General features: G+C 63.6%; 53 protein-coding genes, 2 tRNA genes and 1 riboswitch (2 of these 56 running past the window's edge). Of the genes, 17 read left to right on the forward strand and 38 right to left on the reverse strand.

Going from position 1 to position 55812, the window contains the following annotated elements:
- The 3 genes from VWZ85_RS16540 to VWZ85_RS16550 all read right to left on the reverse strand — a co-directional run.
- A protein-coding gene (locus VWZ85_RS16540; RefSeq protein WP_416534734.1) for an O-acetylhomoserine aminocarboxypropyltransferase/cysteine synthase family protein crosses the window boundary here: on the reverse strand, positions 1–684 show its 5' portion. Its footprint begins 609 nt before the window's first position; the window shows 684 of its 1293 coding nt (coding positions 1–684); it begins with the start codon at positions 682–684; the stop codon falls past the left edge of the window.
- A 172-nt stretch (positions 685–856) separates the two neighbouring features.
- The gene (locus VWZ85_RS16545; RefSeq protein ID WP_416589178.1) at positions 857–1846 is read right to left on the reverse strand and encodes a hypothetical protein; all 990 of its coding nucleotides are present in this window, start codon (positions 1844–1846) and stop codon (positions 857–859) included.
- Positions 1843–2199, reverse strand: a complete 357-nt coding sequence (locus VWZ85_RS16550) for a hypothetical protein (RefSeq protein ID WP_416595507.1) — start codon at positions 2197–2199, stop codon at positions 1843–1845. The genes VWZ85_RS16545 and VWZ85_RS16550 overlap by 4 nt, the downstream gene beginning before the upstream one ends.
- A gap of 26 nt (positions 2200–2225) precedes the next feature.
- On the opposite strand from VWZ85_RS16550, the gene VWZ85_RS16555 reads away from it, so the two are divergent.
- The 3 genes from VWZ85_RS16555 to VWZ85_RS16565 all read left to right on the forward strand — a co-directional run bounded on the left by VWZ85_RS16555 (position 2226) and on the right by VWZ85_RS16565 (position 5147).
- Positions 2226–2301: transfer RNA gene (locus VWZ85_RS16555), tRNA-Thr, on the forward strand.
- A 384-nt stretch (positions 2302–2685) separates the two neighbouring features.
- Positions 2686–4389 carry an ATP-binding protein gene (locus tag VWZ85_RS16560; RefSeq protein WP_416589180.1) on the forward strand — a complete coding sequence of 568 codons (1704 nt, stop codon included), beginning with the start codon at positions 2686–2688 and terminating at the stop codon, positions 4387–4389.
- 155 nt (positions 4390–4544) lie between these two features.
- Complete coding sequence (locus VWZ85_RS16565; protein WP_340544829.1) at positions 4545–5147, forward strand: acyl-homoserine-lactone synthase; 603 nt, start codon at positions 4545–4547, stop codon at positions 5145–5147.
- A gap of 35 nt (positions 5148–5182) precedes the next feature.
- Here VWZ85_RS16565 and VWZ85_RS16570 read toward each other — a convergent pair whose 3' ends face one another.
- The 11 genes from VWZ85_RS16570 to VWZ85_RS16620 all read right to left on the reverse strand — a co-directional run bounded on the left by VWZ85_RS16570 (position 5183) and on the right by VWZ85_RS16620 (position 14201).
- A complete protein-coding gene (locus VWZ85_RS16570) occupies positions 5183–6292 on the reverse strand; it encodes an alpha-hydroxy acid oxidase (RefSeq protein ID WP_416589184.1) in 1110 nt (369 codons plus the stop codon).
- A complete protein-coding gene (comE, locus tag VWZ85_RS16575) occupies positions 6292–6846 on the reverse strand; it encodes a sulfopyruvate decarboxylase subunit beta (protein WP_058286650.1) in 555 nt (184 codons plus the stop codon). Before comE ends, VWZ85_RS16570 begins: the two co-directional genes overlap by 1 nt.
- Positions 6843–7349 carry a sulfopyruvate decarboxylase subunit alpha gene (gene comD / locus VWZ85_RS16580; protein WP_260099858.1) on the reverse strand — a complete coding sequence of 169 codons (507 nt, stop codon included), beginning with the start codon at positions 7347–7349 and terminating at the stop codon, positions 6843–6845. The genes comE and comD overlap by 4 nt, the downstream gene beginning before the upstream one ends.
- A 39-nt stretch (positions 7350–7388) precedes the next feature.
- Positions 7389–7799 carry a universal stress protein gene (locus VWZ85_RS16585; protein ID WP_340544836.1) on the reverse strand — a complete coding sequence of 137 codons (411 nt, stop codon included), beginning with the start codon at positions 7797–7799 and terminating at the stop codon, positions 7389–7391.
- A 30-nt stretch (positions 7800–7829) separates the two neighbouring features.
- A complete protein-coding gene (locus VWZ85_RS16590) occupies positions 7830–8810 on the reverse strand; it encodes an alcohol dehydrogenase catalytic domain-containing protein (protein ID WP_416589187.1) in 981 nt (326 codons plus the stop codon).
- Positions 8807–9568, reverse strand: coding sequence for an SDR family NAD(P)-dependent oxidoreductase (locus VWZ85_RS16595; protein ID WP_416589189.1), 762 nt, complete (start codon positions 9566–9568; stop codon positions 8807–8809). Before VWZ85_RS16595 ends, VWZ85_RS16590 begins: the two co-directional genes overlap by 4 nt.
- Positions 9561–10868 (reverse strand): histidinol dehydrogenase, encoded by a 1308-nt coding sequence (gene hisD / locus VWZ85_RS16600; protein ID WP_416589190.1) that lies wholly within the window; start codon positions 10866–10868, stop codon positions 9561–9563. The genes VWZ85_RS16595 and hisD overlap by 8 nt, the downstream gene beginning before the upstream one ends.
- A gap of 11 nt (positions 10869–10879) precedes the next feature.
- Positions 10880–12208 (reverse strand): TRAP transporter large permease, encoded by a 1329-nt coding sequence (locus VWZ85_RS16605; RefSeq protein WP_416589192.1) that lies wholly within the window; start codon positions 12206–12208, stop codon positions 10880–10882.
- Positions 12209–12221: 13 nt separating this feature from the next.
- A complete protein-coding gene (locus VWZ85_RS16610; RefSeq protein WP_340544843.1) occupies positions 12222–12734 on the reverse strand; it encodes a TRAP transporter small permease in 513 nt (170 codons plus the stop codon).
- Between the two features lie 112 nt (positions 12735–12846).
- Positions 12847–13992, reverse strand: a complete 1146-nt coding sequence (locus VWZ85_RS16615; RefSeq protein ID WP_416589193.1) for a TRAP transporter substrate-binding protein — start codon at positions 13990–13992, stop codon at positions 12847–12849.
- A 23-nt stretch (positions 13993–14015) separates the two neighbouring features.
- Positions 14016–14201: a hypothetical protein gene (locus VWZ85_RS16620; RefSeq protein ID WP_340544846.1), complete on the reverse strand. Its 186-nt coding sequence runs from the start codon at positions 14199–14201 to the stop codon at positions 14016–14018.
- 128 nt (positions 14202–14329) lie between these two features.
- Between VWZ85_RS16620 and VWZ85_RS16625 the strand changes: the two genes are divergently transcribed.
- The 4 genes from VWZ85_RS16625 (at position 14330) to argE (ending at position 19392) form a co-directional block, all read left to right on the forward strand.
- On the forward strand, positions 14330–15355 hold the full coding sequence (locus tag VWZ85_RS16625; RefSeq protein ID WP_416589194.1) for a LacI family DNA-binding transcriptional regulator: 1026 nt from the start codon (positions 14330–14332) through the stop codon (positions 15353–15355).
- A gap of 298 nt (positions 15356–15653) precedes the next feature.
- Positions 15654–17027, forward strand: a complete 1374-nt coding sequence (locus VWZ85_RS16630; protein WP_416589195.1) for an aspartate aminotransferase family protein — start codon at positions 15654–15656, stop codon at positions 17025–17027.
- Between the two features lie 21 nt (positions 17028–17048).
- Positions 17049–18233, forward strand: coding sequence for a M24 family metallopeptidase (locus VWZ85_RS16635; protein WP_416589196.1), 1185 nt, complete (start codon positions 17049–17051; stop codon positions 18231–18233).
- Positions 18234–18237: 4 nt separating this feature from the next.
- Positions 18238–19392 (forward strand): acetylornithine deacetylase, encoded by a 1155-nt coding sequence (argE, locus tag VWZ85_RS16640; protein ID WP_416589197.1) that lies wholly within the window; start codon positions 18238–18240, stop codon positions 19390–19392.
- Between the two features lie 27 nt (positions 19393–19419).
- Here argE and VWZ85_RS16645 read toward each other — a convergent pair whose 3' ends face one another.
- A complete protein-coding gene (locus VWZ85_RS16645; protein ID WP_416589198.1) occupies positions 19420–20751 on the reverse strand; it encodes a GH1 family beta-glucosidase in 1332 nt (443 codons plus the stop codon).
- A 39-nt stretch (positions 20752–20790) separates the two neighbouring features.
- The gene (locus VWZ85_RS16650) at positions 20791–21819 is read right to left on the reverse strand and encodes a substrate-binding domain-containing protein (RefSeq protein WP_340544854.1); all 1029 of its coding nucleotides are present in this window, start codon (positions 21817–21819) and stop codon (positions 20791–20793) included.
- A 247-nt stretch (positions 21820–22066) separates the two neighbouring features.
- Here VWZ85_RS16650 and VWZ85_RS16655 point away from each other — a divergent pair, with 247 nt between their 5' ends.
- The 5 genes from VWZ85_RS16655 (at position 22067) to VWZ85_RS16675 (ending at position 28575) form a co-directional block, all read left to right on the forward strand.
- Positions 22067–23419, forward strand: a complete 1353-nt coding sequence (locus tag VWZ85_RS16655; protein ID WP_416534752.1) for an ABC transporter substrate-binding protein — start codon at positions 22067–22069, stop codon at positions 23417–23419.
- Positions 23420–23559: 140 nt separating this feature from the next.
- Positions 23560–24567, forward strand: coding sequence for a carbohydrate ABC transporter permease (locus tag VWZ85_RS16660; RefSeq protein ID WP_260102984.1), 1008 nt, complete (start codon positions 23560–23562; stop codon positions 24565–24567).
- A 12-nt stretch (positions 24568–24579) separates the two neighbouring features.
- Positions 24580–25728, forward strand: coding sequence for a carbohydrate ABC transporter permease (locus VWZ85_RS16665; protein ID WP_416589199.1), 1149 nt, complete (start codon positions 24580–24582; stop codon positions 25726–25728).
- Positions 25729–25793: 65 nt separating this feature from the next.
- Positions 25794–27452 carry an alpha-amylase family glycosyl hydrolase gene (locus tag VWZ85_RS16670; RefSeq protein WP_416589201.1) on the forward strand — a complete coding sequence of 553 codons (1659 nt, stop codon included), beginning with the start codon at positions 25794–25796 and terminating at the stop codon, positions 27450–27452.
- 31 nt (positions 27453–27483) lie between these two features.
- A complete protein-coding gene (locus VWZ85_RS16675; protein ID WP_340544861.1) occupies positions 27484–28575 on the forward strand; it encodes an ABC transporter ATP-binding protein in 1092 nt (363 codons plus the stop codon).
- 22 nt (positions 28576–28597) lie between these two features.
- Here VWZ85_RS16675 and VWZ85_RS16680 read toward each other — a convergent pair whose 3' ends face one another.
- Genes VWZ85_RS16680 through VWZ85_RS16690 form a run of 3 tightly spaced genes read right to left on the reverse strand, consistent with a single transcriptional unit; the run spans position 28598 to position 31724 of the window.
- A complete protein-coding gene (locus VWZ85_RS16680) occupies positions 28598–29677 on the reverse strand; it encodes an ABC transporter substrate-binding protein (RefSeq protein WP_416589203.1) in 1080 nt (359 codons plus the stop codon).
- Positions 29647–31062, reverse strand: coding sequence for a sensor histidine kinase (locus VWZ85_RS16685; protein WP_340544864.1), 1416 nt, complete (start codon positions 31060–31062; stop codon positions 29647–29649). Before VWZ85_RS16685 ends, VWZ85_RS16680 begins: the two co-directional genes overlap by 31 nt.
- Positions 31059–31724, reverse strand: coding sequence for a response regulator transcription factor (locus tag VWZ85_RS16690; RefSeq protein ID WP_260090142.1), 666 nt, complete (start codon positions 31722–31724; stop codon positions 31059–31061). Before VWZ85_RS16690 ends, VWZ85_RS16685 begins: the two co-directional genes overlap by 4 nt.
- Positions 31725–31855: 131 nt before the next feature.
- Between VWZ85_RS16690 and VWZ85_RS16695 the strand changes: the two genes are divergently transcribed.
- The 3 genes from VWZ85_RS16695 to VWZ85_RS16705 all read left to right on the forward strand — a co-directional run bounded on the left by VWZ85_RS16695 (position 31856) and on the right by VWZ85_RS16705 (position 34995).
- Positions 31856–32833, forward strand: coding sequence for a Bug family tripartite tricarboxylate transporter substrate binding protein (locus VWZ85_RS16695; protein WP_260090143.1), 978 nt, complete (start codon positions 31856–31858; stop codon positions 32831–32833).
- Positions 32834–32981: 148 nt separating this feature from the next.
- Positions 32982–33476, forward strand: a complete 495-nt coding sequence (locus VWZ85_RS16700) for a tripartite tricarboxylate transporter TctB family protein (RefSeq protein ID WP_416534756.1) — start codon at positions 32982–32984, stop codon at positions 33474–33476.
- A 1-nt stretch (position 33477) separates the two neighbouring features.
- Positions 33478–34995: a tripartite tricarboxylate transporter permease gene (locus VWZ85_RS16705; protein ID WP_340544868.1), complete on the forward strand. Its 1518-nt coding sequence runs from the start codon at positions 33478–33480 to the stop codon at positions 34993–34995.
- A gap of 58 nt (positions 34996–35053) precedes the next feature.
- Here the strand turns inward: VWZ85_RS16705 and VWZ85_RS16710 are convergent, their stop codons facing one another.
- The 7 genes from VWZ85_RS16710 to VWZ85_RS16740 are packed head-to-tail and all read right to left on the reverse strand — an operon-like array spanning position 35054 to position 41692.
- Positions 35054–35986, reverse strand: a complete 933-nt coding sequence (locus tag VWZ85_RS16710) for an AEC family transporter (RefSeq protein WP_340544869.1) — start codon at positions 35984–35986, stop codon at positions 35054–35056.
- 51 nt (positions 35987–36037) lie between these two features.
- On the reverse strand, positions 36038–36835 hold the full coding sequence (locus VWZ85_RS16715; protein WP_340544870.1) for an MBL fold metallo-hydrolase: 798 nt from the start codon (positions 36833–36835) through the stop codon (positions 36038–36040).
- On the reverse strand, positions 36835–37656 hold the full coding sequence (locus VWZ85_RS16720) for a TatD family hydrolase (RefSeq protein WP_416589205.1): 822 nt from the start codon (positions 37654–37656) through the stop codon (positions 36835–36837). Before VWZ85_RS16720 ends, VWZ85_RS16715 begins: the two co-directional genes overlap by 1 nt.
- Before the next feature lie 44 nt (positions 37657–37700).
- Entirely contained in the window at positions 37701–38822 is a 1122-nt protein-coding gene (locus VWZ85_RS16725; protein ID WP_416589207.1) for a DNA polymerase III subunit delta', read from the reverse strand.
- Positions 38819–39523 carry a dTMP kinase gene (gene tmk, locus VWZ85_RS16730; RefSeq protein WP_416589208.1) on the reverse strand — a complete coding sequence of 235 codons (705 nt, stop codon included), beginning with the start codon at positions 39521–39523 and terminating at the stop codon, positions 38819–38821. Before tmk ends, VWZ85_RS16725 begins: the two co-directional genes overlap by 4 nt.
- Entirely contained in the window at positions 39520–40710 is a 1191-nt protein-coding gene (locus VWZ85_RS16735; protein ID WP_340544874.1) for a D-alanyl-D-alanine carboxypeptidase family protein, read from the reverse strand. The genes tmk and VWZ85_RS16735 overlap by 4 nt, the downstream gene beginning before the upstream one ends.
- Before the next feature lie 52 nt (positions 40711–40762).
- The gene (locus tag VWZ85_RS16740) at positions 40763–41692 is read right to left on the reverse strand and encodes an SPOR domain-containing protein (protein WP_416589210.1); all 930 of its coding nucleotides are present in this window, start codon (positions 41690–41692) and stop codon (positions 40763–40765) included.
- Between the two features lie 333 nt (positions 41693–42025).
- Between VWZ85_RS16740 and VWZ85_RS16745 the strand changes: the two genes are divergently transcribed.
- Positions 42026–42115 (forward strand) — tRNA-Ser (locus tag VWZ85_RS16745).
- 75 nt (positions 42116–42190) lie between these two features.
- Here VWZ85_RS16745 and cobF read toward each other — a convergent pair.
- The 7 genes from cobF to cbiE all read right to left on the reverse strand — a co-directional run bounded on the left by cobF (position 42191) and on the right by cbiE (position 48583).
- Positions 42191–42958: a precorrin-6A synthase (deacetylating) gene (gene cobF, locus VWZ85_RS16750; protein ID WP_340544877.1), complete on the reverse strand. Its 768-nt coding sequence runs from the start codon at positions 42956–42958 to the stop codon at positions 42191–42193.
- 69 nt (positions 42959–43027) lie between these two features.
- Entirely contained in the window at positions 43028–43705 is a 678-nt protein-coding gene (locus tag VWZ85_RS16755; RefSeq protein ID WP_416534760.1) for an energy-coupling factor ABC transporter permease, read from the reverse strand.
- 27 nt (positions 43706–43732) lie between these two features.
- Positions 43733–43949, reverse strand: a riboswitch (cobalamin riboswitch).
- A 187-nt stretch (positions 43950–44136) separates the two neighbouring features.
- Positions 44137–44901, reverse strand: a complete 765-nt coding sequence (gene cobA, locus VWZ85_RS16760; protein WP_416540507.1) for a uroporphyrinogen-III C-methyltransferase — start codon at positions 44899–44901, stop codon at positions 44137–44139.
- Positions 44898–46217, reverse strand: coding sequence for a cobyrinate a,c-diamide synthase (locus tag VWZ85_RS16765; RefSeq protein WP_416544058.1), 1320 nt, complete (start codon positions 46215–46217; stop codon positions 44898–44900). The genes cobA and VWZ85_RS16765 overlap by 4 nt, the downstream gene beginning before the upstream one ends.
- 4 nt (positions 46218–46221) lie before the next feature.
- Positions 46222–47016 (reverse strand): precorrin-4 C(11)-methyltransferase, encoded by a 795-nt coding sequence (cobM, locus tag VWZ85_RS16770; RefSeq protein WP_416589212.1) that lies wholly within the window; start codon positions 47014–47016, stop codon positions 46222–46224.
- Complete coding sequence (locus VWZ85_RS16775) at positions 47013–47390, reverse strand: cobalamin biosynthesis protein (RefSeq protein ID WP_416589213.1); 378 nt, start codon at positions 47388–47390, stop codon at positions 47013–47015. Before VWZ85_RS16775 ends, cobM begins: the two co-directional genes overlap by 4 nt.
- The gene (cbiE, locus tag VWZ85_RS16780; RefSeq protein WP_416589214.1) at positions 47387–48583 is read right to left on the reverse strand and encodes a precorrin-6y C5,15-methyltransferase (decarboxylating) subunit CbiE; all 1197 of its coding nucleotides are present in this window, start codon (positions 48581–48583) and stop codon (positions 47387–47389) included. Before cbiE ends, VWZ85_RS16775 begins: the two co-directional genes overlap by 4 nt.
- Between cbiE and VWZ85_RS16785 the strand changes: the two genes are divergently transcribed.
- Complete coding sequence (locus tag VWZ85_RS16785; protein ID WP_416589216.1) at positions 48582–49322, forward strand: cobalt-precorrin-6A reductase; 741 nt, start codon at positions 48582–48584, stop codon at positions 49320–49322. The genes cbiE and VWZ85_RS16785 overlap by 2 nt on opposite strands.
- Here the strand turns inward: VWZ85_RS16785 and cobJ are convergent.
- The 5 genes in view from cobJ to cobN are tightly spaced (at most 3 nt apart) and all read right to left on the reverse strand, a layout consistent with a single transcriptional unit that may run on beyond the window.
- Positions 49319–50083, reverse strand: coding sequence for a precorrin-3B C(17)-methyltransferase (gene cobJ / locus VWZ85_RS16790; protein ID WP_416589218.1), 765 nt, complete (start codon positions 50081–50083; stop codon positions 49319–49321). The two genes, VWZ85_RS16785 and cobJ, sit on opposite strands and share 4 nt — an antisense overlap.
- Positions 50080–50808: a precorrin-2 C(20)-methyltransferase gene (locus VWZ85_RS16795; protein ID WP_260087413.1), complete on the reverse strand. Its 729-nt coding sequence runs from the start codon at positions 50806–50808 to the stop codon at positions 50080–50082. Before VWZ85_RS16795 ends, cobJ begins: the two co-directional genes overlap by 4 nt.
- 3 nt (positions 50809–50811) lie before the next feature.
- Positions 50812–51441 carry a precorrin-8X methylmutase gene (locus VWZ85_RS16800; protein ID WP_340544887.1) on the reverse strand — a complete coding sequence of 210 codons (630 nt, stop codon included), beginning with the start codon at positions 51439–51441 and terminating at the stop codon, positions 50812–50814.
- A 1-nt stretch (position 51442) separates the two neighbouring features.
- Entirely contained in the window at positions 51443–52621 is a 1179-nt protein-coding gene (cobG, locus tag VWZ85_RS16805) for a precorrin-3B synthase (protein WP_416589219.1), read from the reverse strand.
- Positions 52618–55812, reverse strand: the 3' portion of a protein-coding gene (gene cobN / locus VWZ85_RS16810; RefSeq protein WP_416589220.1) for a cobaltochelatase subunit CobN. 51 nt of this gene lie beyond the right edge of the window; 3195 of the gene's 3246 nt are visible here — the last part of the coding sequence; its start codon lies off the right edge, out of view — the gene reads right to left on this strand; the stop codon is at positions 52618–52620. The genes cobG and cobN overlap by 4 nt, the downstream gene beginning before the upstream one ends.

The raw sequence follows: 55812 nt of genomic DNA on the forward strand, positions 1-55812 counted from the left end.
TTTGCCGGAATCGACAATCACGCCGCCGGTGACGGTACCATTGCCGGTCAGGTATTTCGTGGTGGAATGCACCACCAGCGTCGCACCATGGGCAATTGGATTGCAGAGGTATGGCGTGGCAGATGTGTTGTCGATGATCAGCGGCACGCCCGCCGCATCTGCAACATCCGCAATCGAGCGGATATCGGTCACATAGCCGCCGGGGTTGGCGACCGATTCCCCAAATACGGCCCGTGTATCGTCATCAATTGCGGCCGCAACCGCATCCGGGTCGTCAAAATCGACAAATTTCGCTGACCAGCCAAAGCGTTTGATGGTCTGGCTGAACTGGGTGACGGTGCCTCCATAAAGGCGCGTCGATGCAACGACGTTACGGCCCGGGCCCATCAGCGGGAACAGCGCCATGATCTGTGCGGCGTGGCCGGAAGAGCAGCAGACCGCGCCGACGCCGCCTTCCAGGGTCGCAATGCGCTCCTGAAGTACAGCGACCGTGGGGTTGGTCAGGCGTGAATAGATAAAGCCAACTTCCTGCAGATTGAACAGGGCGGCGGCGTGATCTGCATCGCGGAACACATAGGCCGTGGTCTGGTAGATCGGTGTCTGCCGCGCACCGGTGGCCGGATCGGGCTTGGCGCCCGCGTGAATCTGCAATGTGTCGAACCCGTAGCTTGGCGCTTCAGACATGGATGTGCTCCCCTTGGATGGTCGAATACGTCTCGCGCGTAAGAACACTCCGCCACGGCGCGTAAGGCAAGGCGCAATTTGGACGCGCCTCTTGATCGGTGACGCCGGGGCCGATTGAAACAGCGCTGCCTGGCCCTTGGTCCTGATCCGGGGCTGCCAGCGGCGGCGCCGGTTACCGCATCCAGAAGCCTGCGGATTTGATCCGATTGCGCAGGGCCCGCTCCTTGCGAGGCAGGTTGTCGCGGTCAAACATCGCGCGCAGCTTGGCACCGCGCCTCTGGTAGATCATCCGTTTCATCGGCTCATATTGCTTCAGAACTTTCTTGATTTTGTTCGGGCTTGCCACGGTCTCCAGCGCGTCGACAACGGCGTCGCTCTCGCGCGCATATAGCAGCGGGAAGCTGCGGTAATGGCAGCTGGTCACCCCGTCGAGATATCCCTCCGGCAGCGTGTCGCGGCCACCGCCCAGGCTGTGTATGACAAGGGGCAGGGCGATCTGGTCCAGCCAGGGGTCCAGTGACTGCCCGATCAGCGCCATGGGCAGGTCGTCGCGGATTGATGTCGCATAGTCGAGAAACCGGCGCCCAAAGACCTGCGGACAGGCACCATAGAAATAGCCGGCATTGAAGTAGAGATAGCGGCGCCAGAAATTTTCAGGCTGGCTGAGATCGAGGCTGCTGTCAAAATCCAGATCGAAACGGTCATAGAGCGCCCGCCAGATTCCTGTCATGTCGGGCCCATAGAGCGTGGGCTTCGGCCAGGTGCCTTCGCGCCGCAGCGATGCCGAGGGCCGACCAAAATCAAACGGCAACTGATCAATCGGACCGGTGATCAGCGTATCACTGTCAAAGAAGACAAAAGGCTGCCCCTCCGGAAGCGCCAGAAGCGCCTCGATCTTGTTCCCATAGGGGTAGGCCTGACCAAAGACGTCGGACTGAAATGGCAGGAGGTCCGCCCCAAGCATATCCAGTGCCTGCAAGACCAGCTGGCTGCGGATGCTCGGGTCCTTGTGCCACTTGGGTCCAGGCTGCGGAACCGCCACATAGAGCCGCCCGGCAAAATCGGGAGCATAGTGTCGCAGAGAGGCGGCAAACAGCACCGCCTCATATTGCAACCGTCCGGCCTGTCCGATGATCATGATGTTGAAATGGGGATCGGTCATGTTGTGGCGTCCGGTTTTCTGGCGATGCGGTGTTCATATACTTTCGACACGTATGCGACATCCCCTGCAATGCGGTTGCGGCCATGATCATATATTTCCACCACCGCTGCCAGTAGGTCTCTGGAGAGATTGGCATCTGCTGCCTGACCGCCTGCCTGTCGAACCAGCAGGCGCAGGTTTCGCCTGAGCGCTACGATTTCGTCAATGCGCCTGCAAGGCAGGGCTTCAGCGGCCTCCTGTCTGACCACGACGAACACTGCGCCGATCGCTACGAGAGGGCACGGGCTCTGCTGCGAAATTGACGCCGCGAAATTCTCGGGTGGGTGACGAATTTTTCGTCTTGCACCCTCCATCCAGAGACGCTATCTCGCTGCCCAAGGCCCCTATAGCTCAGCTGGTAGAGCAACTGATTTGTAATCAGTAGGTCCGCGGTTCGAGTCCGTGTGGGGGCACCATTTACCTGACATAGCTGGTATGATCGATTGATTTACGCTCTTCGCAGTCGCAATCAGTTGATGGGATGCCCTCAGGCGACCTTCGGTCATGACGTGGGCCTTTCCGGCCCTTGCACTGCGGGCTGGCCTTTTTGGTACAGGACCTATCCGATCCACCGCCACCGCGCAGGGTAATCGACCTGACTGTGTTAAGAGGCCAGCGTGACTGTATTAAGTCATCCGTCATTATTTGACTGCAATTTAACGGTAGGGACGAATCGGTTAGCAGTGATGCAGTCAGGTGAGGCTTGTTTTCACGCTTGGGCGTAACCGAAGGGACAGCGCCAAAGAAACACGGGAAGGAGGATGCGTTTGTTTTCTTTATCGCCAGACCTCGTGAACTCCGTGTCCAGTCAAAACCAGCTTGTGCGCTCGGATCTTCCGTCGCGGTTTGCCTCCATCAGCCTGGTCTCGCTGTTGTCGCTCTACTTCCTGTCGTTTCAGGCCGTCGCGGTGGTCTATGGCGCCTATGTCCTTGTCGAAGTTGTTGGGCTGCGGGTCTATCGCAGGCTGATATCTGAGGTGACGGTCCGCAACACGCTGCTGTTTGCCGGCTCCGCATTCGTCGGAGTCTGCGTCTTTAACTCCCTGTCATTGCTGTTGTTTCTGCACCCGGAACCCTTTCCGAAACTGATGGGCGCAATGCTGCTGATCATCGCGCTCAACCACTGTGTTGTTGCGCGGTCAGCCTGGCTTCATTTCGGTATCATCACGGCGGTGCCGATCATCTGCACGGTTGGCTATATGATCAGCGCGACGCTGTCCCGGTTTGCCAGTGCGGGAGAGATGGTCATAGCAGCGGTGGTCGCCCTGCTGGGGGCCGCCTACATGCTTCATGCCATGTGGGTGCAGCACCGGCTGACCGCCCGCCTGCAAGAGGCCCTGCGTGCGGCAGAGGCTGCAAGCCGCGCGAAGAGCCGTTTCCTCGCAGCGATGAGCCATGAGATCCGCACACCTTTGAACGCGATCTGCGGCATGTCCGAGCTGATCGAGGAGGAAAACTCCGGCTCTGAAACGCTGAGGGAGCAGACGCAGCTTCTGCGCAAATCGTCGCAGGCGTTGACCGGCATTCTTGATGACGTATTGGATCACGCCAAGATCGAGTCAGGTCAGTTCGAGCTGAACCTCGCGACAGCGGTCCCGGGCGAAGAAATCTCCAGTGCCGTTGAAATGTATCGCGCACGGGCGGATGAGAAGGGGCTCAGGCTTCATATCAGATTGGAGCCGGGTATTCCCGACTATGCCGAATGTGATGCGCTGCGCCTGCGTCAGGTGATCGGAAACCTTGTTTCGAATGCCGTGAAATACACCGAGGTCGGCCATGTCGAGGTCGTCGCCGATATCGAAGAGTTCGAGGGGCGTGCGATGCTGCGGGTCGCGGTGTCTGATACCGGACGTGGCATGACACCCGAGCAGAGCGCCAAGCTGTTCACGGATTTCTATCGGGCCATCGACAAGGCTGCACCAAATGTGCCGGGCACCGGTCTGGGCCTGGCGATCGCCCGCCATCTGGCACGCATCATGGGGGGCGATATCACCGTTCGGACCAGCCCCGACTGGGGCAGCTGCTTTACCTTTGTCTGTCCGATAAAAAGCCTCGACCCTGCGGAGGTTGAGACCCTTCAACAGCCGGCAGCCGGTAGCGAGATCAGCGATCTCGGGGGGCTGTCGATCCTCGTGGTGGATGATACTGCCTCCAATAGAATGGTCGTTCGCGCCTTCCTCAAAAACAGCAACGTCCAGATCACAGATGCCGAAAATGGCGTCGAGGCGCTTGCCTGGCTTGAGCAGAACCCGGTTGATCTTGTGCTGTTGGACATGAAGATGCCGGTCATGGACGGTCGCGAAACACTGACCGAAATGCTGCGGCGTGGTGGACGGATCGGGGCCACTCCGGTGATCATGCTGACAGCGAATGCGGCCCCTGAGGAGCAGGAGCTGTTTTTGCAGCTGGGTGCGGCCAGTTACCTTGCCAAACCTGTCAAGAAATCGGTTCTACTGTCGGAAATTCGCAAGATAGCGATGCCGTCGTTAACTCGCACGGTCTGATCGGCTCTCACACCGACAAGAACCGTTCGTAAAAAGAAGTTCAACCCACAGGAATTAATTCAAAATTTACGATTGCCGGATAGGTTGAGTCAAATTTTCGATAAATTTGCAGAATGCACGCCCGCGGGCGGCAGGAACAGCTGGCCGGATCGCGGATGCAGTCGACAGATATTACATTTGATAATTTTGGGGAGACCGGCGCGCTCTTTACCGAGCTTTTGCGTGCGCGCTACCGTCATTTCGTCAAGTTACGGCGCTGGGATCTGCCCAATGTGCGTGGATTGGAGTTCGACCAATATGACACGCCCGAGAGTATCTACTGTGCAGTTCACGACGGGATGGCTGTTCTCGGCGGCTTCAGGCTGACCCCCACAACAGCGCAATGTATGAACACCAGCTATATGTTGCGGGATGCGCAGCTGGGCCTGCTGCCGGGGCTTCCCTCCAATGTGCTGGATGACGCCGCGCCACAGGATCCGGGGATCTGGGAGGTCAGCCGGTTCTTTGTCGAAGACACTCTGGGAGCCCGTGATAGAATGCGGGTGCGGCGGCTGCTGGAACAGGGGTTTGCCCGTTTCGCCCGGGATTGGAATATTGATACGTTCTTGTGTATCACCTCGGTGACGGCGGCGCTGCTCATGCGCAGGGCCAGCCTCTCGATAAGCTCGGCAGGCCCCCGGTTCGAAGCGGGTGGAGAAATCTGCCAAGCCTACCACCTTAGCGTCGTCGCAAAAAGCCAGCGCAGCGATGCGGCGTGAATGCGCAGGGCGGCACGCGCGGGTATTCCGTTATCTTAGCAGATCTGATGGTTATGGCGATCCAGTGAGTGGCGCCCGGTCTGTGCCATGGCAATACTCAACTCGTCGCTGAGCGCCTGCCAAAGCTGGGTCAGTCCGGATTCTCCTTTTGCAGCAATCGCAAACTGCAAAATGCGGCCCAGAAATACAAAATCAGCCCCCATGGACAAGGCTTTAAGGATGTCTTCACCCGACCGGAGGCCGCTGTCGTAGAACACCGGGAATTCCGGCCCCAGCGCGGCCCGGATCTTCGCGAGCATCTCGATCGGGGTAGGGGCTGCCTCAAGCTGCCGGGCGCCGTGGCTGGAGACTTGAATGGCATCGACGCCCGCGGACACCAGCGCGCGGGCGTCTTCAACGTCCAGCACGCCCTTTATCACCAGTTTGCCGGGCCAGAGGTCGCGCAGCCGTGCCAGCGTGTCCCAGGTGGCCCGCGCCCGGCTTTCGGTGCGGTCGAAGTCATAGCCCTCCATTTCGAAGTTTGCCATCACCGGCTTGCCCTTCAGCAGGGTGGTCAGCGACCAGCGCGGGTGCAGGGCAAAGTCGAGGAACTGCCGCGGACCGATGCGGAACGGCATTTTGAAGCCATGGCGCAGCTCGCGCGGGCGGCGGCCCACCTCGGGCACATCCACCGTCAGCACCAGCGTCTGGTACCCGGCTGCACGGGCCCGTTCAGCCAGCTTGAAGGTGCCAGTGCCGTCGCCGCTGAAATAGAGCTGGAACCAGGCGTAGCCTTCTGCCGCTTCCAGGATGGTTTCCAGCGGTGTCGAGGCAACGGTGGAAACCCCATGCGGCACCCGGTAGCGCGCCGCCAGCCGGGCCAGCATCAGGTCGGCGCCGGGGGCTGCGAGGTTGCACATGCCCATGGGGGCAATCCCGAAGGGCCGGTCCGCCTCGGCACCAAAAATCCGAACCGCCAGCGACCGCTGGCTGACATCGCGCAGGATACGGGGCCGCAGGGTGATGGCATCCAGGGCCGCACGGTTGCGCGCCGCCCCGGTCTCCTGCCCGGCGGCCCCGTCGATATAGTCAAACACCATCCTGGGCAGCCGCCGCCGGGCCAGGCGGCGGGCGTCCTCGGCCGAATGGATGGCGCCTGCACCCATCAGCCGGCCACGGCCTTCATGAAGCGGTCGCGGATCACCACCGGGTCCATCGTGATCACCGGCATCTTGGCATTGCCGCTGTCGCATTTGACCACCAGAACCGTCGCCTCGCCGCTGGCCAAAGCCTCCTCCAGCGCGGGACCGGTGTCCTTGTCCTGCACCTCCACCACCCGGGCGCAGCCGGCGGCGCGGGCCATGCCGGCCAGATCGGTGCGCTGGCTGGTGTAGGTCGGCTGATCGCCGGTGGAGCCATAGGAGCCGTTGTCGATGATCATCAGGATGTAGTTGCCGGGCGCGTTGTTGCCGATGGTGGGCAGGGTGCCGAGGTTGGTCAGGATCGAGCCGTCCCCGTCGATCACGATCACAGGCTTCGGCTGCGCCAGCGCCAGTCCCAAGCCGATGGAGGACGCCAGCCCCATGGTGCCCAGCATGTAGAAATTGCTGGGCTGGTCGTCGATGGCGTGCAGCTCTTGCGACGGAATGCCGATGTTGCAGACCACCAGTTCGTTGCGCAGGATCGGCGCGATCTCTTTCAGGATTTCGGAACGGATCATTGGTCGCCATAGCCTCCCCAGAAGTTGGCGTCGGTCAGGATGGCAACGGGTTTGTTGCACATGAAGGTGTATTTCAGGATGTTGTCCAGCTCCTCGACGTCTTTCTGACAGTGAAAGTGGTAGGTGGGGATGTTGAGCTGGGCCAGCAGCGCCTTGGTATGCACCGCCATCTCCACCTGGCAGGCCACCGGCTCGCGCAGCTCGCCGCGGTAGGAGATCAGCATCGGCAGCGGCATCCGGTAGTACTGGATCAGCGTCGCCAGCGTGTTGATGGTGACCCCGATGGCAGTGTTCTGCATGATGATGGCCGGGCGCTTGCCGCCCATCCAGGCGCCGGCGCACAGCCCCATGCCCTCATCCTCCTTGTTGGAGGGGATATGGAAGATGTCGTCGCGCTGGTCGATCTCCTCGATCACACCGGCCAGCTGCTTGCAGGGCACGGTGGTGACGAAGGAGACGCCGTTGGCCGCCAGATCGTCAGCGATCCTCTTGTCTATGGTCATGGTTGGTTGCCTTTGCTTCGGGTGTCTTGTTTCTCGGGGTCAGGTGGTGCGGCAGACATGCACGGCGCAGGGCGCGTGGCGGACCACGCGGGCAGCCGTCGAGCCGAGGAAAAAGTCGCTGAGACCCGGTTTGTGCGAGCCGACGACGATGCAGTCCATGCCATGCTGCTGCGCGTATTCGACAATGGCGCGGTAGGACCGGCCCTTGACGATTTCTGTCGATACATCGCCATGATCGGCGGTTTTCTTTGTCAGCTGCAGACGGGCGTTGGCCAGGCCTTCGCGCAGGGTGTCCTCGTCGAGGTAGGTGCTGACGGATCCCTGCGGTGCCTCATAGACATGCAGCGCCGTGATCTGCCCGCCGGGGTTGCACAGGGTGGCGGCGGCCTTCAGCGTTGTCCCCGACACCCCGTGATCCAGAGCCATGGGAACCAGGATTTTGTCATACATCGTTGCTCTCCGTTTGTTAGGGGCGCGGGCTCAGGCCCAGGGGTCAAGGATGATCTTGGGCGCCGCCACCGCGCCGCTGCGCAGATCGCGAAAGGCGGCGGCGCCCTCTGACAGCGGACGCAGCTCAGACCAGCCCAGCGGCCCGAGACGGCCGTCAAAGATCGCCTGCGCGGTGTCGCGGAAATCCTGCGCGGTATAGGTGTAGGTGCCGATGAAGGTGATTTCCTGCAGGGTCATGCGGCGGATATCCAAGCCGCCGGTGTCTTCGCCGAGGCCGACATGGGCTATCACCCCGCCGGGCGCGGCAGTGGCAGAGGCGGCGGCGCGGGTGGCGGCATAGCCCACCGCGTCCACCACCAGCGGCACCATGCCCTGAAACTCCGCCACCGCCTGCTGGCCGCAGCGATCTGTCAGAAAGGCACGGCGCGCTTCGTTGGGTTCCTGGATGGTCAACTCCTCCACCCCCATCGCGCTGAGCGCCAGCGCCGCCGCCAGCCCGATGGCACCGCCGCCGATCACCAGCGCGCGGCGTTCGGTGTCCGGGTGCAGCGCCTCCAGCGCCAGCCGGGCCGCGTGCCAGCTGACCGCCAGCGGCTCCGCCAGCGCGGCCTTTGCCAGCGGGACCGCGTCCGGCACGGTCACCAGATTGCGTTCCGGCATCGCCACGAACTGGGCAAAGGCGCCCTCGCGCGGGGGCATGGAGATGATCTGGCGGCTGGCGCAGAGGTTTTCGCGCCCCGATGCGCAGGCCGCGCAGCTGCCGCAGGTCACCAGAGGGTTGATTGTCACCCGGCGGCCTGCCTGTGGCCCGTCCTCGATCACCCCGGCGGCCTCGTGCCCGAGGATCAGCGGTGGGGGCCGGCGGTCGTCATGGCCCAGATAGGCGTGCATGTCCGACCCGCAGATGCCGGAGGCATGGATGCGGATCAGATGCTCGCCTGGCTGGCCCGCGGCCATCGGCACATCGCGGACGGCAAGCGTCTCAACCCCTTCATAAACCAAGGCTTTCATTTCGCGGTGAACCCCCCGTCAACCATCAGGATTTGCCCGGTGACATAGGCCGAGGCCTCCGAGCACAGGAACAAGAGCGGCCCGTCGAGATCCTCCAGCCGCCCGTTGCGGCCGATGCAGGTCTGCGCCGCGTTGCGGGCCGCGCGCGCGTCATCCTCGAATACTGATTGGGTCAGCTCGGTCGGGAAGAACCCCGGCCCGATCGCGTTGGCGGTGATGCCGTGGGGCGACCAGGCTTCCGCCATGGCGCGGGTCAGCTGGCCGATCCCGCCCTTGCTGGCGCCATAGGCGATGCCGCCGGGAAAGGCGCGGGAGGTCTGGAGCGAGGCGAAATTGACAATCCGTCCCCAGCCCCTGTCCTTCATCGCAGGCACAAACGTTTGGCTAAGGAAGAAGGGCGCCGAGAGGTTCAGCGCCAGGGTGCGGTCCCAGCCTTCCGTGGTCACCTCATCCGCAGGCTGCCGCGTGTTGACGCCGGCCGCGTGGATCAGGATGTCCGGCGCGCCAAAAGGGTTGGTGACGGTGTCCCGCAGTGCCTCCAGCGCGCTGCGGTCCGCCACATCCGCGACTGCAAAGGCCGCGCTTGGTCCGATCTCTGCACAAAGGCTCTCCAAAGCCTCAGCCCGGCGCGCCACCGCCACCACCTGCGCTCCGGCGGCGGCCAGCGCGATGGCCGCGCGCCGCCCCAGCCCGGAGCTGGCGCCGGTGATGCAGGCGGTCCGGCCCGTCAGATCGAACAGGGCGCGCGGGTCAGCCATTGGCGGTCAGGTCAAAGGTTTCGTCCGGGAAATACTTGGCCAGCCGCACATCAGCAGCGCGGGCGTGGCCTTCCATCCCTTCCAGCCGGGCAATGCGCGCTGTGGCCTCCGCCACCGGTTTCGAGCCCTCGCGGGTGGCGCGCTGCCAGGTGACGATCTTCATGTATTTGTGAACGCTGAGGCCGCCGGTATAGCTGGCCGCGCGCGAGGTCGGCAGCACGTGGTTGGTGCCCGCCGCCTTGTCCCCGTAAGAGACCGTGGTCTCCTCGCCCAGAAACAGCGAGCCGTAGCAGGTCAGCTGCTCCAGCCACCAGTCCAGATCCTCTGCCTGCACGGTCAGATGCTCGGGCGCGTATTCGTCGGAGCAGGCCGCCATATCCTCGCGGTCTTTGCACAGGATCACCTCGGCATAGTCGCGCCAGGCGGCGGCGGCGTTCTCGCGGTTCACCTCCGGCAGGTCGTCGATCAGCCCCGGCACCAGCCGCATGACGTCCTCGGCCAGGGCGCGATCATCGGTCACCAGCCAGACCGGAGAGTTGTAGCCATGCTCGGCCTGGCTCACCAGATCGGTGGCGACGATATGGGCGTCGGCGGTGCCGTCGGCCAGGATCAGGCTGTCGGTGGGGCCTGCGATCATGTCGATGCCGACGCGGCCGAACAGGATGCGCTTGGCCTCCGCCACGAACTGGTTGCCGGGGCCGACCAGGATATTGGCCTTGGGCAGGCCAAAGAGGCCAAAGGTCATCGCCGCAACCCCCTGCACGCCGCCCATCGCCATGATCTGGTCGGCGCCGCAGATATGGGCGGCATAGACGATGGCGGGGGCCACGCCGGTGCCCGGGCGCGGCGGCGAGCAGGCGGTGATGTGCTTGCAGCCCGCCACCTTGGCGGTGGTCACGGTCATGATGGCGCTGGCGATATGGCTGTAGCGCCCGCCCGGCACATAGCAGCCCGCCGCATCCACCGGGATCACCTTCTGCCCGGTGATGAAGCCGGGGCAGATTTCGGTCTCCACGTTCTGCATCGTGCTTTTCTGCAGCTCGGCAAAGCGGCGCACGTTGTCGTGGGAAAACCGGATGTCGGCCTTCAGCTTCTCCGGTACCTGCGCGCAGGCGGCTTCGATCTCCTCTGCCGTCAGCAGGACGTTGCCCTCGTATTTGTCGAACTTCGCGGCGTACTCCAGCGCCTTGGCATCGCCGTCGGCCTCAATGTCGTCCAGGATGCCCTGCACGATCTTATGGGTCTCGGACGCGTCCGACTTGGGGGTCAGGGCCGCCTTTTTCAGGTATTCACGGGTCATGTCAGAGGATCCTACTTGTAAATATCAGGAAGCAGCGTGGTCGAAATCGCGGGGATATAGGCGATCAGCAGCACCACGATCAGCATGGTCAGCACAAAGGGGATGGCGCGGGCGGCGATCTTGAGGATGGACTCGCCGGTGATGCCGGAGACGACAAAGAGGTTCAGGCCCAGGGGCGGGGTGATAAAGCCGACCCCCAGCGCGGTGATCATCATGATGCAGAACTGGATTTCGTTCATGCCGATGTTGTCGGCGAGCGGCTTCAGGATCGGCGCCAGGATCACGATGTTGGGCGTCGTTTCCATCACGCAGCCGGCCGCAATCAGGATGCAGATCATCAGCAGGATCAGCACAGAGGGGTCATCGGTCAGCCCGGTCACAGCCGTCACAAACCCCTGCGGCACACCCATGATCGCCAGCGCCTCTGCCAGCGGCGCGGAGAAGGCGATGATCGGCAGGATCACCCCGTTGACCTTAGCAGAGCTGACCAGCATCGCGGGGAAATCCGCCAGTTTCAGGGTGCCGAGGACAAAGCCCATCAGGATGGTGACGACCACTGCCGTGGCGCCGGCCTCTGTCGGGGTCAGGCGGCCTGAGAAGATGCCATAGAAGATGATCCCCGGCACGATGAAGGCATACCAGCCGGATTTCAGCGACTGGCCCAGATTGCCCAGCCATTCACCGAACCTCATGTTGCCGCCGGTCTCATAAGTGTAAAGCCGGTTCATGATGATATTGGTGACCAGGATCGACACCAGAATGGCAATCCCCGGGATCAGCGCTGCCAAGAACAGGGTGGAGGCGGAAATGCCCAGCACCAGACCGATGATGATATAGGCGATGGAGGGCGGGATCAGGATGCCGGTACAGGCGCCCGCAGCCACCAGCGCGCAGGCATAGGGGCGGGGGTAGCCGCTTTCGACCAGCCGGTTGATGGTCATCCGTCCAACGGCGGCAGCACCGGCAGCATCAGAGCCGGAGATCGCCGCGAACATGCCGCAGACCAGCACCGTGGCCGAGCCGAAGCCGCCCCGCGTCCAGCAGGTCAGCGCCTCTGCCACATCCAGAAATTTCTTGCTGAGGCCGGTGCGCACCAGCACGTCGCCGGTCAGGATGAACAAAGGCACCGCGGTCAGCGCAAAGGCATCAATGCCGGTGAACAGGCTTTCGCCTATGGCGCTCAGCGGCAGGTCGCCCGACATAACCAGCATGGTGATCGCCGCCGCGCCGATGGCGGCCCAGACCGGTACCGCCAGCGCAATCAGCGCCACGAACATGATCACCGGCAGGTAGAAATCCCATCCCAGTTCGACCGTTTGATTGAGTGAATTCCACAGCATCGCTTAACGCCCCTCAATCAAACAGCTTGTCGCCTTCGAAGACGGGGGTGCCGTCGCGAAGGCTGCGCCAGTCGCGCAGGAAGGATTGCAAGAGCCGCCAGACCATCAGCGCAAAGCCCACAGGCACCGCCATCAGGAACCAGACCATCGAAATCCGCAGCCCGTGGCTGACCGATCCGAACTTGGCGGAGACCAGAACCGTCTCGAATGACCAGTAGAGCGCCACCAGCGCCACGATGAACATCACCAGATCGCCAAAGATATAGAGCAGCGCCTTGGGCCGTGGGCCGAGGTAGTGCATCAGCACATCAATGCGGATATGCGCACGTTCCTTGACCGCGGCGGCGGCACCGATCCAGGCCAGATAGATGAAAGAATAGCGGACGATCTCCTCGCCCCAGATCGAGGAGAAGGCAAACAGCTCGCGCCGGATCACCTCGATTGCCATGGTGATGACCAGCATCACGTAGAACACCAGAAGCAGCCAGCGCTCCGCGTTCTTGTCGATCGTTCGCAGGATCTGCATTGCCGTTCCCGTGGTTCAGGCGCACCCCCGCAACCAGCCCGGGAGACTGTTGCGGCGGCGGCTGTTGGAATAAGGACGGGCGGGGGGCTTCGCGCTGCCCGCCCGGTCCGGCTCAGGCGTCGTGGACGAAGTATTTGCCCTGGGTGCCTGCGGCCTCCTCCAGCTTGGCGAAATTGTCCATTGAGCCTGCCAGCTCGGTCTTGAAGGAATCCCATTCGCTGCGCTGATAGCCGCCGGCCTCTTGCCATTCGCCCAGCTGATCGTCGCTGAGGCTATGGAATTCGACACCGGCCTTGGTCAGTTCCGCCATTGCATAGGCACGGGCGGAGGGCACCTTGGACAGGTTCTGATGCGCGGTCATTTCAGACCCCCACATCACGCCGTCCTGCACATCGGCGGGCAGTGAATTGAACCATTCCAGATTACAGGAATAAACTTGGCTGTCCGGCACCGCCTGGGTAAAGGTCACATGGCTGAGAATATCCTTGAAGCCAAAGACATAGAGCGCCCCGACCGATGGATCGAGCGCATCCGCCACACCCTGTTTGATGGCCGATGGCGTCTCGCCCCAGGCCACCGGCGTCGGATTGGCGCCGACCATGCGGTAATACTGCTGAAGCATCTTCGAGCCTGGCACCCGGAATTTCACCCCGGCCATGTCACCGGGTGACATCACCGCGTTGCCACCCTTGCGCACCGCCACCACACGGGGGTCGATGTTCACATAGAACAGCGCCTTGAACCCTGCGGCCTCCACTTTCGGATGCACCTCCGAGTTCCAGAAATCTGAGGTCACCAGATTGGTGAACCGCTGGTTGGAACCGCAGAGATAGGGCATGTTGATCAGGTCTACGGTAGAGGCAAAGGGCGCGAAATTTGACAGCGAATGCTGCGCCGCCTGGATGGTGCCGCCCTGTACCTTCTGCACCAAAGCGCCGCCCGCGCCGAGCTGCCCGCCGGGGGCTAGCTTCACGTAGATCTTGCCGTTGGTGGCGTTCTGGATGTTTTCCTTCAGATCCAGCTGCATGATCGGATAGCTGCGCGACGCGCCCAGCACATAGGCGGTTGCCACGGTCATGATATGCTCGGCCGCACCCTCACGTTCCTTTTCCTCCTTGGCGGTTTGCGCAACCGCCTCAGTGGACCAGAGCACACCGCCAGCCCCTGCGACCATCGCCGCAGTAAAAGAGCCGGTCGAGGCCAGTTTCAGAAAATTGCGGCGCTCCGCAGATTTGAGGCCATCCTTGCCATTGGTCATTGTCTTCCTCCCTTGGAAATCCGTCAGCTGCCGTTTTGATTTTTCTGGTCAGCCTCTCGTTTGAGAATTGCCGCCACAAACAGAATGGAAGCTGCAAACAGGACCACCATTTCGCCGACATCGCCCAGGAAGCCGCCGCCGCCAAACGCGCCGAGGGCAACATTGGCAAAGAACACGACAAATACGCAAACAGACGCCATCAGAAACATCGCAAGATCCCGGTTTGTATCTCAACATCATTTGTAAGCGCTTACATCAATAATGCAAGCGCTTACATTGGTAGCTGGCAGCTGCCCCGATTTATGCTAACATACGCCAAAGACATGGCAGGTAAGACATGGGAAAAATCCCCTCAGCTCCAACACTTAACGATGTTGCCAAGGCGGCGGGCGTTTCCACCGCGACGGTGTCGCGCTGCCTGAATTCACCTGACCGGGTGATCAAGGCAACCCGCGACCGGGTGATGGAAGCGGTCGAATCGCTGGGGTACACGCCAAATTTCGCCGCGCGGGTGATGGCTGCCAAACGCAGCTTCACCATCGGGGCGATCATTCCCACCATGGACAACGCGATCTTTGCCCGCGGCCTGCAGGCCTTTCAGGACCAGCTGCGCGAGGATGGCTATACGCTTCTCGTCTCCAGCTCCGCCTACAGCCCAGACGTGGAGGAGGAGCAGATCCGGGCTTTGGTTGCGCGCGGGGCCGACGGTCTGCTGCTGATTGGCCATGAACGGGACGAGAAGATCTACCAGTATCTTGCGAAACATCAGGTGCCGGTTCTGGTGGCCTGGTCATATGCGCCCGACCTGCCTCAGATCTCCGTCGGCTTCAGCAATACCGGGGCCATGTATGAGCTGGCGCAGGCGGTGCTAACGGCGGGCCACCGTCGCATCGCCATGATCTCGGGTATCCGGCAAGGCAATGACCGGGCAAAGAACCGCGTCAGCGGGGTCCGCGATGCCCTCCAGGCGCAGGGCTGCGATCCGCAGGCGCTGACATTGATCGAAACCCCCTATGAAATTGAAAAAGGCGCCAGGGCATTTGCTGAGTTGATGGCCCGTGATCCTCGTCCGACCGTGATCATGTGTGGCAATGACGTCCTTGCAGCCGGTGCGCTGGGCGAGGCGCATCGCCTTGGCATCGCGGTGCCGCAGGATGTCTCGATAACCGGCTTTGATGATATTGAACTGGCGGAGATCGTCAGCCCACCGCTGACGACGGTGCATGTTCCGCACCGTGAAATGGGGCGCAAGGCGGCTCAACAGCTGATCGCCATGGTTGAAGGCCGCTCCGACGGTCAGTCGATCTGCATCAACACAGCTGTTGTCAGAAGGAACTCCCTGGCGCCGCCGCCTGCCGAATAGGGCTGCCGTCGAATCTGTGATACCGCGCGGTTTGGAAACAGATCTGCGGCGTCGACCATCGGGGCAGGGGCCGGCGACCACCGGTCCTAGCCACGGCGCAAAAAAATCTGTTGCCATCGGCCGGTCTCTCATGGTCCAACTGCTGCACGACCCTGGCAATAAAGGCATTGCGCGCTGCTGTCCGGGTGAGCGGAGCCTTCTTCTGCTCAAAAACAGGCCGCCCCGCTGGCCTGTCGCGTGCAACTGGCTCCCTTCATGTGACCAAAGGCGGCGCGCCGCCATAGCCAAGGACAGAGCCATGCTGCACAACGATCAACTGGACCAATGGGACCGCGACAGTTTTTTTCACCCTTCCACGCATCTTGCCGAATTTGCCCGCGGAAACCTGCCGCAGCGGGTGGTGACCGGCGGCAGTGGCTGCCATATCGAGGATCGCGATGGCAATCGGATGCTGGACGCCTTTGCGGGGCTTTACTGCGTCAACGTCGGTTATGGTCGCCCTGAGATTGCCGAGGCCATCGCCACCCAGGCCCGCGATCTGGCCTATTACCACTCCTATGTCGGCCATGGCACCGAGGCCTCGATCACCCTCGCCAAGATGATCATGGACCGGGCGCCCGATCACATGTCGAAAGTCTATTTCGGCCTTTCCGGGTCCGACGCGAATGAAACCAACATCAAGCTGATCTGGTATTACAACAACATCCTCGGCCGCCCGGAAAAGAAAAAGATCATCTCCCGCTGGCGGGGCTATCACGGATCCGGGCTGATGACGGGGTCGCTGACCGGGTTGGAGCTGTTTCACAACAAATTCGATCTGCCGCTGGCGCAGGTGGTGCATACCGAGGCGCCATATTACTTCCGCCGTGCGGATCGCAGCCAGAGCGAGGCGGATTTTGTCGCCCATTGCGTAGCTGGGCTTGAGGCGCTGATCGAGCGTGAGGGGGCCGACACCATCGCGGCCTTTATCGGTGAGCCGGTGCTGGGCACCGGGGGCATCGTGCCGCCGCCTGCCGGGTACTGGCCCGCCATTCAGGCGGTGCTGGAGCGCCACGATATCCTGTTGGTCGCGGATGAGGTGGTGACCGGTTTTGGCCGGTTGGGCACGATGTTCGGCTCTGATCACTACGGCATGCGACCCGATCTTATCACCATCGCCAAGGGGTTGACCTCAGCCTATGCGCCGCTGTCGGGCTCTATCGTGTCAGACAAGATGTGGCAGGTTCTGGAGCGCGGCACAGATGAGAACGGCCCGATTGGTCATGGCTGGACCTATTCGGCGCATCCCATCGGCGCCGCCGCTGGCGTGGCCAACCTCAATCTGATCGACCAGCTCGGACTTGTCGAAAACGCCGGTGCCATCGGCGCCTACCTCAATGATGAGATGCGCAAGGCGCTGGGAGGCCATCCCAATGTGGGCGACGTGCGCGGCGAGGGGATGCTCTGCGCGGTGGAATTCGTGGCCGACCGCGATGATCGCCGTTTCTTCGACGCCAGTGACAAGATCGGACCGCAGATCGCGGCCAAACTGTTAGAGCAGGACAGCGTGATTGCGCGGGCGATGCCGCAGGGGGATATCCTCGGCTTTGCGCCGCCGTTCTGCCTGACCCGGCAGGAGGCAGATCAGGTGGTCGCGGCAACGCACCGGGCCGTCACTGCGGTTCTGGGCTGAGGGCAGGAAGGGAGATACAAAATGGTCAAGCCAAATACCCCGTTTGAGCAATCCGAATACCAGCAGCGGCTGGCCAAGACCCGGGCCGCCATGGCAGCCGCCGGTCTGGATGCGCTCTTTGTCACCGATCCCTCCAATCAGGCCTGGCTCACCGGCTATGACGGCTGGTCCTTCTATGTTCATCAGGGGGTGATCGTCACCCATAACGATGATCCGATCTGGTGGGGGCGGCATATGGACATGATGGGGGCCCGCCGCACCTGCTGGATGGCTCAGGACAGGCTTCTCGGCTACGGCGATCACTATGTTCAATCAATCGACCGCCATCCGATGCAGGATCTGGCCGAGCGGCTGCGCGCGCAGGGGCTTGAGGGCGCCCGCATCGGTGTCGAGATGGAGAATTACTACTATTCAGCCAAGGCACATGCGGTACTGGCGGCAGAGCTGCCTCAGGCCGACCTTCAGGACGCAACCGGAGTGGTCAACTGGCAACGGCTGATCAAAACCGAGGCTGAGCTGACCTTCATGCGCAAGGCGGCGCGGATCACCGATCGGGTGATCCAGACCGCCATCGACCGCGCCGAACCCGGGGTGCGCAAAAATGATCTGGTCGCGGATATTATTCATGCGGGCATCACCGGCGTGGGCGACGACTGGGGGGATTATCCCGCCATCGTGCCGCTGACCCCTTCGGGGCTGGATGCCACCGCAGCGCATCTGACCTGGGACGGCACCCCGATGCGCGCGGGCGAGGCGACGTTCTTTGAACTCTCCGGCTGCTATCGCCGCTACCATGCGCCACTGTCGCGCACGGTCTTCCTCGGCACTCCTCCGGCGGAGATGCTGCGAACCGAGGCTGCCCAGATCGAAGGCATCGCCGCCGGAATCGAGGCGGCGCGCGCAGGCAATCGCACCTGCGACATTGCCGATGCCTTTATGGCGGTGATGGCCAGACACGGCATCGAACGCTCTGGCCGCATGGGCTACCCGGTTGGCCTGTCCTACCCGCCGGACTGGGGCGAACGAACGGCGTCGATCCGCAGCGAAGACACCACCGTGATGCAACCGGGCATGGTGTTCCACTTTATGCCGGCGCTTTGGATGGACAGCTGGGGGCTTGAGACCACCGAAACCCTGCTGATCCGCGACACCGGCGCCGCCGAACCGCTCTGCACAGTGGAGCGGAAACTGTTCATAAAAGGATGAGCCGGTGATTGATGAGACCACCCGGATCCTGTCGGATCTCATTGCCTTTCCAACGGTCTCGGCTGACAGCAATCTGGAGATGATTGCCTATCTTGCCAACCGGCTTGAGGACTGCGGCGCCAGTGTTGATGTGCTGTTTGATGCCAGCGGTCAGAAGGCAAACCTCTTCGCCACGCTTGGCCCGGACGCCGATGGCGGGATCGTGCTGTCAGGCCATAGCGATGTGGTGCCAGTGACCGATCAGGACTGGAGCAGTGACCCCTTCACGATGGTGGAGCGCGACGGGCGGCTCTACGGACGCGGCACCTGCGACATGAAAGGTTTCATCGCGGCGACCCTCGCCATGGCGCCGCAGTTCGCCGGGCAGATCGGCAAGCGTCCCCTGCATTTCGCCTTTACCTACGACGAGGAGGTGGGCTGCGTCGGTGCCGGTCATCTGGTTCAGACGCTGCGCGACCGCGAGATCAGGCCACGACTGGCCCTGATCGGTGAACCGACAAGTATGCGCATCATTGAGGGCCATAAGGGCTGCCACGAATACACCACACGTTTTCAGGGGCTTGAGGGTCACGGGTCGGATCCGTCACGAGGGGTCAATGCGGTGGAATACGCGGTGCGCTATGTCAGCCGCCTGCTCGATCTGCGCCTGGATTTGCAGCAGCGTACCCCGCCGGACAGTCGATTTGATCCGCCCTGGACCACGCTGAACATCGGTGCGCTCAACGGTGGCAGCGCGCATAATGTCATCGCATCAAAGGCGCAGGTCGATTGGGAGATGCGTCCGGTCCAGCAGGCCGATGCCGACCATGTGAAGGACACGATGGCACGCTATTGCCATGATGTTCTGCTGCCTGCCATGCGCGCGGTCTACCCCGAGGCCAGCATCGACACCGAGGTGGTGGGAGAGGTGGCAGGGCTGGTCCCCACCACGCGGAATGAGGCCCGCGACATCATGGCGGAGCTGCTGGGCAGCAAGAGCGCGGAACTGGTGCCCTTCGGCACCGAGGCGGGCTTGTTTCAGGCGCTGGGTATGGATGTGGTCGTCTGCGGGCCAGGGTCCATCGCGCAGGCGCATAAGGCGGATGAATACCTCGCCATTGATCAGCTCGGGCAATGCCTCAGCGTGCTGGACCAGCTGGCAGCGCGGCTGGCGGACTGACGCCAGCCCGCGATCGAAGCACCGGCATCACGGCGGGGGTGCCAACGCCGATTGCAGCGCGCGGTATGATGCCTTGGGGGTGCGGGTCAGCGTGTCGAAATCCACATGTATCAGCCCGAACCGTTTCTCATACCCCAGCGCCCATTCGTAATTGTCCAGAAGCGACCACAGGAAATAGCCCTGCACCGGCACGCCATCCGCAATGGCACGGCGCACCGCGTCCAGATGGTCATCGACAAAGGCAATCCGGGCGTCGTCCGGCACGGTGCCATCTGTCACCATATCCGTGTTGGCCATGCCGTTTTCGGTCACGATCAGCGGCAGATCTCCCGTATAGTCGCGGGCCGTCCGGGTCAGAAAATCATAAAGCCCCTGCGGATAGATCTCCCATCCCATCTGGGTCTTGGGCAGCGGGCCATCGACCTCGGCGTAATGGGGCCAGGCGCCGCTGCCCGGCGCAATCAGCTTGCGGGTATAGTAGTTGAGGCCGCACCAGTCGACGGGGGCTGAGATGGTGGCAAAATCATCCTGCCAGCCGTGCGGCAGATGCGGTTCCAGCCCTTCCAGCGCCAGATCCGGGTAGCGCCCGTGAAAGGCACCGCCAAGGAAAAAGCCATTGTAGATCGCATCATAGCGCGCAGCGGCCTGCCGGGCGGCCTCGCTGTTGTCGGCGGGGGCTGCCCATTCCAGATTGAACACGGCGCCAAGGTTCTCCATGCCAAGGCCGCGCATCGTTTCGATGGCGGTGCCATGGGCTACCATCACATGGTGCATCGCCCGCGCCGTTGCCCGGATATCACGCAGGCCAGGCGCATGATGGCCAAGGAAATGCGACAGCCAGCCTACGCACCATGGTTCATTGATCGGCGCCGCGGAATACATCCGGTCGCCAATGCGGCCCATGATGACCGCGGTAAAGTCGCCAAACCATTTGGCGATATCGGCGTTGCGCCAGCCTCCCATATCGGCCAGCGCCTGTGGCAATTCCCAGTGGTAGAGCGTCACGCAGGGTTTCAGTCCCCGCTCCAGCATCGCATCCGTCAGCCGGTCGTAGAAATCCAGCCCGTCGGGGTTGGGTGTGCCACGCCCCTCGGGCAGAACCCGCGCCCAGCTGGTGGAGAACCTGTAGCAGTCAAACCCGGCAGCCGCCGCCAGATCCAGATCCTCAGCGTAGCGGTGGTAATGATCGCAGGCGCGCTGGCCGTGCTCGGCTCGCACTACATTGCCGGGGGTGGCGGCGAAACTGTCCCAATGGGTCGCCCCGGCGCCGCCAAACCCGTGTCCTTCGATCTGATAGGCCGAGGTTGCCGCGCCAAAGAGAAAACCCTCGGGGAAGTCCTGGCGGCTGTTGCGTAACATGGCGGCTCTCCTGATTGGATGGTGCGGGCAGCGGTGAGCCTAGCGCGACGGCGCAGGCCCGGTGGAGCGGCCAACCGTCAGCTGCGCTTCCAGCAGGCGTGTCAAAGGGGCGTCACCCGGATCGCGGATCTGCGCCAGCAGCAGGTCGGCCAGCTGTCGGCCGGCCTCCTGCACAGAAGAAAGCGTCGCGGTGAATTGCGGCAGCTCATCGCCATTGCGCAGATAGGAGAGATCATCGTCATGGGTGATCACCGAAATATCGCGCCCCATCTGGCGCCCCGAATCCTCGATTGCGCGGCGCACACCCATCGCCGGGATGATCGACGACACCAGATAGGCGGTGGGCGGATCGGCCATGGCCTGAGTGTGTACGACGGTGCGGTGACCGTAGCTCTCGGTCATTTCCTCGGCAAACATCAGCGCGGGATCCAGGGGGATGCCCGCTGCGGTCAGCGCGCATTCGTAGCCTGCGCGACGGCGCCATGCGAAATCCATGCTCTCCAGACCATTGACCAGACAGATCCGCCGATGCCCGAGATCGAGCAGGAATTGCGTCGCCCGTTCAAAGGCGCTTTTGTTGTTCACATCCAGCCAGCTGTACGGCCCCTCCAGATCGGAGGCCCGGCCATGCACCGCAAAAGGCAGGCCAATATCGCGCAACAGTGCAATCCGCGGGTCCGACATGCGCGGCGCATGCAGCACGATGCCATCGACGTTCCGCTTCGCCGCCATCTCGCGATAGGCCTTTTCCTGTTTGCTGTCCTCGACCAGCGACAGCACCATGTCATAGCCGGCCTTGGCGTAGCTCTCGCCCGCTCCGGCGATGAAATCGCCAAAGATCGGGTTCACCATCTCATGCTGCGATGACAGCGGAATCACATGGCCGATGGCCATTGCCCGCCCGGTTGCCAGCGCCTTGGCGCGGGTGTTGGGGCGGTAGTTGTGCTGCTCCGCCGCCGCCGCAACCCGCCTGCGGGTGGCTTCGCTTACTTCGGGAAACCCATTCAACGCACGGCTGACCGTTGTCTGTGACAGGTTCAGATGGGCGGCCAGTTCCTTCAGATTCATACGGAAAGTCTCCAAAGCGCTTTGATATTTCGGTCGCATATCGCAACGCAGTGCTCATGCTCAGGTAGTTATGGCAGGGGTGAGGTGAGGCTGGCAAGGGTCGTTTAAATTAAGAGATAAGAGGTGTTTCTTGGTAATTTGTTGACAGCGCCGCGCGAATCTAGAAGTGTAGCGAAATCCAAAGCGCTTTGGATAACCGGATCAAACAGGATCTGGCAGGGCGTTGTGATTATCGGGAGGAAATATCATGAAACGCAGGCTTACTGCCGCTGCGGGCGTGTTGGCATTGACAGCCGGACTTGCGCAGGCCGACGGGGCGCTGACCTTTCCGGTCGGTGAGGGAGAGTTCAACTGGGACAGCTTCGAGGCGCTAAAGGCGACCGATCTTGCCGGTGAACAGGTCACCGTCTTCGGACCCTGGCTTGGCCCCGATCAGGCACTGGTCGAGAAAGTGCTGGCCTATTTTGCCGAGGCTACCGGCGCCGATGTGCGTTACACCGGCTCCGACAGTTTCGAACAGCAGATCGTCGTGGACGCCGAGGCCGGCTCCGCGCCCAACATCGCCGTCTTCCCGCAGCCGGGACTGGTGGCGGACATGGCGCGACGCGGCTTTATCTCGCCTCTGGGCAGCGAGACCGCCGACTGGGTGCGTGAAAACTACGCCGCTGGCGACTCCTGGGTCGATCTCAGCACCTTCAAGGGGCCGGATGGCAACGAGGATCTCTTTGGCCTGTTCTACAAGGTCGATGTGAAATCCCTTGTCTGGTACGTGCCTGAGACCTTTGAGGATTTCGGCTACGACGTGCCGCAGTCGATGGAAGAGCTGAAGGCGCTGACCGATCAGATGGTCGAGGATGGCAATACGCCCTGGTGCATTGGTCTGGGGTCCGGTGGCGCCACAGGCTGGCCTGCCACCGACTGGGTCGAGGATATGATGCTGCGCACCCAGGACCCGTCCGTCTATGACCAGTGGGTCAGCAACGAAATCCCCTTCACCGATCCCCGCGTCATCGGTGCGATTGAGGAATTTGGGCATTTCGCCCGCAATGACGCCTATGTATCGGGCGGGGCAGGGGCGGTGGCCTCCACAGATTTCCGCGACAGCCCCAAGGGCCTTTTCGCCAGCCCGCCGCAATGTCTGATGCACCGTCAGGCGTCCTTCATCCCGGCCTTCTTCCCCGAAGGCACCGAGGTGGGGCTGGATGCGGATTTCTTCTACTTCCCGGCCTATGAGGAAAAGGATCTGGGCAGCCCGGTTCTGGGCGCAGGTACCCTGTGGTCGATCACCAACGACAGCAAGGGCGCGCGCGCCTTGATGGAATTCCTGAAATCCCCTATCGGACATGAGGTCTGGATGGCGCAACAGGGCTTCCTGACCCCGCACAAGGGCGTCAACACCGACCTTTATGCCACTGATACCCTGAAAAAGATGGGCGATATCCTGTTGTCCGCAGACACCTTCCGCTTTGACGCATCGGATCTGATGCCCGGCGCGGTTGGCGCGGGTTCCTTCTGGACAGGCATGGTCGGCTACGCTGGCGGCACCCCGGCAGAAGAGGTCGCGGCCGAGATCCAGTCCTCCTGGGATGCTTTGAAATAAGCCACAGGTGCGGGCTGCCTCTATCAGGTCGGCCCGCACCATTTGCAGTTTTCCCATCGAAGATCCGCGCCGATCTGCCCGCCTGCGTTGCTGCCGGGGGCTGATCTGCCCACTCCACCCCACCGCGAAGGGAGTTTCCCATGCACCCAGCCATTCAGGGCCTGCTCACAATCGCCTTTGGCGTCGGAGGGTGTGTCGGCTATTTCTACTTCTCCAATCTGGTGCTGGACCGGGTGATCTTTCCGGCACGCGGTGCGCATATCGCCCGCAATATCCGCCGCGCCAATATGATCCGACCCTGGCTGTTCCTGTTGCCCGCCTTGCTGGCGCTGGGGCTTTATCTGGCCTATCCGGTGGTCGAGACGCTGCGCCTTTCTGTCAGCGAACGCCTGCCCGGTGGCGGATCTGAATTCGTCGGCCTTGCCAACTACCAGCAGATGCTGGCCGAGGCGAAATTCTGGGAAGCGCTCAAGAACAATTTCCTGTGGCTTCTCGTGGTGCCTGCCGCCTCGACCGCCTTCGGCCTGCTGGCCGCACAGCTGACGGACCGGTTGGCCTGGGGCAATATCGCGAAGTCGCTGATCTTCATGCCGATGGCGATCTCCTTTGTCGGGGCTGCGGTGATCTGGAAGCTGGTCTATGACGCCCGCCCCGAGGGCACCGAGCAGATCGGCGTTCTGAACGCGCTCTACATCTATTTCGGCGGCGACGGGCCGATGCAGTGGCTGACCATCCCGTTCTGGAACAACTTCTTCCTGATGATGGTGCTGATCTGGATCCAGACCGGTTTTGCCATGGTGATCCTCTCCGCCGCCCTGCGCGGCATCCCCGAAGAAACCGTTGAAGCCGCCATCGTGGATGGGGCCGGGCCGTTTCAGATCTTCTTCAAGATCAAGGTGCCGCAGATCATGGACACGATCGTCGTCGTCTGGACCACCATCACCATCGTTGTGCTCAAGGTCTTTGACATCGTCTTTGCCATGACCAACGGCCAGTGGGAGACGCAGGTTCTGGCCAATTACATGTACGACAAACTGTTCCGCGCCAATGACTGGGGCGTCGGCTCCGCCAGCGCCATGGTCATCATGCTTCTGGTCCTGCCGATCCTGGTCTGGAACGTCTACAACGCCCGCCGCGAAATGCGCTGAGGAGAGACCGCCATGACAATGATTGCCGGACAAAAACCTGCGCTGACCTGGGCCTTACGCCTTTCTGTGGTGCTGCTCGTAGGGCTGTGGCTGTTCCCGACGCTGGGCCTCTTGGTGTCCTCCTTCCGCACCGCCGATCAGATCGCGACCAGCGGCTGGTGGCGCGCGATGTTCCCCAGTGAACAGAACCTGACCCTGCGCATTGACCCGCCCAGCGAACAGCTGCGACAGGGAAATCTCTTCGTGATTGAGGGCCGCCTCTTTGCCGAAGACACCAGCAGCGAGATTTCCGCCTGGGGCACCTCGGCGCGCGAGCCTGCCGCCTATCAACCCGGTGAAACGGCCGAGCTGCGCCGTGGCGGCACCCTGTCGGTTGCGGCAGATGGCGCCTACCGGTTCGAAAGCACCGAGGAAATCAGCGGCAAACGCGGCCCCCGGGTGTTTGTCACCGCAACCGTGCCGCCGGAATTCACGCTGGAGAACTATGAAACAGTGCTCATCTCCGGCAATTCAACCGACAATATGGCCAAGGCATTTTTCAACACGCTGACCGTCACCATTCCGGCAACCATCATCCCGATCCTTGTTGCCGCCTTCGCGGCCTATGCGCTGGCGTGGATGGAATTTCCGGGCCGCGCCCTGCTGGTGGCGGCCATCGTTGGCCTGCTGGTGGTGCCATTGCAACTGGCGCTGATCCCGCTGCTGAAATTCCACAATGAGATCGGCATCGGCAAGGGCTACATCGGCGTCTGGATGGCCCACACCGGCTTTGGCCTGCCGCTCGCCATCTACCTCTTGCGCAACTACATGGTAGGCATCCCACGCGATATCATCGAAAATGCCCGTGTCGATGGCGCGACCGATTTCATGATCTTCACCCGCATCATCCTGCCGCTGTCCTTTCCGGCGCTGGCCTCATTTGCAATCTTCCAGTTCCTGTGGACCTGGAACGACCTTCTGGTGGCCATGGTGTTCCTGATCGACGCCACCGGGGAAACCACCGTGATGACCAAGCAGATCGTTGAGCTGCTGGGCACCCGTGGCGGCAATTGGGAGATCCTCGCAACCTCCGCCTTTGTCTCGATTGCGGTGCCGCTCGGTGTCTTCTTTGCCATGCAGAAATACCTCGTCCGTGGCCTCCTTGCAGGCTCGGTCAAGTGACGTGATCCGCAGGCCGGATCACACCGGTCCTGCCTCTTACTCTACAGACTATGGAAACAGCTGATATGAACGCTCAAGCTCAACTCGACCCGGCACAGGTTCTCGCCGCTGACCCCGATTGGTGGCGCGGTGCAGTGATCTATCAGATTTACCCGCGCAGCTATCAGGACAGCAACGGCGATGGCATCGGTGACCTCAGAGGCATCACCCAGCGCCTGCCGCATATTGCTTCGCTTGGGGTGGATGCGATCTGGATTTCGCCGTTCTTCACCTCCCCGATGAAGGATTTCGGCTATGACGTCTCTGACTATTGCGACGTTGATCCGATGTTCGGCAGCCTGTCCGACTTTGACCAGCTGGTCGCAACAGCGCACGGCCTGGGCCTGCGGGTGATGATTGATCTTGTGCTGTCGCATACCTCTGACCAGCACCCGTGGTTCGGCGAAAGCCGCCAGAGCCGCGACAATGCCCGCGCTGACTGGTACGTCTGGGCCGACCCGCTACCCGATGGCACGCCGCCGAACAACTGGCTGTCGATCTTTGGCGGCTCTGCCTGGCAATGGGATCCCCGGCGGGAGCAGTATTACCTGCACAACTTCCTTGTCTCGCAGCCGGATCTGAATTTTCACTGCCCCGCCGTGCAGGACGCGCTGTTGGATGTGACCCGCTTCTGGCTGGAGCGCGGCGTTGATGGCTTCCGTCTGGATACCATCAACTTCTATTTCCACGACGCTGAGCTGCGGTCGAACCCGGCCCTGCCGCCTGAGCAGCGTAATGCCACCATCGCGCCCTCGGTGAACCCCTATAATCACCAGGAACATCTCTACTCCAAGAACCAGCCGGAAAATCTGGCTTTCCTGGGCCGGTTCCGCGCGCTTCTGGATGAATACCCGGCCAAGGCGGCCGTGGGCGAGGTGGGCGACGCGCAGCGCGGTCTTGAGATCATGGGCAGCTACACGGCAGGCAACAGCGGCGTTCACATGTGCTACGCCTTTGAACTCCTGGCCAAGGATGTGCTGACCGCCTCGCGGCTGGCCGAAGTCTTTGCCGAGGTGGACCGCGTTGCCGCCAGCGGCTGGGCCTGCTGGGCGTTTTCCAACCACGATGTGATCCGCCACAGCAGCCGCTGGGATCTCAGCCCGGAGGCGCAGCGCCTGTTCACCACCATGATGATGTGCCTGCGCGGCACCACCTGCATCTATCAGGGCGAGGAGCTGGGCCTGCCAGAGGCAGACATCGCCTTTGAAGATCTGCAGGACCCCTATGGCATTGAGTTCTGGCCCGAATTCAAGGGCCGCGACGGCTGCCGTACGCCAATGGTCTGGGAACCGTCAAACAGCGCAGGCGGCTTCAGCGAAGGCAAGCCATGGCTGCCCGTCTCGCCCGAGCATCTCAGCCTGAGCGTCGCCAGTCAGGAAGCCGACCCGCAGGCCATGCTGCACCACTACCGCCGCGCCATCGCCCTGCGCAAGGCACATCCGGCGCTGGCGGTGGGCACCCATGACCAGCTGCGGGCAGAGGGCAATGTCGCCTTCTTCACCCGTCAGGACCGCGACGAGGTGATCTTCTGCGCTTTCAATCTGGGGGACACCCCGGCAGAGATCACCCTGCCGGAGGGCACATGGCGCAGGCCCGATACCGACATCGCCCTGGCCGACCTGCCGCAAAGCGGCGCCCGTGTCGCGCTGGCACCGTGGCAGGCCTGCCTTGCGGTGCGGGTCTGACAGAAACGACGAGCAGGGGAGGGACCAGTAGATGGCAAACCTGAAATTGACCAATGTCGCCAAGACCTACGGGGGCGGCGTCGAGGTCCTGAGAGATATCAATCTCGATATCAAACAGGGGGAGCTGATCGTCTTTGTCGGCCCCTCCGGCTGCGGCAAATCCACCCTGCTGCGGATGATCGCGGGGCTGGAGCGGATCAGCGGCGGCACGCTGGAAATCGACGATGCGGTGATGAATGACATCCCGCCTGCCCAGCGGGGCATCGCGATGGTGTTCCAGTCCTATGCGCTCTATCCGCATATGACCGTTCGCGACAACATGGCCTTTGCGCTGAAAATCGCGAAGAAGAGCAAGCCTGAGATCGACGCCGCCATCGACCGCGCCGCCAAGATCCTGCAGCTGGAGCCTTATCTCGACCGCCTGCCCAAGGCGCTGTCGGGCGGGCAGCGCCAGCGGGTCGCCATCGGTCGCTCCATCGTGCGTGATCCGAAGGTCTATCTCTTTGACGAGCCACTCTCAAATCTGGACGCGGCCCTGCGGGTCGCCACAAGGATCGAAATCGCCCAGTTGAAAGAGGCGATGCCCGACAGCACCATGATCTATGTGACCCATGATCAGGTGGAGGCGATGACGCTGGCCAGCCGTATTGTGGTGCTCGCCGACAAAGGCATCGCACAGGTCGGCACGCCACTGGAGCTGTACCAACGCCCGGAGAATGAATTTGTGGCCCAGTTCATCGGCTCGCCCGCAATGAACCTCATTCCCGGCACTGTGATCGCCACTGGCCCACGCACCACCGTGCGGCTCAACAGTGGGGAAGAGGTCATCGCCGATATCCCCACGACCGACGCCGATCAGGGGCTCGCGGTGAATGTCGGCGTCCGGCCCGAGGATCTGGTCGAAACCGGCACAGGCGGCGCGCTGATCGACAGCCGCGTCGATATTGTGGAGGCTCTTGGTGAGGTGACGGTGCTCTACATCGCCGCAGGCGAGGGCAAGGATCCCCTGATTGCGAAACTCCCCGGCATTCACAAGGGGTTGCGCGGCTCCTCTGTGCGGCTCTACGCCGACCCGGCCAAGCTGCATCTGTTCCACAACGGCCAGTCGCTGCTCTATCGTTGAGCGGTGCGGGCGGCAGGCGGGCTTATTTCTGCAACACGGTGCTGCGCCATTCTTCGATAAAACGCGCCCGTTTCAGCCGGTCCAGAAACACCAGCAGCCCCGGTCCCATCTGGATCGGGCGCAGCGCCGCCTCGGGACTGGCGGCCCCGGTTGGATACCTTGGGAACGGATAGGCCGGATCGCGGCTGCTTCCCCAGGCCGCGCGCAGCAGATGGTCGATAAAGGCGCCGGCCAGATCCGGCCGCTCTGCCCCCTTCAGCACCACGGCGGTGCGCAGCATCATGTTGGTGTAATCCTGCGGATCCACGATCTCGATCCGATCCGCCAGATCATCCCGCGCGCGGGCGTAGCTGCCCAGCACGTTATAGGCAATCGCCAGATCTCCCCGCGCGACCGCCTCGATCATCTCGCCGGAACAGCAGTAGAGCCGCAGGTCAAGACTGCCGAAAATCTCCATCATCCGCCAGAAACTCTCTGAGGTGCGCAGATCCTGCGTCGCAAACAGATAGCCAAGGCCGCTGGTTTCGACATCATAGGTGCCGATGCGGCCCCGGAACCGGTTGGGGTATCGCCGTAAGAGCGACATCAGCGCCTGCCGGCTGCGCGGCATCTCCAGCCCCTCAAAGGCCGCCGGAGACAGCACAATCGACGCAGGCTCCTGCGAGAAGGCAAAGACATGGTCGCGCCAGTTGCCCCAGACCGGCAGCTGCGCCGTCGTGGTGGAGCGATGCGCCAGCGTATAGCCGTCATTGGCCAGTTTGGTCTGCAAATCCAGCGCCGAGGAAACGGCCAGATCAAACGGCGCGTTCTCCTCCACGACCGCCCGCATCAGCTCGGCACTGCTGACAGCAACATAGTCCACCACCACGGTCGGTCGCGTCCGCAGGAAGCTATCGACAAGCGGCGCCAGCAAATCGGTGTCTGTGGTTGACAGAACCCGCAGCAGATCTGGTGCCGCCCCGGCTGCGGCAGGCCCAAACCGACGGCGATCTTCGATCTCAAACGCCTGCGCTGCGATCCCCAGCTGAACAAGCGCCAGTAGCGCCAGACACAGACCCCGCACCGGGCGGCTCACGACAGCGGAAAATACAAGGATACGCATGATCCCTCCCGTCTTGGGGCCGCCGCTGGCGGGCCGGTGGTGGCCTCGCTGGGGGCAATGCTCAGCCGTCCGCCATGGGCCTCAACCACCTCGCGCGCGATGGTAAGGCCAAGACCGGAGCCGATGGTGCCTTCGGCGTTTGTGCCACGGGCAAACCGCGCGGTCAGCGCGTCGGTGTCGCCATCCGGAAACCCACCAGCCTCATCGATGATGCTCAGCCGCAGCGCCTGTCCCTCCCGGCGCAGGATCACCTGCACGTCGCTTTCGCCCGGCGCATATTTGATTGCATTGTCCAAGAGGTTGCGCACCGCGTTCTGGATCAGGATCGGATCACCCGACAGGGCCGGTGTCTGCGGCAGGTCGCAATGCAGCGCGATGTCCTTCAGCTCGGCAATCGGACGAAGCCGGTTCAGAAGCTCCCGGCAGAGCGCCCCCAGATCCACCTCTTCGCGCAAGAGGCTATCGGTACGAAAGGTCACCATCGCATGATCCAGCAGCTGACCCGCCGCGCGCGAGCTTTCGTCAATTGCGCGGATCATCTCGCGCAGCGAGGCGCGGTTTTCGTCCCGCTCAACCCGGCGCAGCGTGATCTCCGCCTGCGTGCGCACAGTGGCCAGCGGCGTGCGCACCCGGTGCGCGGCCTCGGCGATGAAATCCTCCGACCGAGACAGCGAAATCCGCAGTCGGTCGATAAACCGGTTGAGCGAGGACACCAGCGGGATCATCTCCGAGGGCACGGGCCTGCGCACCGGGCGCAGATCCTTGGGCCCGCGCCGCGACACCGCCCCGGCAAGTTCGGCCAGCGGCCGCACACTGGATTGCGCCGCCCAGATCGCGAGGACTGCGGCAATGACAAAGAAACCGACCCCCAGCTGCAAGGCGCGGCGTGTCAGCTGCGCCAGCTGCGCCGATTGCCCCTCGCGGGTCTGCGCCACCGAAATAATCAGGTCGGATGCCTGCCCGCCCAGCGAAACCCGCCGCGCCAGCGTCACCATCCGAATGCTGTCGCCCTTGTAGCTCAGCGTTTGAAACCGGGGCGCCCCCTGTCGCGGCAACGGGTCGGGTCGGGGCAGGTCGTCGTAACCGGTCAGCACCAGCTGATCCTGCGCCACGCGATAAAATACCCGGTCATTGCTGACGTTGCCCAGCATCGACAGCGCCGCATAGGGGATATCCACTGTCACATCGCCCGAGCGGACCGAAACGGAATCCATGATCGAGGTGGCCGAGGCCTGTAGAATGCTGTCATGGGTCTGCTGCGACACATCGCGGGTGAAGACCAGCACGATAAAGAACAAGAGCGACGCCAGAAAGGCCGCACTCCCCACCAGTTGCAGCGTGAGACGCCGCCGGATCGACCCACTGGTGCGGATGGCCTCGCTCATGCAAGCGACATCCGGTAGCCAAGGCCGCGCACCGTGGTGATCTCCACCTCAGATCCGGCCAGATGCTTGCGCAGCCGCGCCACATAGACCTCGATCGCATTTTCCGAAACGTCCTCCTCATAGGAGAACAACCGGTCCACCAGTTTCGACTTGGAAAAGATACGGTCCGGCGCGTTGATGAAAATCTCCAGCAGCCGCAGCTCCTTGTTGCGCAGCGATACGGTTCTGCCGCCCACCGTCAGGGTTCCGGCAAGCGGATCAAAGATCAGCGCACCGAATCGTTTCTGGTTGGAACTGCCGCCACCATGGCGCCGCAGCACCGCCCGGCAGCGCGCCTCCAGCTCGGAAAAATCAAAGGGTTTGGTGATGTAGTCATCCGCCCCCAGATCCAGCACACCAACCCTGTCCGACACCTCGGACCGTGCCGTCAGCACAATCACCGGCGTTGTGCCCTGACGGTTGCGATGGGATTTCAAGAAGCTGCGGCCATCCCCGTCTGGCAACATAATATCCAGTAAAATCAAATCGTAATCCGCGGTCGCCGCATAGTCATCCGCCACCGCAAGATCGGGGGCGTGATCCACCACATGGCCATCCATCCGCAGCCGGTCCTCGACGGCGGCCGCAAGGCTAAGATTGTCTTCAACCAGCAAGAAGCGCATGGGAGTCCATTCATCCAGGTGGCCGGGCAGGTGGCGGCAGCATCGGGTGTGACAGGTTTGTGTCAGCTTAACGTGTTCCCTTCCAGTCATGAGCGGCCAAGCCGCCATTTGTCAAATGGGAGGACAAACAGATGAAAACGACTTTGACCCGGCGCGCCCTGATGGCGGTGACCGCTGCGACACTGGCCTTTGCGGCGCCGGTTTCTGCGGATGAAATGGTGGACAGCATCCACTTTCTGATCCCCGGCGGCGCAGGCGGCGGCTGGGACGGCACCGCGCGCGGCACCGGCGAGGCGCTGACCAAGGCGGGGCTTGTGGGCAATGCCTCCTACGAGAACATGTCCGGCGGCGGCGGTGGCAAGGCGATCGGCTATCTGATCGAAAACGCCGAGAGCAACCACGGCACCCTGATGGTGAACTCCACCCCGATTGTGATCCGCTCGCTGACCGGTGTCTTCCCGCATAACTTCCGTGACCTCACCATGGTCGCAGGCACCATTGGCGATTACGCGGCCATCGTGGTGGGCAAGGACAGCCCGATCAACTCCATGTCCGATTTGATCGCCGCCTATCAGGCCGATCCGCGCAAGACCGCCATCGGCGGTGGCTCGGTACCCGGTGGCATGGACCATCTGGTTGCCGCAATGGTGATGAAGGCCGCAGGCGAAGAGCCGACGGCGGTGAAATACATCCCCTATGATGCAGGCGGGGTTGCCATGGCGGCGCTGCTGTCAGGTGAAATCGCAGCACTCTCCACCGGTTTCTCCGAGGCGATTGATCTGGCCAACGCAGGCGAGGTGAAAATCATCGGCGTCACCGCCGAGGACCGCGTGCCGGCCTATGCAGACGCCCCCACGATGAAAGAACAGGGGATCGACGCAACCTTCGTCAACTGGCGGGGTTTCTTTGGCGCCCCCGGCCTTCCTCAGGAAAAGGTCGACGCCTATCGCGCGGCCCTGGCCAAAATGTATGATACCCCCGAATGGGAAGAGGTCCGCGCCCGCAACGGGTGGGTGAACATCCACAACAGCGGCGATGATTTCGTCAGCTTCCTGGAAGGTCAGGAAGAAGTCATCAAGAGCCTGATGCAGGAACTCGGCTTCCTCTAAGTCTGGCAGAGCAGACAGGCGTCCGGTCCGAGAGGTGTCGGGCGCCCGCCTCTGACGACAGAAACCGGCGGCGCAGATCTTCGGGAGGAGCCGCGCTGCCTCTCAGGTTTCATTCTGAACATATCTCACCAAAGGGGGGGAGAGCCTCATGGCGCTCGACCGATGGATCGCGCTGGTCATCCTCATGATCAGCCTCGCCTATGGCTACACGGCCTTTTTCACCATGGACGAAGGGCTGCCGCCGTTCATGAAATTCAATGCCATCTGGCCCAGCACCTTCCCCAAGGGGTTGTCGGTTCTGGCGGTGATCTGTGCTTTGATCATCCTGCTGTCGCCGCAGAAATCCGATGCAGGCCCAAAGACGGGTGACATCGATTACCGCCGCCTGCTGGATTACAAGCTGGGGCAGGCCGTTGCACTGCTGGCGATGATGGCGATCTATGCACTGGCGCTGCGCCCGGTTGGGTTCCTGATCGCAACCGTCGGCTTTCTGGTGATCAGCGCCATGATCCTGGGCGAACGCAAGCTGCATATCCTGATCCCCATCGCCGTCGTTGCGGCAGGTGTGGTCTGGTATCTCGTGCAGGGGGTGCTGGGCATCTACCTGCGCCCGCTGCCGCTCTTCCTTGGCAATGGAGTCTGATATGCTGGACGGTATTCTGATCGGCCTCGGCACCGCCTTTTCCCTCAGCAACCTGCTGATGGTCATCGGTGGCTGCCTCATCGGCACCTTCATCGGCATGTTGCCGGGTCTCGGCCCGATGAGCATCATTTCCATCATGATCCCGGTGGCGATTTCCATCGGCGATCCTTCGGCGGCGCTGATCCTGCTGGCCGGGGTCTATTATGGCGCCATCTTTGGCGGCTCCACCTCGTCAATCCTGATCAACGCACCGGGCGTGGCTTCGACAGTGGCAACGTCCTTCGATGGCTATCCGCTGGCGCGGCAGGGCAAGGCCGGCAAGGCGCTGACCGTGGCCGCGATCTCCTCCTTCTGCGGCGGCACCATTGGTGCCGTCCTGCTGATGATTTTCGCGCCGGCACTGGCCAGCGTCGCGCTGCTGTTCCACTCCGCCGAATACTTCGCCTTGATGGTGGTGGGGCTGTCGGCCATCGCCGCCTTTGCGGGGACCGGCCAGGTGGTGAAGGCGCTGCTGATGACCGTGCTTGGCCTGATCATGGCCACCGTGGGCGAGGGCGCGCTGTTCAACATGCCCCGCTTTACCATGGGCATCATGGATCTTCAGTCGGGCTTCGGTTTCATCACGCTGGCGATGGCGATGTTCGCCCTGCCGGAGGCGCTTTATCTGGTGCTTGATCCCAGCCGCTCTGCCAGCGAAGGCGGCAGCAGCGAGATCAAGGATCTGCGCATCACCAGAGCGGAGGCCAAGTCCATCGCGCCGGTGATTGGCCGTCAGTCGATCCAGGGCTTTCTGATCGGCGTCCTGCCGGGGGCCGGAGCCACCATCGCTTCCTTCCTGGGCTACGCGGTGGAGCGCAATATCGCGCCTAAGGACGAACAGAAAGAGTTCGGCAAAGGCTCGATCAAAGGCCTCGCCGCGCCCGAAAGCGCCAATAACGCGGCCTGCACCGGCTCCTTTGTGCCACTGCTGACGCTGGGCATTCCCGGCTCCGGCACCACTGCGATCCTTCTGGGCGCGCTGATTGCGCTTAATGTTTCGCCCGGTCCGCGCCTGATGGTGGATGAGCCGGAGATCTTCTGGGCCGTGATCATCTCGATGTATGTCGGCAATCTGGTCCTGCTGATCCTCAATCTGCCGCTGATCCCCTATATTGCCAAGGTGCTGGCGGTCCCGCGCAACTACCTGATCCCCTTCATCTTCTTCTTTACGCTGATGGGGGCCTATATCGGGCAGAACAATGCGACAGAGTTGCTGATCCTTGTGGGGCTGGGGATCTGTGCCACGGTGCTGCGCTTTGCCGACTATCCGCTTGCGCCCTTGCTGATCGGCTTCATCCTGGGGTCGATGCTGGAGGATAATTTCTCCCGCTCGATGCAGCTCTATGATGGGCTGGGCTTCCTGATGGAACGCCCGATGACCATCGGCCTGCTGGGGCTGGCAGCCATTCTGGTGATCCTGCCCAGCTACCGCGCCCGTCGCGCGCGGCTGCGTCAGGCCGGGGTGGCGGACGGCGACTGACCGGCACCATGGAAACAGACCATCGGGGGCGCTGCGGCGCCCCTGTTTGTTTGTCCCCTCAGCCCAGGATCAGCAGCCACAGCCAGACTGTCAGGATACAGCTGCCGGTCGCAATCAGCACCGAGGAGGCCGCCACCCGTTTCGCGCGCCCATACATATTGGCAAAGATATAGGCGTTGAACCCCGGCGCCATGGCCGCGTTCAGCACGCCGGAGCGGAACAGATCCGGCTGCACCTTCAGCGCCGTGCCCATGCTCCAGACAATTGCCGGATGCACCATCAATGAGATCGCGCAGACAAAGCCAATGGCGCGCAGATCGCCCTCTGGCCGGTATTGCACCAGCACACCCCCCAGTGCGAACAGCGCCGCAGGCAGGGCGGCGCGAATGACCAGCGACAGCGCCTCATCCACCGCCTGCGGGATCCACAGGCCCGAGAGATTGACGACAAACCCCAGGGCGATGCCCAGGATCAGCACATTCTTGAACATCGCGCTCAGCACGGCCTTCACCGTCTTGCTGCTGCCAGCGCCCCGGCTGCGCACGATCTCCATCACCGTGATCCCCAGCCCGTAGCAAAACGGCGAGTGAAAGGCGATGATCGCATAGTTGCCGGTCAGATTGTCGGCACCATAGGCCCGTTCCGTGATCGGCAGCCCCAGCAGGACCGAATTGGAGAACAGGCAGCAAAACCCGATGGCCACGCAATCTTCCCAGTCGCGTTTGAAAATCAGCCGCGCGCCCGCCATGCCCAGACAGAAACAGGCCGCGGCGCCGGTGTAGAAACTGATCAGCAGGCGCGGATCGAAACTCGCCGACAGATCCAGCGTCGCAATGGCGCGGAACAACAGGCAGGGGATGGCAAAGCTCTGGGTGAATTTCATCAGCCCATCGACATGACTGGCCTGAAAATACCCCCGCCGGGTGGCGATATACCCCGCACCGATGACCAGAAATACCGGCAGGATGACATCAATCAGGCTCTGAAACATGACGTGCCTTCCTATCGGCGGGAGAGGGGTCTGCCCACCGGCGGACGCGGATCAGATCGGGTATTCGATCACCATCCCGTCATAGGCCGGGTCGATGTGATCGGGGGTCTCTGCGGCGACCTCGGCATAATCGAGATCAATGTGCATATTGGTCAGCACCGCGCGTTTTGGGGCCATCCGGTCGATCCACTCCAGCGCCTCGTCCAGCGACAGATGGGTGGGATGTGGCTTGCGGCGCAGCGCATCCAGAATCCAGCAGTCCAGATCCTGCAATTCCACCAGCGCGCTGTCGGGGATCTTGGCCACATCTGGCAGATAGGCCAGATCGCCAATGCGGAACCCCAGCGCATCCATGGAGCCGTGGTTGACCTCAAACGGGCGCAGGGTGATATCGCCACCGGGGCCGGAGATGGTCAGCGGCCCATCAATGCTGCGCAGGTCCAGAATGGGCGGGTAGGGAGAGCCTTCAGGCTGCACAAAGGCATAGCCGAACCGCGACAGCAGCGCGTTCTGCGTTTCGCCATCGGCATAGACCGGAATGCGGTCGCGCATGTTGAAGACGATCATGCGCAGATCGTCGATGCCATGCACATGGTCGGCATGGGAATGGGTGTAGACCACGCCGTCCAGCCGCCCGATACCACTGTCCAGCAACTGGCTTCGCATATCCGGGGAGGTGTCGATCAGCACCGTTGTGGTGCCCTCCGGCCCCTCACGCTCCACCAGCAGCGAACAGCGCCGCCGGGTGTTGCGCGGATTGGTCGGGTCGCAGGCGCCCCAATGCCCGCCAAGACGCGGCACCCCACCGGAGGAGCCGCAGCCCAGAATGGTAAAGCGCAGCACGCCCATCAGGCGGCAGCCTCATATTGGGCGGCTTTCCAGAACAGCCGGTCGAAATTTGCCTGCGTCTGCGCGGCAAAATCGGCGTAGTCCACACCAAACACCTCGGCACCCACGCGGGCGGTATGGGCGGTATAGGCCGGCTCATTGCGTTTGCCGCGATAGGGGGGCGGCGCCAGATAGGGCGCGTCGGTTTCCACCAGAATACGCTCCAAGGGGGCGGCGGCAAAAATATCGCGCAGCTCCTGGCTCTTGGGGAAGGCGGCGATGCCCGACATCGACAGGTAGAACCCCAGATCCAGCGCCGCCCGTGCCAGTTCGGGCGAGGAGGAGAAGCAGTGCATGACGCAGGTATATGCGCCCTTGGCCATCTCATCGCGCAGGATCATCGCCATATCATCATCCGCCGCGCGGGCATGGATGATCAGCGGCAGGCCGGTTTCTCGCGCTGCCGTGATATGGGTCCTGAGCGATGTCTTCTGCACCTCAGCACTCTCAGCGGTATAGTGATAGTCCAGCCCGGTCTCGCCGATGCCGACAAACTTGGGATGCTGCGCCAGCGTCACCAGCTCATCAACCGACACCAGAGGCTCATCTGCGGCGCTCATCGGGTGGGTGCCGGCGGCATAGAACACCGGCGCATGCGCTTCGGCGATGGCGCGCACGGTGGGTTCATTGCGCAGCTTGGTGCAGATAGTGACCATCCGGGTGACACCGGCCTCTGCCGCGCGCGTGATCAGCGCGTCCAGCTCGCCCTCGAAATCGGGGAAATCCAGATGGCAATGGCTGTCCGTGATGGACGGGGGCATGGGGGAAAGGCTCTCGGTCATCTGTGCTCTCTGTCGCGTCCTGCGGGGCGGTCCGGTCGCCCGGATCAGCGCGCCGCAGTGTCCTGCATCTTGAAAACCGTATCTAGAACAAGTGCTGCGGGGTCAAGGTTCACCGCCTGACCGTGGCGCATCCGGGCTGTCACCTGCGCTGCCAGATCCGCCCAGGCCCGCGCCTTCTGCGGTGTTGGAGAAAGCCGCGACAGCACTGTGGCCTCCTGCGGGGCGGCCTCCGGCTGCGGCGCCATTCCGGTGGCCCCGGTGCGCGCCAGACGCGCCAGCGCGGTGTCGATCAGCGTCAGCAGCAGCTCGAATTTGTCGGCCGCACCGCGCGCTGCGGCCTGTTCCGCCAGCGCCATGGCGCGCTGCCGATCCAGCCGGGGCATACTGTCCAGCAGCCGCACCACATCGCTATAGGCCTGTAGGCCGCCAAGGTTCAGCAGCCGCAGCGCCGCCCCGACAGAGCCATTGGCCAATGCGGCCAGATGATCGGCCTGACCGGGCAGCTCGGCCCCCGCCTGATTGAGCGCGGCCAGCATATCCTCAGGCCCCAGCGGCGACAGCCGCAGCAGGCGACAGCGCGACCGGATCGTCGGCAACAGCCGCGAGGGCTGATGCGACACCAGCAAGAGCGTCGTGCGGGCAGGCGGCTCCTCCAGCATCTTCAGCAGCGCGTTGGCGGCGCTGGTGTTCATCTCGTCGGCGGCATCGACAATCACCACCCGGCGCCCGCCGTCAGTTGCCGACAGGCCAAAGAACTTGTTCAGTGCGCGGATGTCATCGACCACGATCTGATCGCGCAGCTTTCCCTTGTCGTTGATGCTGCGGGTGATCGAGGCCAGCCCCGGCTCCGCCAGCGCCTGAATACGATGCTTTACCGGGTGGTCCGCGCCAATCTCCAGCGAGGTGGCAGGCGGCGGCGCGCCAAACAGACCGGCATCCTCCGCCGGGGGCTGCGCCAGCAGAAAGGCCGCGATCCGCCAGGCCAGCGTCGCCTTGCCCACACCCTGCGGTCCGGTCACGAGCCAGCCGTGATGCAGCCGGTCCGAATTGAAGGCGGTCAGGAAATCCTGCTCTGCCTGATCCTGTCCGAACAGTTGAACCGTCTCGCGCGGGTGCGGCGCGCCAACGGTCTGATCCGCGCGCAGGGGGGCGTCATCCTTGCTCATCTCGCCGCGCCATTCTCTGCGGCGGCTGAGGTCACGCCGGGCAGCGACGGGGTGACGGTCGCCAGCACATCCTCGGCCACCAGCTCAATCGGGCGGTCCCCGTCAATGACGCGAAACCGGTCGGCAAACTCCTCCGCCAGCGCTAGAAACCCTGCGCGCATCTGCTGTTGCAGATTCAGACCGAAATCCTCAAACCGCTCCTCGCTGCCCTGACGCCCCTTGGCGCGGGCCAGCCCCTTGGCCGGGTCCATGTCGATCAGCACGGTCAGATCCGGTTCCTGCCCGATCATCAGCGCGTGCAGCTGGTCGACGCTGGCGCGCAGATCGCCGCGCGACAGCCCCTGATACATCCGGGTGCTATCGGCAAAGCGGTCGCAGACCACCACCTTGCCTGCCGCCAGCGCAGGCAGGATCCGCCGTTCCATATGGTCGCGCCGTGCCGCCGTGAACAACAGCAGCTCGGTCTCCGCAGACCAGCGGTCAGGATCCCCCTCCAGCACCAGACGGCGGATTTCCTCGGCACCATCGGAGCCTCCCGGCTCACGGGTCAGCACCACCTCATGGCCACGCGCCTCCAGCGCCTCGGCCAGCAGCCGGCATTGTGTCGATTTGCCGGACCCGTCGATGCCCTCAAAGGTCACGAACAGGCCGGGGTAAGCAGAGGCACCATCGGAGCCAGCGGCAGGTTTGGCTGCTGTCACTGGCTGACCTCGGGACCGCTGAGGAAGCGTTTCACCAGCACCTGGGCTGCGGTTTTCACCCGCACCGGAAAGCCGCCGGTCGGAATGTCCTTCTCCGCCACCAGCGGCAGGCGCACCTCGGGCAGCTCATCCGGTTGCAGCACCAGCTCGGCCAGCTTCTGGCCCTTTTCGATGGGGGCATCAATCGGCCCGGTATAGACCACCTCGCCGGTGATTTCGCGGCCCGCAAGCGCAGGCAACAACACATTCAGATCCTCGGCAGGCACCAGCCCTACGGTTGTCTCTGCCCCGCGCCAGACCTCGGCTTCTGCGACCGGAACACCCGCTTTAGCCACCGTTTTTTTGGCAAATTGGCGAAACGACCAGTTAACGATGGCCTCGGCCTCCTCTGCGCGGGCGGTGGTGCTGTCCAGACCGGTGATCACAAAAATCACCCGTCGGTCACCCTGTGCCGCGGAGCCCACCAGACCATATCCCGCCTCGGATGTGTGACCGGTCTTCAGACCATCCGCGCCAATGCCCAGACCCAGCAGCGGGTTGCGGTTGCGCACATTGGAGGGCGCGCGGCCATCAAATTCAAACTCCCGCTCGGCAAACAGCGGATAATACTGGGGGAAATCCTCGATCAGCTTTTCCGCCAGAATCGCCAGATCCTGCACCGACATACGGTGCCCGGCGGCGGGCCAGCCGTTGGAATTGGCAAAGGTGGAATTCTCCATCCCCATTTCCTGCGCCCGCTTGGTCATGTAGCGGGCAAACCCCGCCTCGGTGCCATCCGGGCTCAGCGCTTCGGCCAGCACCACACAGGCATCATTGCCTGACAGCACGATGATCCCGCGCAACAGATCCTCCACCCGGACCCGGTCCTGGGTGTTGAGGAACATGGTCGAGCCCTTGTAGCTCATCGCGTGTTCACTGACCGGCAGGCGCTCATCCAGCGTCAGGCGGCCATCGCGGATCGCCTCAAACGCCACATAGAGCGTCATCAGCTTCGACATCGACGCAGGCGGCAGCGCCAGATCGGCGTTCTTGGCCAGCAGCACCGTGTCGGTTTCCTGATCCAGCACATAGGCGGCGCGGGCGCGGGTATCAAAAGCCGCCGCCGACAGCGCCGAGAGGCTGACCAGAAGGCCAGCCGCACAGGTCAGTTTCAAGGCAGAGCGAAACGGGGAGGGAAGAAAGGTCATGACAGGGTCGTCTTTCCGATTGGTCAGGTCAGGCAGCGCCGCACAGGCAGGGTCAATTGGTGACCGCATAGGCATCGGAGAAGCCGACGTCCTTTACGCTCTTCAGCAGCTGACTGCGTTCTGATTTCGATTGAGCCGGACCCACAAGCACCCTCCAGAACGGCTTGCCGTTGCTGGATTGGGCCAGGACAGAGGGCACAAGCCCGGCGTTGCGCATCTGATCGGCGGTGCGTTTGGCATTGGCCTCAACGCTGAAGATGCCGATCTGGATATAGGGTTTGCTCAGCGATGAGCTGGTCGCCGCCACCTTGGTTGTCGCAGCGGGTGCTGCGCTCACGGCGGCGGGCGCCGGGGCAATGGCGGTGGGGGCTGCGGCATCAATCGCAGCGGCTGCATCGGCAATCGGATCAAGCGGCTGGATGTCGATGTCAGCGGCATCGCTGATTGCGATATCCGCGTCATCCAGCAGCTCCGGCGCAGGTTGATCCGGGTCGGCCACAGCTTCGCGGCGCAGGGCGGTCACATTCAGTTCAACCGGCGCGCCCGCCAGCATGCCAAGCGCCTCGGCGGCATCGGAGGAGACCTGTAACCGGGGGCCGGGGATCTCCCGCTCGCGCCGGAACAGCGCGCCGATTACAAATTTGCCATTGGCCTGATTGCGGATGATCACCTGTTCGGGATCTTCGGCATCCGGATGCGCCACCCAGACCCCGCCCAGCGACGGGCGACCATCCCAGAGACCCGCTTCGGTCACCTGGAACACTTCCGGCGCCTCGACCTCGCGTTCCACCAGCCGGGTGCTGCTTGAGGGCGTGACGGCGCCCGCGTCCTGCGCCTTTGGTTTCAGAAAGGCCAGCCCGGGGCCGTCCTCGCAGGCACCAAGGATCATAAGCCCGGCCAATGCCGCAGCCAGCCGCGCCCCGCGACGCGGCGCACCGAGGCGTCGCGCGCTGTGTTTCCGTGTCGACATAGCGTGAACCATGTGTGCTTCCTTGCCTGTATCTGACGGCGTCCCGCGCCCGGTCTTGTGCTCAGCCATATGACCAGTCACCCACCCCGAGCCGGTTGCTCCGGCGTCAGCTGTTCCTGTACCGGTTGTTCCGGCGCCCTTATGCTGGGCGCAGCATAGCCGTCAGGCAATCGCATGGAAACCCTGCCGCCGCCCGCTCGGCAAGATTTCGAAGATCGCGGATCCGCCCGCCCTCCACATCCCCGCAGGGGGCCAACAGCGGCTGAGCACGGCGCTGCAGAAATGCCGCCCGCTGCAATTCCCTCTTGCCAGAACGGCAACCAGCGCCTAAACCCGGCGCCGACCGGGGAGGTGGCAGAGTGGTCGAATGCGGCGGTCTTGAAAACCGTTGAACGTGAGAGCGTTCCCAGGGTTCGAATCCCTGTCTCCCCGCCACTCCAGCTGCCCTAAGCTCAAGCGCATGGCCACAGTCATCGCCGAGCGCGAGACCGGACATCTGCGCAGCTGTTGTCAGCTGCGCCGCAGCAGGTAGATATCCATGATCCAGCCGTGATCCGCACGCGCCTTGGCACGGGTCTCGATGATCTGATCGGTGACCTCGGCCAGCGGACCCGAGATCGAAATCTCATTCGCCATGCCGGCATAGGCCGTCCACCAGATGTCGATGCCGTCAGCCTCAAGAGACTGGAACGAACAGGCGCCATCCAGCATCACAACCACGGTATCCGCAGTGGCAGGCCAGCCGGCATCGCGCAGCTGTCGTCCGGTGGTGATGGTGAAGGGGCCGTTGATCGTATTGATCGGGATCGCATGCGCCGCCGTCAGCGCCTGAATGGAGGTGATGCCGGGAATGACGCGCAGGGCAATCTCGGCCCGTGTTTTCAGCCGGTCCGCAATCCGCATCGTACTGTCATAGAGCGACGGATCCCCCCAGACCAGAAACCCGACCGCGCCGCCCTCGGGCAGGTGGCTGGTGATGGTCTGCCACCAGATTTCGGCAATGGCGTCATGCCAGTCATCCACCCGTTGGCGGTAATCCTGTGTCGCCTCATCGCGCACCGGCAGGTCGAATTCCACGATACGGGGGCCATCGCCCTGCTGTCCGCGACTGCGGATCGCCTCGGCGCAGATCGCCTGTCGCAGTCCCGCCAGATCATCTTTGCCGGCCCCTTTGTTGGGGATCAGGATCAGATCCTGCGCGTTCAGTGCCTCAACGGCCTGCAGGGTCAGATGCTGCGGGTTGCCGGTGCCAATGCCGATCAGGGTGAGGTCAATCATTGCGGGGCCTTTCAGACGAAAACACGGCCCCGAAGGCGGGGCCGTGCCGGTTCACTCATGTGCCAAGGATCAGGCGTTGTTGTAAAGACGCGGCGTGACCAGCGCGCTGCCATTGAGGCCACGCGTCGCCTTTGCCGCCGCCAGAACGGCCAGATCGGCAATCGGCTCGATCAGGATGACCAGCATATAGGCGCCGCCAAAGCTCAGCACCGAGGTCACGGTCGCGCTGCCAAATCCCTGACCGTAGAAGGCCCAGAACGCCACCCAGGCAACCACGCCGCCCTGATAGGCGGTGCTCAATGCCAGCGCCTGGCTGTATTTCAGGTCGATATAGGCGGTGCCCGGCGCGATGATACGGCTGGCCAGCGCCTGCAGCGCAAACAGTGGCACCAAGAGCGTGGTCAGGTTGATGAAGTACATCGGCAGATCAAACGGCGCAAAGAACACGCCCTGGATCAGCAGACCCATCGCCAGACCAAAGGCCGCAGGCGCGGACCCGAGGATCAGGAACAGGGTCGAGCCGAGAATGAAATGCACCTCGGAGACGCCCACCGGGAAATGCGGCAGCACTTCAAAGAACACCAGCACACCCACGGTCGCGATCATCGCGCGCATCGCGTAGGAGGCGATATTGGTCCTTTTCAGATCCACAAAGGTCTCTTTTGCAGCATAGGTCGCGGCACCGGCTGCGGTGGCATAGGACAAGCCAATTTTGGTGGCATCAACGATGCCCGGTTCGATATGCATATCTGTCTCCTCTCCGTCTCACCCGACGGGTTGATTATGTGGTATGGCCGGTCTCCTGACTCGCGGGTCGCTGCTTGCTTTCCCCCTTCCCAGCCAGTTGGCCAGTGGGTGTTGGAAAGCTGCTCGCCGCTCACAGTCGCGGGGGCGGTTGAGGCTTCGGTGCCGCAATTGGGTCCACCGTTCCTCATTCCCGTTTCAGTCCTGACGCTTCGCGCCGTTGGACACCATATGGCGCCTATGTGGCCCCTGCGCCCCGACTCGGTCAAGTTTGAATCCGGCCCCGGAGAAGGCGATTGCGACGCGCCCTTGGGTCAGCTGCGGCGAACACGCGAAAATGGAAATGCCCCACCCGCGAAACACGGGCAGGGTGTGGCGCGCTCAGAGCGGGATGACCTCTGGTCCGGGCGCAGGAACCGCGCGGTGACGGCCGGTCAGTGGTCGTCCTTGGCCTTCACAGCGGCATGGGCCGGATCCGCAGGCTGATCGGCAAGCGGGCCATAGAGGATCAGCACCGGCGCGGTGGTCTCCATCGCACGCAGCACCTCCGGCAGCTCGCCCACCGTGTGGCAATGCAGCTCCTGCTCCGGCGTCGACACCCCCAGTGCAATCAGCGCATGGGTCTGCGGGGGCAGCCCCGCCTCCAGCAGCTTTTCCGCCAGCGCCGCAAAGGTCCGCTTGCCCATATAGACCACGGTGGTCGCATCCGGGTCCGCCAGCGCGGCGAGGTTCAGCTGATCGGGCAGCCCACCGGTCACGTCATGGCCGGTGATGAACTGCAACCGCCGCGCCGTCAGCCGCCGGGTCAGCGGGATATTCGCCGCCGCCGCCGCTGCCGAGGCCGCGGTAACTCCGGGCACGATCTCGAACCCGATACCCGCCTGCCGCAGCGCGGTGATTTCTTCCTCCAGCCGGCCAAAGACACCGGAATCGCCCGATTTCAGCCGCACCACATGCAGCCCACTTTGGGCATAATCCACCAGAAGCTGGCTCACATGGTCCTGCTTGGGGGAGGGACGTCCGGCCCGTTTGCCCACGCCCACCAGATCCGCGTCGGCGCGGGCATGGGTCAGGATCGGCCCCGAGGACAGGTCGTCAAACAGCACCGCATCCGCAGCCTCCAGCCGCTTCACCGCCTTCACGGTCAAGAGCTCCGGGTCGCCCGGACCGGAGGAGACAAAGGAGACAAAACCGCTCATGCGCGCTCTCCCGTGATCAGGTGAAAGAACGTGCCGGTAACATGGCCCTTGATCGAGCCGGTCTCTGGCACCGGGCCGCCGTCGGCATCCATGACATTGGCCAGCGGCGCGTCAGGTTCTTCCAGAATGGTCGAATAATGGAACTCATGGCCGCGCAGTGCTGTGCCTGCGTCAAATCCGGGCATCGCCGCCTGAAGCACCGCACGGCGGTAGCCAAGGTGGAACTTGCGCTTCTCGTAGGAGGTCACGAGGCCCAAGAGGCCCAGCATCCGGTGGCGGTTGCCCTCCTTGTCGATCAGCGCCTCGCCCAGGGCCATGTAGCCGCCGCATTCGCCATGCACAGGTTTGGTCTCGGCGTGCTTGCGGACACCGGCGCGGAAGGTCTCCGCCGCCGCCAGCGTGCCGCCGTGCAATTCCGGGTAGCCGCCGGGCAGCCAGACCAGATCGGCATCTGCCGCGGGGGCCTCATCAGCCAGCGGCGAGAACGGCAGGATCTCTGCCCCCGCCGCGCGCCAGCCTTCCAGCAGGTGCGGATAGGTGAAGGAAAACGCCGCATCCCGCGCCAGCGCAATCCGCTGGGCAGGTGGCTTGGGCAGGCGCGCCGGGGCGGGGGCAGGCCCCGCCAGCGCTGCCGCCTTGATCGCGTCGAGGTCGACATTCTCGCGCAGGAACGCCGCATAGCCCGCGATGGCGGCTTCCAGATCGGGATGCTCCACCGCCTGGATCAGACCCAGATGCCGCTCCGGCAAAGCCAGATCGCCGCGCCGGGGCAGGGAGCCGAGCACCTTGATGCCCGCCTTCTCCATCCCCAGCCGGGTCAGCCGCTCATGGCGCGGGCTGGCAACACGATTGAGGATCACCCCGGCAAAGGGCACTTCGGTGTCATAATTCTTGAACCCCAGCGCCGTGGCCGCCGCCGATTGCGCCTGTCCGCCCACGTCTACCACCAGCACCACCGGCCAGCCCATCCGCTTGGCGGTCTCGGCGGAGGAGCCAAAGCCCGACTGCCCGCGCGTCGCCACACCGTCATAAAGGCCCATGGAGCCTTCTCCGACGCAGATCTCCGCCCCCGCAGATTGCGCTGTGACTGCATCCAGCAGGCCGCCGTCCATCGCCCAGGTATCGAGGTTGAAACTGGGCCGTTTCGCCGCCGCCAGGTGAAAGGCCGGGTCGATATAATCCGGCCCGCTCTTGTAAGGCTGCACCACCAGCCCGTCTTCGGCCAGCGCCCGCAACAGGCCCAGCATCACGGTGGTCTTGCCGGTGCCCGAGGAGGGCGCCGAGATCATCAGTCCGGGAGGGTTCATATTTGTCATGGCCTTAGTCGTCCCCATGGCTCCAGCTCGACCACGGGCTGTCGGCGCTCTGCGGCCGGTAGCGGCGATCGTATTCGGTGGAATAGAGGCAGCTTTCGTCAAAGCCTTCGCCCTTCAGCACCGGTCCCACAAGGATCAGCGCGGTGCGGGAGATTTTCTCGTCCAGCGCATCCTTCAAGGTCTCCAGCGTGGCACGGATGATCTGCTGATCCGGCCAGCTGGCGCGGTAAACCACCGCCACCGGACAATCCGCGCCGTAATGGGGCGCGAGGCTGTCAACCACATGGTCCAGATTGCCGATCGACAGGTGAATGGCCAGCGTGGCACCGGTACGGGCGAAATTCTCCAGCGTCTCGCCCTCGGGCATCGAGGACGCGCGCCCCGGCGTGCGGGTCAGCACCACTGACTGGCCAAGGCCCGGCAGGGTCAGCTCGGTGCCGAGCGCGGCAGCAGCGGCGGCAAAGGATGGCACACCGGGGGTGACGCTCACCGGAATGCCCTCCGCCTTCAATCGGCGCAGCTGTTCGCCCATCGCCGACCACACCGACAGATCGCCCGAATGCAACCGCGCCACGTCCTGTCCCGCCTCATGCGCCGCCTTGATCTCCGCCACGATGGCATCCAGATCCATCGCTGCGGTGTTCACGATTTTCGCGTCCGCCGGGCAGTGGCTCAGGATTTCCTCCGGCACCAGCGACCCGGCGTACAGGCACACCGGGCAGGCGGCGATGATGTCGCGCCCGCGCAGGGTCAGAAGGTCGGCAGCGCCCGGTCCGGCGCCAATGAAGTGAACGGTCATGGCTCAAGTCTTTCTGCTATGGCCGCGGTGGCAAGCCCATCCGCGGTGACAACTCTGGGGGCAAGAAGGCGCGCGCGTGCGCCCTTCACCCCATGGCGCGCGCCCGCCAGCGCCGCGGCTTCCGCCAGCGACCCGGTGCCGAACCGCGCCTTTATCCTTGGCGAGCAGGTCAATGTCCGCTCCCCGGTTATATCCTGTTCCTGCAATGAAATCACCGGCAGCCCAAGGCTGCGCGCAAACTCCTGCATAGCGGGGGCGTCGGCCTTCTGAGCGATGGAGGCCAGCGCATCCACCCGCTCCCCGGTCAGCGCCAGTGCGGCCTGCAAATCCGCTGCCGTGGCCGTGCTGCGGAACCCGATGCCTGCCACCTTCATCGCGTGACACTCCACTGGATGACGGGTCGCGCCCGTCGCCAGTCGCGCATGGTGCCCAGCGGCCCGGCCTCGGCAATCTCCGCCTTCAGAAGATTCCCGCCACGATCCGCATGAGCCTGCATCAAGAGGGTTTCGGTTTCCAGCGTTACCCCATTTGCAACCAGCCGGGTGCCTGCGGGCAAGATGTCCCACAGATGATCCAGCAGCGCCTGCGAGCCGCCGCCGCCGATGAACACGCAGTCGGGCAGCGGGTGGCCCTCCAGCACGGCGGGCGCCTTGCCCAGCACAGCGGTCATCCGGTGCTCAATCCCAAAGGCGGCGGCATTGGCGCGGATGTTCTCCAGCCGGCTTTCGCGCGGCTCGAAGGTGATCGCCCGCGCACCCTGTGCGGCCAGACACCACTCCACCGAGACGGACCCAGACCCGCCGCCGATGTCCCACAGCAGCTCACCTGCGCGCGGGGCCAGCGCCGACAGGGTCAGCGCCCGAATGGGGCGTTTGGTGATCTGCCCGTCACTGGAAAAGAGATCATCCGCCAGCCCCGACGCCTGCGGCAGCCCGGGCCGCATGGTCTCGATGGCCATAAGGACCGGCGCTTCTGCCTGCGGCAGATCCCAGGCTTCGGCTGTTGCTTGGCGCAGCCGTTGCCTTGGCCCGCCCAGCCGTTCCATCAGATGAAGCCGCGCGTCGGGCTGGCCGTTTGCAGCCAGCCATTGCGCCAGCTCCGCCGGTGCCTTGCCATCGCGCAGGGTGCAGATCAGGCGCACGCCCCGGCCCAGAAGCGGCAGCAGCCGCGCAAAAGGTGCGGCATGAAGGCCAAGGCACAGAACCTCCTCCAGCTTCCAGCCCAGAAGATTGGCGGCCAGCGCAAAACAGGATGGCGCCGGGTGCGACACCCATTCACCCGCCTCCAGATCCCGCATCAGCGAGCCGCCGGCGCCATGCCAGAACGGATCGCCGGAGGCGAGAACAGCGACTTTGCGCCCGCGCATCGCCAGCACCGGCCCGGTTGAAAACGGCACCGGCCAGGGCTGACCCTTGCTGCCGGCCTCCACCAGCTCCAGATGCCGCGGGCCGCCAAAGATCACCTCGGCCTCTGCCAGCGCCTTCCGGCTTGCATCGCTTAAGGAATCCAGTCCATTTTCGCCCAGACCAATGATTGTGAGCCAGTGCTTGGAAAGGCCATCAGACATGACACGCATCCTCCTGCTGGGCGGCACCACCGAGGCCTCGCAATTGGCCAAAACCCTTGCGGAAACTGGTGCGGATGCAGTGTTTTCCTACGCGGGCCGCACCGCCAATCCGGTCAGCCAGCCGCTGCCCACCCGCATTGGCGGCTTTGGTGGCGTGGAGGGGCTGGCGGCATACCTTCAGGCCGAAAACATCACCCATGTGGTCGACGCGACCCACCCGTTCGCGGCGCAGATGAGCACCAATGCGGTGCACGCCTGCGAAGCGGCGGGTGTGCCGCTCTGCGCCTTTGAACGCCCGGCCTGGCAGGCGGGGGAGGGCGACCGGTGGGTTCAGACGGACAGCATCGAAGGCGCGGTAAATGCTCTGCCGGATTCCCCCGCGCGGGTGTTTCTGGCGATCGGCAAACAGAACCTTGCGCAATTCGCCGCCAAACCGCAGCACCACTACCTTCTGCGGCTGGTGGACGAACCTGAGGCCGACTTGCCGCTGCCAAACACCACGGTCGAAATCGCCCGCGGGCCGTTTGACGTGGCGGGCGACACAGATCTGATGCAGCGCCACGCCATCACCCATATCGTGGCCAAGAACGCCGGCGGTGCAGGCGCAGCCGCCAAACTCACCGCCGCGCGCACCCTCGGCCTGCCGGTCATCATGATCGGCAGACCCGAGGTGCCTCAGCGCCCCGTTATGGGCAGCGTGGCAGAGGTGATGGCCTGGCTGTTGCATTCCGCCGCTTAACCCTCAGCCGCGTAGCGGGGGGTATAAACGTAATGGCCCACCCGCCGCGTGTCGCGGTTGCCGACAATAACCACCGTGCGCATGTCGGCCATCTCGGGCGTTGCGTCCTTCAGCGGCACGGTCAGCAGCTCCTGTCCCGGCTTGGTCACGTCGCGGGCAAAGGTGATCAGCGTCTCCGCACCGCAGGCCTCGCGCAGGATCTCCAGCGCGCGGGCAAACTGATGCGGTCGCGACTTGGAACGCGGGTTGTAGAACGCCATCGCCAGACCTGCCTCGCCAACCAGTTGCAGGCGTTTTTCAATCAGGCTCCAGGGCTTCAGGTTGTCGCTGAGGTTGATGGCCGCGAAATCATGCCCCAGCGGCGCGCCGATGGCGGCAGCAGCGGCCAGCATCGCGGTGATGCCGGGCAGCACCTTGATCTCCAGATCCAGCCACTCGGGGTTGCTTTCGGCGTTGTTCTCCAGCGCCTCAAACACGGCAGAGGCCATGGCGAACACCCCCGGATCACCGGAGGAGACAACGACAACCCGCTTGCCCTCGGATGCCATTTCCAGCGCATGGGTGGCGCGGTCCACTTCGACACGGTTGTCGGTGGCGTGCAGGGTCAGGCCGTCGCGCGGCTCAACGCGGTTGACGTAAGGGATATAGCCAACGATATCCGTGGCCTCATCAATGGCGTCGCGCACTTCCTGCGTTACCAATGCCTCGTTGCCGGGCCCAAGCCCCGCAATCACAACCCAGCCGTTTTGCGATAGTTTCATGGCCGGCGCCCCTGTCCGTGAACCAAGACGATAGAAAAGTAAGGCACCTCGCCGTCGATCTCCGACAGCTTCTGCACGGTTTGCCCGGGCATGGTGCCGCGTTCGACCAGCCAGGCGTCATCTGCGCGGCCCGCACGTTCCAGCGCGCGGCGCAGTTTGGGCAGGTTGCGGCCGATTTTCATGACGACCAGCGCGTCGGTTTCTGCCGCGCGTTTGGCCAGCTCATCCTCGCTGAGGGTGGCCATCGCCACGGTCAGAACATCATCGCCCCAGGTGATCGGCTGGCCGGAGGCGGTCCAGCAGCCGGACATGCCGGTGATGCCGGGAATGATCTCCTGCGCGGCCCGGCCCTGCAGGCGGGTGTAGAGATGCATATAAGAGCCATAGAGGAACGGATCCCCCTCACAGAGCACCACGACGTCCTCGGTCTGGGCAATCTCGGCCAATGTGTCGGCCCAGCGATCATAGAACTCCGCCAGCACCCGGTTGTATTCGGGGTCTGAGAAATGGATCTCGGTCGTCACCGGGTATTCCATCGCGTGTTCGGTGACGCCGTCTGCCAGCATGCCTTCGACAATCGCGCGGGCCTGGCCCTTGCGGCCGGCCTTGCGGAAATAGGCAATGTGACGCGCGCCGGAAATCATCCGGTGCGAGCGCAGGCTCATCAGATCGGGATCCCCGGGGCCGAGCCCCGCGCAGATGACTTTGCCCTTCGCAATGGTCATGGCTTACTCTTTCCAGCTCGCCAGCGCGTTCACGGCAGCGACAGTGATTGCAGACCCGCCGAGGCGCCCTTTGACGATCATCGACGGCACTGGCAGATCTTCCATCAGCGCCTCTTTGGATTCCATCGCACCGACAAAACCGACGGGACAGCCGATAATGGCGGCGGGGCGGGGGCAATCGGGGTCTTTCAGCATGTTCAACAGGTGAAACAGCGCGGTTGGGGCATTGCCGATGGCCACGACCGCACCTTCCAGTTTCGGGCGCCAAAGCTCCAGCGCGGCGGCGGAGCGGGTGTTGGCCATCTCCTTGGCCAGCTCCGGCACCTTGGGGTCTCGCAGGGTACAGATCACCTCATTGTCCGCGGGCAGGCGCGGGCGGGTGATGCCCTCGGAGACCATATACGCATCGCAGAGGATCGGCGCGCCCTTGGCAAGGGCTGCGCGGGCGGTCTCGGCCATGCCTTGGGAAAACCGCACATGCTCCTCCAGCCCCACCATGCCTGCGGCGTGGATCATGCGGACGACGACAACTTCCTCGTCCTTGCTGAAGCGCGCCAGATCGGCCTCGCGGCGGATGGTGGCAAAGCTTTCGGCATAGATCGCGGCGCCATTGGTTTCATAGGTGTGGAGCATATCAGCTGCCCTCTGTCATAAGGTCTGGAGCGGCGCGTAAGCGGGCGGCGCTCAGGGAGGTGTTTAGCGGGTGATCGGCGGCAGTGCCATTGCGGATCAGGTCAAATTGGTCGTCACCGGTGGCGGTCAGCACCAGATCGGCGGGGCGGGGGTGGGCACAGCCTTTGGCGCAGCCGGAGACATGCAGATGCAGGCCCGCAGGCACCGCAGGGGCCAGATCGCGGGCCAGAGCGCGCGTCGCCGCGCGCGCCTGCGGGCAGCCGGGTGCCCCGGTGCAGGCGCTCACCCGCAGGCGGGGATCCGTTGCATCCAGGATCAGGCCGGGCAGGGGGGGCAGGGTGCTGGCGCCTTCGACAAGCAGCATCCGCCAGGGGGTGAGCCGCAGCGCGCCGTGATCGGCCAGCGCCGCCAACGTGCGGGCAGGCATCTGGCCAAATTCCAAAGCCACCAACAGCCCCTGCGCCGATGCGCCCGGGAGAGGCCGGAGGGAAGACGTTGCGGCACCGACCGTTGCCGCATGCGCCGCAGGGGGGCCGCGGCGCGCAATCAGCCGGTGCATTCTGCCACGCCCCCCGGACGCGCCGCCTTGGTCGAGAAACCAGCGCGCCAGCGCGAGGGCGTCGCCTGCGGCACCGTCAGCCGCGACCGGCAGGCCCCTGTCTGCACCATCGGCGCGCAGGATCAGCCCGTCAGGGCCACGTTCGATGCGGATATCTGCGGCTGTCTCGGCCAGCACGGGCAGGTCACCACAGTCCACAGCAAAGCCGAACTTGCCGGGAAGCGCCAGATCGCGGGCCGCCGTCAGCGCGGCGGCCAGCGTCTGCGCAATCTGGTGGCTGTCGTCGCCTGCGCGCCAGAACGGCGTCAGGGTGATATTGCGACGCGCTTCGGCCTCTGCATCCTCATCGACCAGACCCAGATCGCCAAGACCTGCGATCAGTGGCGGATGGGCGTCCTCGCGAATGCCGCGCAGTTGCAGATTGGCGCGGGCGGAAATATCGACAATGCCGGATCCACAGCGCTGCGCCAGATCGGCCAGACCGCGCGCCTGATCCGGTGTGAGCCGCCCCAAAGGTGCGCGCACCCGCACCACCAGCCCGTCGCCCGACATCATCGGACGCAGCGCACCGGGACACCAGCCATAGACTTTGGGCGCTGGGGAGGCGGCTTGCTCACTCACACCGCGCCCTCCAGCTCGGCCATGATCGAGTTCCGCCGCGTGCTCCACAGGCCGGCATCAAACAGCGCGCGAAAGCGGTCGCGCATGGCAGCCAGCGCGTCGGGGTTCTCGCGCTCCATGAAGTCGACCAGATCCTCGCGGCCCAAAGTGGCCTCGAAATAGAGATCAAAGAGATGCGGCTGCACCACCTGCGCCAGATGGGCAAAGGCCGCCATGTGATCCAGCGTCGCCGCGATTTCCGCCGCGCCGCGAAAGCCGTGGTTCATCATCGAGGTGGCCCAATCGGGATTGGCGGCGCGGGCGCGCGTCACGCGGGCGATCTCCTCGCCCAAGCTGCGCGCCTGCGGTTTGTCAGGCCGGGTGGCATCCATGTGGTAGAGCGCCGGTGCCTTTTGGCCGATGCGCGCCATGGCGGCGGCAAATCCGGCCTCATGCGCGGCATAATCCGAGGCCACCAGCAGGTCGGTTTCCGGCAGATCCTGCAGGTGGACAAAGCTGTCGGCGGTTTGCAGGCGGACCTCCAGGGCCTCGCGGGCATCGGTGATGGTGCCCTTGGCATCAATCGCGTGCGAAGACGCGTTGAGCCAGGCCTCGCCCGCTGCCGCGCGGGCCGCGTCGCTGTAGTCATCCAGATGCGGGTTCATCGACAGGCCATATTGGCCCGGTTTCGGGCCAAAGACGCGGGGCGTCTGCGCCAGATAGGGATTGTCGCTCGCGCTTTCCTCGCGGCCTGCCAGCGCGGCGGCGGCGGCCTCGAACATCTGCGCCAGACCGGGGAAGACGTCACGGAACAGACCGGAGACCCGCAGGGTGACATCAATGCGTGGCCGGTTCAGCATCGAGAGCGGCAGCACCTCGAAACCGGAGACGCGCTCGGAGCCTTCGTCCCACTTGGGCGCGAGCCCCGCCAGATGCAGCGCCATGGCAAATTCCTCGCCCGCGGTGCGCATGGTGGCCGAGCCCCAGAGATCAATCACCAGCCCGCGTGGCCAGTCGCCATGGTCCTGAAGATGGCGGCGCAGCAGCTCTTCCGCCAGCTTGACCCCTTGCGCCTGCGCCGCGCGCGACGGCACCGCGCGGGGATCCGTTGTAAAGAGGTTGCGCCCGGTCGGGATCACATCCGTACGGCCGCGAAACGGCGAGCCGGAGGGGCCGGGGGCCACCATCTGGCCATTCAGCGCGGCCACCAGCCCGGCGCGTTCCTCAGCGCCGCATTGACCGGTGCCAAAGATATGCAGCCCTTCCCCATATTGGCTTTCCTTGATGTCGCAGACAAAGGCGTCGATCCGGGTGATCGCCTCGGCGGGCGAGGTGTCTGGCGTGAGGCCTAGATCAGCCTCCACGCCTGTGCCCTGCGCCTCGGCCCGGATGCTGTCGATCAGCCGGTCGCGGCGGGCCGGATCCAATCCGTCAGCGGTGGAATATTCATCAAGCAGGCTTTCCAGCCGCGCCATGCCTGCGGGCAGATTGGTCTGCGCCAGCGGCGGCGGCAGATGGCCTAGGGTGACGGCGCCAATGCGGCGCTTGGCCTGTGCGGCCTCACCCGGATCATTGACGATAAAGGGATAGGCAACAGGCAGCGGCCCGGTCAGCACCTCGGGCCAGCAGTGCTCGGACAGGGCGACGGCCTTGCCAGGCAGCCACTCCAGCGTGCCATGGGCGCCGATGTGGACAATGGCGTCGGACTGGCTGCGCAGCCACATGTAGAACGCCACATAGGCATGGCGCGGGGTGCGGTCGAGATCGTGGTAATCATCGACGCGGGTTTTCACCTCGCCGCGTTCGGGTTGCAGCGCGATCAGCGCCTTGCCTGCCCGCAACGCCTTGAAGTGAAAGGCACCATCGCGGCAATCCGGGTCTTCCTCAGCGGCACCCCAGGCCTCCGACAGCCTGTCCTGCAACACCTTCGGCAGGGTCGCCAGCGCAGCCCGGTAGCCCTCTAGCGAGATGGTCTGCGTCTCCGCCATCAGCCGCAGGCCGGTGCTTTCCAGCGGTTCCACGACATAGCCCTGATCCCAGAGCTCGCGCAGGATTTCATCGCAGGAGGCCAGCGCATCCAGTCCCACCGCATGGGCCAGATTGTGATCGCGGCCCGGATAGGTGGACAGCACCAGCGCCAGACGTTTGTCGGCATTGGGCAGCTGCGCCAGCCGCAGCCAGCCCTCGATCCGGTCAACGGCTGCGGTGATGCGGCCGGGATCGGCGCGATGGGCAAAGCGGGAATATTGCAGATCCGGGTCTTTCTTGCCCGGCGCCTTGAAGCTGACCAGCCCGGCGAAAATGCGGCCATCCACCTCGGGCAGCACCACATGCATGGCTAGATCGGCCGGGGACAGCCCGCGATCCGCCTCGGTCCAGTCCTTGCGCCGCGCGGTGGACAAGGCGACCTGGAACACCGGACAGCCGGTGGTGGAGAGCGGCGACGCGCTGCCATCGGTGCCCTGCGCCGAGAAGGCGGTGGCGTTCACGATGGCTGCCGGGGCCAGTCCGGGCAGTTTGTCACGCAGCCAGTCCGCGCTGGCCGGTGCCTTGAGGCTGGCAGCAAAGGCGCCATAGGCCGCATAACCCCGTCCGCGCAGCTCATTTATCAGCGCATCCACCGGGGCGGTATCGGCCGCCGTCAGATAGGAGCGGTAGAAACTCACCAATATGAGGGGTTTGTCCTGCGCTGGCAGATCCGCCAGCACGCCTTTTTCCGGGTCATAGAACCCGTGTTCGGGCGTGCTCTTGAGGCCAAGGACCGGACCGGCATAAAGCCCCGCCGCCAGCGACAGCTGGGCAAGTGCCGCCTGTGCCGCCACCGCACCGCCGGCATCACATAGATGCTGGAGCCGGCGCAGAGTTGAAACCGGCAGGGTCGAGAGGGCGTCCAGACGGGCATCTTCGCGCCCGTCAGCCGGCAGGATCGCCAGCGCGATGCCCTTGCGCCGCGCCAGATCCTGTAGCGTGGCAAGCCCGTAGGACCAGTAGCTTTCGCCGCCGATCAGACGTACCAGAACGCCCTTGGCGCCCTCCAGTGTCTGTTCGGCATAGACATCGACCGAGAGCGGGTGTTTCAGCGCCACCAGATTGGCAAGGCGCAGGCTGGGCAGCTTGCCCTCGGCCCGGTGCCAGCCCGCCGCAAAGGCCCCGAGATCGCTGTCGGAGAACGACAGCACCACAAGGTCCGCAGGCGTCTGCCCCAGATCCTG

Origin of the sequence: Phaeobacter sp. JH20_29 (assembly GCF_048056175.1) — a bacterium.
Lineage (GTDB): Bacteria > Pseudomonadota > Alphaproteobacteria > Rhodobacterales > Rhodobacteraceae > Phaeobacter > Phaeobacter bryozoorum.

Coding starts and splice junctions, on each gene's coding strand:
- VWZ85_RS16545 (WP_416589178.1), bottom strand. CDS start 1,846: ATGACCGATCCCCATTTCAACATCATGATCATCGGACAGGCCGGACGG.
- VWZ85_RS16550 (WP_416595507.1), bottom strand. CDS start 2,199: ATGGAGGGTGCAAGACGAAAAATTCGTCACCCACCCGAGAATTTCGCG.
- VWZ85_RS16565 (WP_340544829.1), top strand. CDS start 4,545: ATGCAGTCGACAGATATTACATTTGATAATTTTGGGGAGACCGGCGCG.
- VWZ85_RS16570 (WP_416589184.1), bottom strand. CDS start 6,292: ATGGGTGCAGGCGCCATCCATTCGGCCGAGGACGCCCGCCGCCTGGCC.
- comE (WP_058286650.1), bottom strand. CDS start 6,846: ATGATCCGTTCCGAAATCCTGAAAGAGATCGCGCCGATCCTGCGCAAC.
- comD (WP_260099858.1), bottom strand. CDS start 7,349: ATGACCATAGACAAGAGGATCGCTGACGATCTGGCGGCCAACGGCGTC.
- VWZ85_RS16585 (WP_340544836.1), bottom strand. CDS start 7,799: ATGTATGACAAAATCCTGGTTCCCATGGCTCTGGATCACGGGGTGTCG.
- VWZ85_RS16590 (WP_416589187.1), bottom strand. CDS start 8,810: ATGAAAGCCTTGGTTTATGAAGGGGTTGAGACGCTTGCCGTCCGCGAT.
- VWZ85_RS16595 (WP_416589189.1), bottom strand. CDS start 9,568: ATGGCTGACCCGCGCGCCCTGTTCGATCTGACGGGCCGGACCGCCTGC.
- hisD (WP_416589190.1), bottom strand. CDS start 10,868: ATGACCCGTGAATACCTGAAAAAGGCGGCCCTGACCCCCAAGTCGGAC.
- VWZ85_RS16605 (WP_416589192.1), bottom strand. CDS start 12,208: ATGCTGTGGAATTCACTCAATCAAACGGTCGAACTGGGATGGGATTTC.
- VWZ85_RS16610 (WP_340544843.1), bottom strand. CDS start 12,734: ATGCAGATCCTGCGAACGATCGACAAGAACGCGGAGCGCTGGCTGCTT.
- VWZ85_RS16615 (WP_416589193.1), bottom strand. CDS start 13,992: ATGACCAATGGCAAGGATGGCCTCAAATCTGCGGAGCGCCGCAATTTT.
- VWZ85_RS16620 (WP_340544846.1), bottom strand. CDS start 14,201: ATGTTTCTGATGGCGTCTGTTTGCGTATTTGTCGTGTTCTTTGCCAAT.
- VWZ85_RS16625 (WP_416589194.1), top strand. CDS start 14,330: ATGGGAAAAATCCCCTCAGCTCCAACACTTAACGATGTTGCCAAGGCG.
- VWZ85_RS16630 (WP_416589195.1), top strand. CDS start 15,654: ATGCTGCACAACGATCAACTGGACCAATGGGACCGCGACAGTTTTTTT.
- VWZ85_RS16635 (WP_416589196.1), top strand. CDS start 17,049: ATGGTCAAGCCAAATACCCCGTTTGAGCAATCCGAATACCAGCAGCGG.
- VWZ85_RS16645 (WP_416589198.1), bottom strand. CDS start 20,751: ATGTTACGCAACAGCCGCCAGGACTTCCCCGAGGGTTTTCTCTTTGGC.
- VWZ85_RS16650 (WP_340544854.1), bottom strand. CDS start 21,819: ATGAATCTGAAGGAACTGGCCGCCCATCTGAACCTGTCACAGACAACG.
- VWZ85_RS16655 (WP_416534752.1), top strand. CDS start 22,067: ATGAAACGCAGGCTTACTGCCGCTGCGGGCGTGTTGGCATTGACAGCC.
- VWZ85_RS16660 (WP_260102984.1), top strand. CDS start 23,560: ATGCACCCAGCCATTCAGGGCCTGCTCACAATCGCCTTTGGCGTCGGA.
- VWZ85_RS16665 (WP_416589199.1), top strand. CDS start 24,580: ATGACAATGATTGCCGGACAAAAACCTGCGCTGACCTGGGCCTTACGC.
- VWZ85_RS16670 (WP_416589201.1), top strand. CDS start 25,794: ATGAACGCTCAAGCTCAACTCGACCCGGCACAGGTTCTCGCCGCTGAC.
- VWZ85_RS16675 (WP_340544861.1), top strand. CDS start 27,484: ATGGCAAACCTGAAATTGACCAATGTCGCCAAGACCTACGGGGGCGGC.
- VWZ85_RS16680 (WP_416589203.1), bottom strand. CDS start 29,677: ATGCGTATCCTTGTATTTTCCGCTGTCGTGAGCCGCCCGGTGCGGGGT.
- VWZ85_RS16685 (WP_340544864.1), bottom strand. CDS start 31,062: ATGAGCGAGGCCATCCGCACCAGTGGGTCGATCCGGCGGCGTCTCACG.
- VWZ85_RS16690 (WP_260090142.1), bottom strand. CDS start 31,724: ATGCGCTTCTTGCTGGTTGAAGACAATCTTAGCCTTGCGGCCGCCGTC.
- VWZ85_RS16695 (WP_260090143.1), top strand. CDS start 31,856: ATGAAAACGACTTTGACCCGGCGCGCCCTGATGGCGGTGACCGCTGCG.
- VWZ85_RS16700 (WP_416534756.1), top strand. CDS start 32,982: ATGGCGCTCGACCGATGGATCGCGCTGGTCATCCTCATGATCAGCCTC.
- VWZ85_RS16705 (WP_340544868.1), top strand. CDS start 33,478: ATGCTGGACGGTATTCTGATCGGCCTCGGCACCGCCTTTTCCCTCAGC.
- VWZ85_RS16710 (WP_340544869.1), bottom strand. CDS start 35,986: ATGTTTCAGAGCCTGATTGATGTCATCCTGCCGGTATTTCTGGTCATC.
- VWZ85_RS16715 (WP_340544870.1), bottom strand. CDS start 36,835: ATGGGCGTGCTGCGCTTTACCATTCTGGGCTGCGGCTCCTCCGGTGGG.
- VWZ85_RS16720 (WP_416589205.1), bottom strand. CDS start 37,656: ATGACCGAGAGCCTTTCCCCCATGCCCCCGTCCATCACGGACAGCCAT.
- VWZ85_RS16725 (WP_416589207.1), bottom strand. CDS start 38,822: ATGAGCAAGGATGACGCCCCCCTGCGCGCGGATCAGACCGTTGGCGCG.
- VWZ85_RS16735 (WP_340544874.1), bottom strand. CDS start 40,710: ATGACCTTTCTTCCCTCCCCGTTTCGCTCTGCCTTGAAACTGACCTGT.
- VWZ85_RS16740 (WP_416589210.1), bottom strand. CDS start 41,692: ATGGTTCACGCTATGTCGACACGGAAACACAGCGCGCGACGCCTCGGT.
- cobF (WP_340544877.1), bottom strand. CDS start 42,958: ATGATTGACCTCACCCTGATCGGCATTGGCACCGGCAACCCGCAGCAT.
- VWZ85_RS16755 (WP_416534760.1), bottom strand. CDS start 43,705: ATGCATATCGAACCGGGCATCGTTGATGCCACCAAAATTGGCTTGTCC.
- cobA (WP_416540507.1), bottom strand. CDS start 44,901: ATGAGCGGTTTTGTCTCCTTTGTCTCCTCCGGTCCGGGCGACCCGGAG.
- VWZ85_RS16765 (WP_416544058.1), bottom strand. CDS start 46,217: ATGACAAATATGAACCCTCCCGGACTGATGATCTCGGCGCCCTCCTCG.
- cobM (WP_416589212.1), bottom strand. CDS start 47,016: ATGACCGTTCACTTCATTGGCGCCGGACCGGGCGCTGCCGACCTTCTG.
- VWZ85_RS16775 (WP_416589213.1), bottom strand. CDS start 47,390: ATGAAGGTGGCAGGCATCGGGTTCCGCAGCACGGCCACGGCAGCGGAT.
- VWZ85_RS16785 (WP_416589216.1), top strand. CDS start 48,582: ATGACACGCATCCTCCTGCTGGGCGGCACCACCGAGGCCTCGCAATTG.
- cbiE (WP_416589214.1), bottom strand. CDS start 48,583: ATGTCTGATGGCCTTTCCAAGCACTGGCTCACAATCATTGGTCTGGGC.
- cobJ (WP_416589218.1), bottom strand. CDS start 50,083: ATGAAACTATCGCAAAACGGCTGGGTTGTGATTGCGGGGCTTGGGCCC.
- VWZ85_RS16795 (WP_260087413.1), bottom strand. CDS start 50,808: ATGACCATTGCGAAGGGCAAAGTCATCTGCGCGGGGCTCGGCCCCGGG.
- VWZ85_RS16800 (WP_340544887.1), bottom strand. CDS start 51,441: ATGCTCCACACCTATGAAACCAATGGCGCCGCGATCTATGCCGAAAGC.